This window comes from Bifidobacterium choladohabitans, assembly GCF_016102005.1.
In the GTDB taxonomy this organism is placed as follows: Bacteria; Actinomycetota; Actinomycetes; order Actinomycetales; family Bifidobacteriaceae; genus Bombiscardovia; species Bombiscardovia choladohabitans.
On the sequence record NZ_JACFPL010000002.1, the window covers coordinates 1 to 57,671 of the forward strand.

The window sequence follows — 57,671 nt, forward strand, 5'->3', positions numbered from 1 at the left end:
CAGATACCCCAACACCACACTCTGACCAACACACAACCAAACCCACACACAGAACCTAAAACAACGCGTTTAGTTCCTATAGGCCCAGTGTTGGGAATCTGGTAATTGCTCTTCAACGAAGAAGACCCGGGGGATTGCCAAGCATGAGCGGACACCCTTTTCGCCCACCAGTCACGATTTTGTTCAGGCAACTCTGCCTCTTAGCTATTATGTAGCTTTAGCTAAAGAGCACAGCAACAGGCTAAGGAAATGGGTGGCCCGGCAATCTTGGGGTTTGCGGGGCCACCCCGCTTACTCGTGCAAAGAGTTTAGTGGCGACGGCTGCTGCTTTCTCGTTGGTGGGAGGCTGCTGCCGTGGCGCCTGCTGCAGTGAGCAGTCCTGCGGCGAGCAGGACCAGGAGTCCGGCGCTGCCGGCCCTGGGCAGGATGCCCTCGTAGGTGTAGCCCAGGTGGGCGGTCGTCTGTGCGGCCTGGTCTATGGTCCAGTCGACGGCCACGTCGACGAATCCTGCGTCGTGGGGCGGGTTGGTGATGCTCCAGGTGACATCGGCGTTCCGGTACAGACTGGTCCCGGCGATGCCGCCGAACTTGACGCCAGTGAGCACCACAGGCGTCGGATCGAAGGCAACCGCCAGGGGGGTTGTGCTTTTGGCTGCCGTTCGGTTGCTGCCCAACTGCCCGTATTGGTTGTCTCCCCAGGCCCAGAGGTTGCCGTCCTGCCTGATGGCCAGTGAATGGAGCTGTCCGACGCTGCTTCGAACGGCTTTGAAGGTTTGGGCCTTGTTCGCGGGGTCCTTGATGGTCGCGGGCTTGTTCTGATTGACGGTGCTGCCGATGCCCAGCTGCCCGTTGCTGTTCCATCCCCATGCCCAGAGGCTGCCGTCACGGCCGACGACAAGGGAGTGGTTCACACCCGCGCTGATCTGGGCGGCTTTAAGGTTTTGGCTGGTATTGGTAGGGTTCTGCACGGTTTGGGGCTTGTACTTGTCGCTGGTGCTGCCATCCCCCAGCTGGCCGTACCCGTTGTATCCCCAGGCCCAGGTGTTTCCGTCCGTATCGATGGCCAGGGCGTGCCAACTCCCCGCGCTGATTTGGGTGGCTTGGAAGGACTGATTGGGCAGTCGGGCCGGATTGGATGCGTAATTGGTGCTGTCGCTGGTGCCGTTGCCGAGCTGGCCGTTCGTGTTGTATCCCCAGTTGTACACGTTGCCATCGGCGTCCAGGGCCATGACGAAGCTCCAGTTGAGGCTGACCTGGACCGCACGCAAGGCCTGCCCAGGATTGTCCGGGTCGGCGACTGGAGTCGGGGTATTCCTGGCCGTGCTGTATGCGGGCGTCTGGCCCTTGCCGGTGCTTTCGCTGCCCCAGGTGTAGACGCGGCTTTCGGAGTCGATGGCGGCCGAGTCTGCGACGCCGGCGCTGACCTGTACGGCTTTGAATGGCTGTCCGCTGGTGTCCTTGACGGGCTGGGGCTTGTACCGGTCCGTTGTGGTGCCGTCGCCCAATTGCCCGTGGTCGTTGCGTCCCCAGCTGTAGAGGATGCCATTTGATCCTATGGCCAGGACGTGCGAGTCGCCGGCTGCAACCTGGGTGTAGGTAAAGCCGGAGTCCGCGCCGTCGGGCAGGGGGATTCTGACTGGAGTTTTCTGCATGGCGGCATCTGCCGGTTTCTGAGCCAGTTGTCCGTATTTGTTGTTGCCCCATGCGTAGGCGTTTCCGTCGCTGGCGACGCCTATGGAGAAGGAGCCTCCGGCGCTGGCCTGGTTGAAGCGGATGCCCCGGTTGATGGTGGGCGGGGTGATGGTTATGTGCTGGCCGCCGAGCACGTTGCCTTTTTGTGGGTTCAGGGCCCAGTGGGTGTCCATTATGGTCCAGTGGGCTGCCAGGGTGATGTTGCCGGTGACCTGCTGGCTGAAGTCGTAGGCGATCCAGGAGTCGTTGCTGGTGTCCTTGATGAACCAGCCGTCGAACAGGCAGCCATCCGCTTTCGGATTGGGGAAGGGGCGTTTGGCCTGTTTGCCTTCGGTGACGGTCTGGTTTTGGGGCATGCCGGAGGGTGACGGGTAGGAGCTGTCCGTGCTGGTGAAGGTGACGGTGTAGGAGTCCAGGTACCTGTAGGCCAGGTGGGCGTCCGGCTGCTGGCCGTTCAAAGTCCATGAGACGGTTGTGTCCACTTTTCCTCGCGCATGCGCGGGTGTGGTGACGCTCCATGTACCATTCGCGTTCTTGCTTATGTTCGTGCCTGCCGTTCCACCGAAGCTGACTGCGGTGACTGTGGTGGTACCGGGCAGGTTCACCCGGCCGGGGATATGCCGATCGTTGGTGGTGTTGTCGCCCAGCTGGCCGTTGGCGTTTTTGCCCCAGGAGTACAGGTTTCCGTCTGAGGCCAAGCCGAAAGAGTTGTTGTCCCAACCGGCGCTTACCTGAACCCAGGTCAGTCCAGTTGGTGCGTTCTGTGGCGCAGCAACCCGGATAGGGGTGTTTCGCTGGGTAGTGGTGTTGTCGCCCAGCTGGCCATTGTTATTGGCACCCCAGGAGTAGAGGTTTCCGTCTGAGCCAATGGCCAGTGATGCAACAGATAGGAGGCTTACTTGTTTCCAAGAGAAATTAGGTAGCACTCCATTGGGTTTATGCGCTTGAGTTGGGCCGTACACGTCAACGGTGGACCCATTGCCAACGTTGCCGTTTCCGCCGTAACCCCATGTATATATGTTGCCGTCGGACCCGATAGCTTGCGAGTAGTAGTCCCCCATTTGGAACTGTCCCCAGGTGAAATTGGAGGGAACACCTTGCGGTGTGGCAATTCGGACGGGCGTGATCTTATTATCGGTGATTGATCCTGTACCCACTTCACCACGGGTATTTGCGCCCCAGCCGTAGATCCAGTTATCCGATCCCAAGGCCAGAGAATGCCATCCCCATCCGCTCATCTGCTTCCATGTGAATCCGGAGGGTACTCCGCTTGGCATCTTCACCTGGATGGGGGCATGCCGTTCAGTGGTAGTGCCGTCCCCCAGTTGGTTATGATCGTTGTCGCCCCAGCTGTAGAGCTTGCCGTCGGATCCTAGGCCAAGAGCATGCAGGCTACCTACCGCTTCCTGCTTCCATGTGAACCCGGATGGGGCATTTTGTGGCAAGTTAACAGGTTCGGGAGTGTAATGCGCGGTTGTAGTGTTGTTCCCCAACTGACCATAGGTGTTGTCGCCCCAGCTGTAGAGCTTGCCATCTGATCCCAGACCCACGGAGAACAAGTATCCGGCTGAGGCCTGGACCCAGGTAAAATCCTGGGATACGCCCTGGGGTTTCTTCACCGGGACCGGCTCATGACGTTCAGTGGTGGTCCCGTCGCCGAGTTGGCCATGATCATTGCTTCCCCAGGCGTAGAGGTTGCCGTCCGAGGCGACTGCAAGAATGTGCCCCCTTCCAGCGCTGACCTGGCTGAAGCGTATTCCTCGGGGTCCGGGCGGGGTCAGGGTGACTTTCGTGCCGCCGGCGACCGGCCCCTGCATGGGGCTCATGCTCCAGGCATCCGCCTTGGTCCAATGAGCGGTGAGCTTCAGATCGTTGGTGATGGGCTGGTTGAAATCGTAGGCGACGGGTGTTGAACCGATGAACCAGCCGTCGAACAGGTAGCCATCTTTGGTCGGATTCGCTGGACGTTTCGCGCGCTCGCCGTCAGCTATGGTTTGTGCCGTGTCGGTGCCTTGGGGGTTGCTGAAGGTGACGGTGTGCGATGTGAAGGCGCGTGATTGCAGTCCAGCGTTGTCTTTGTCGTCGGGAGTCCCGGTCTTGTCCGGCGTGGGGGAGATGGAGGGGGTCGGTTGTGTGGGATTCAGAGGGGAGGATGTGGCCAGAGGAGATGGAGAAGTAGGAGTTGTTGCCGTTCCGGTTGGCTGGGTGGTGATGTCAGGAGCATTGCTGGACTGTTGCTTAGCTTCACGATCCCCCTCCTCCCCGCTATTCCCATATGGGGTCGGCGCTACTGCGCGGGCCGCACTGGATTGGGTTGTGGCGCTGTCTGCCGTGGCATAGGTGCAGATCAGGAGACTTGTGGGCAGAATAATGGCCAGCAGGAGGCTGATCAACAAGGCCGGTCGAGCGGATACAGTTATATTAGAGTGCTGACGAGGCATAGTATGATCCCCTTCCCCAGGAATCGCAGCCATATTGTCAAGAATCCCCAACATCCGGCGAAACACGTGCCGAAGACAACTTTGGCCGCTAATGACACAGTAGCATAAGCGCTGATGGTCTAGAACAAATAAAATTGAGAAATTTCTGTTTACTTTCTGACGATTTAATGGCGCTCGTCGGCTTTTCATCCATGGTTGGCCTTTCGTTTCTGAGGGTCCATTACCGATTTGGTAAGCGAAACAGAAGGGATGCCAGGGAAATAGGTATTGTTATCAATGCATCAGCGAGGAGAGCGAACTCAAAACAGTGCTATGCATGCCAAAAGTTCATTAGGGAAAACCGATAGCTATGAAACCATGGAGTTCTATGCAGGTATGCGAGAGATTCGTAGCGGACGATGTGGGTTTGTCGATGTGTTGAGAATGCGGTGTTGACAGCAATACAGGACCTGGTGATGTATCATCCAGGCTTTCTATTCGGTTGCTAGTACACACATTCTGATTGCAGTCGATCTTATGCTAGATGGCCATAGTTGATTACTTGATCAAACTTGGTTTTAGCGGCAGCAATTTATCAAGGTGATGGCAAATATCGACACAAAGTGCAACGACTCGGTATGCTTGCGTGCAAAAGTTCTGTTAATCAATGCTGACTTTTTCTGCCGTCATACGCCAAGCAGCCCAACAGTATGCGGAAGCACAAGAGCGACCTTCCGAGTCCTGACTTGGGTATGAGGCGCCAAGAGCAGACTGTCGGTCTGCGGCAAGATGTCATAGAGACAGGCAAAGGGGCAGCGAGGTAGAACTGAACACGTCGACTCACTTGCCTTTTATCTCCATGATCGTCCCATGTGGTTGCTGATATTTGGCCGAGTGCAGCAAAAGGATGGAGGCATGTGCAGAAGAACGGCGAGGCTGGCGTTGGGCATCAGCGAGGTGGAGCACCGGCAAATGGATGGGATGGTCTTGCAGCGCAGGCCGAGCGGAGGGGGTCTTTAGCATTAGCCATGCCAACAAGCTCTCTTTCTGGTTCTGTAAAAGCCTAATTAGAGCCTGTCCATCCATAACAATCGGCGATGCAGTTCCCCTCGTTGTCAATGGCTGGTCCCTCGTGGCCCTGCTGTAGCTGGTTCCACAGGTTGGGGTAGTCCTGAAGATTGAATCCGCCGCTGTGCTGAGTAAATGGGATAGATCCGCCTCTTCCACCGGTCAACGTGTCGGTGGAGGCGGCGGAGCCTCGCAGGCTCCGGCGGCCCCATCAGCCCCTCAAGGAGGTAACGGAAGTACAGATTGGCACCAATGGGTAGATCAAACAACTCCGAGTAGCTGTCATGCCGGGGAATTCTGCCCCATTGGATGATTGATTGAGGATTTACCAGCGGGACCGGTTGCTTGGAAGGTCTCCCATCCCGCTGGCGTTACTTGTGAGCGACCATAAGGCTGTCTCTTTACGGTATTCTGCTGCACCCGCTCAAGAATGCGATCTGGTCCGGCTTGGGTCTGAACGTGTAGGCGTGGATAAGGATGTCAATGGCATTTTGAATCGGCCTTGAGCCACAGACAAACGTGAGAACTTATTCTTAAACTATATGCATCGCTTTAGAGCTACACCGCTTTCCTTATAGGGTGTAGGTAGTAGCTTGTAATTGGGGATTATCAGCAGTGAATGTGGGCCGCTACTGCTGGAGCGAGTGCTGATACGGCCGTTGCGGATGTGATGAATACCCGTAGAGCTTTGCGTCGCACTTTCTTCATTGCATCAATATGGCGATGTGCCGGATCAGTGCAGGAGGCTGTACCCGGAATTATGCGGCCTGCTTCGGCAAACTCCGAACGTGAGGATCGAGCAATGCAATCAATTTGACACCATTCGGCTGGTCGCATGAGAGTTTGTGCGGGTCCCCCTGTTTAATGTCGATCTTTGCAAAGGGGAAGAAATTCTGACCGTCGCCTGCTGGGTAATTCAAGTTTGAAGAAGAGCGCTGCATGGCTTGTCCGTTCACCTTGCATTGCGCGGCTTCTGTCTGCTTAAGATCGGCCCGGCGCGCAAGTACATACAGGGTTCCCGACTTGTTCGCGGAGATGGTTGTGACGCTGCTGTCACCAGAAACGTCGTACTTTGTCAAAGATGAAAGGTAATTGGAGACCTGTTCCACGGACGGCTCTGAACGATTCGATCCTTGGCAGCCCGAGAACAGGGCCACACTCATCAAAACTGCTACAAGGGCGATTATTTGTTTTTTCCAGATGGCGCCAGCCGTCCTTGCTTCGCTATGGAACCGGGTTGGCAATGCCGTGAGCCGCCCCAAGTGTCCGTGGGAATCCCGCTGATGCGCCACTGTCGAATTAAAGTCCGTCTGCTCAAAAGCCTTTGTCTTCTTCATCAGTTCTCCTTAGGCAGGTAGGGGAGGGTTCACGACGTTGTTAATTAGATTTAGTTTCATAACTCAGAAGAGCGGTTATTAGTTAAAGCCATGTTAGCTCGTTATTCAGGATATACGAATATTTACCAGTTTGTACCTTTCGTGGTCGAAATCTGGCTATATTTACCTGATTAGCCGCCACTCTTCTTATTAATCGGATTAGCACCATGCATGCGATTCCTACCTGCTTTAAGCTTGAGATCACAACAGGAATTGTGATTTACCTTGAGGAAGTCTCTGAAGACGTGTGCTTGTCACATTGTTTTCTTACCGGCTATTTACCAATACAGAAACAATTGCTAGAAATTCATATGAGTCTGGCTGCATTTCTGAGTTGTGCGGCTTGTTCAGTGAATGTTGTCTGTCTGCTGATCATTTCTCGTATCCAGCGATACATGCCATTGCGCTTAGGTTCGTCTGAATCGTCAATATCCAATTCGTTGTCCATTTTGAAAACCCAAGAAGACGAATCTTGCAAGGCGACTCTTTTGCCGGCTTGTTCCTTGCAGTGTTACCTTATGAGTCTTCCAGCAGTTTCAGCACATTTGGGAATCGCTCATCGACTGCACGAACACCTCCGGCTAGGGTTCTCCGCAAATCAGGATGATCAATGCCATCGTGAGAGCGGAGCATGGCCTCTTCAGTAATTTCTTTGTTCTTGCCGGATTCATATACAGCTTTCCAGGCTGAACCGTCGCGATGTAGATAGTCCACAAGTTCGAAGGCTGCCAATGGCCCGTATAAAGCGGCAACTCTTTGAACTACATTTCTCACTGCTTGGAGTCCGACTGAAGAATCGGTTTGATCATGCTCATCTATTATAGCTGGGGCAGTTATCCGATTTGGGCCATACTCTTTGAATGCTGCATAAACGCTCGGTGCCACGGGGCCGCATTCCCAGGCTTGTATAGGTTCGTCGAAAAGCCTATGCCTGTGTATCCGAAGGCACTCAACCTGTGCGAAATACACCAGCTTGTTGATTTTCATATTTGTCAAATACAGGTGTGTATGAGGATAGGAGATCAACATGTTGGCGATAGTCAATGCAAGCATGTGATTCTTGCCTCCTTTCATGCTGATTTGCGTCCTCAGGGCAGCTGGTACATATGCCCGCTGTAGTCATGGCTGACAGGGTTGGTGTTCCAGGGGTAGGGCAGTGTGGTCTGCGGATAGATGTCCGCCAGCAGATGGATGGCGTGGCCGAATTCATGGGCCAGTATGGACTCGTTTGGGTAGCGGGTCTGGCGCACGCCCTCAGCGATGCGTTCGATGTTGGCGGGGGAGATGGAAGTGATCGGGTCTTCGATAACGCCCACATAACCTGATTTTGTCTGGTCCAACCGCGGCGAAAACGAGATGAGGGTTTTCCTGGACGTGGACTGAAGGTCATTCAGCCATCCCTCAAGCATTTTGCGATTTCTGAGAGCGGCGCAGGGCGGCCAAGACTAGCAGAACCTCAAGGGCGACGATGATTAATAACAGAATCAGTGCATGCTGTGAGCCGTTGATGGTGCCCAGTCGTCTGTCTGCGACTGCGGCCTGGCCTGCTGCGACGATGGTGGCCCCCAGGCTGCTGCCGATGGCTGCTGCGAACTGCTGGACGGTGTTGAAGATGGCGTTGCCGTCGGCCTGCTGCTCCTGGCTCAGTCGGTGCAGGCCGTTGGTCATGATGTTGCCCAAGCTCAGCCCGATGCCCAGCATGAAGAAAATATAGAGTATTAGGATGGCCAGGACTGTCAGATGGCGGGCCGCGAGAGCGAATCCCAAGAGGCCGATCAGGGCCACACAACTGCCGCTGATGATGGGGATGCGTGGACCAAGCTGATCGTAGAGCCTGCCGGAGAGCGGGGCCAGAACGGCTCCGATTGCCGCACCCAGCAGCACCACTAGCCCGGCCTGTAGCGAGGTGCAGTCATCAACCAGTTGCAGGTGGTTGGGCAGGATAAATGAGAGGGCCAAGGCGCTGATCTCGAAGAGGATGTAGGCACCGACATGCAGGGAGAAGCGGCTGTCTTTGAACAGGCGCACGTCGATGATTGGTTGGGCCTGATGCCGGGCGTGGAGGGTGAACGCTGCCAAGGCGATAAGTCCAGGGCCAGCGCTCTGCCGAATCTCCAGGAGAGCCATCCTGCCGACGCGTTGCTGATGCCGAAGATCAGACCTGCAAAGCCCAGGACCATAAGGAATATGTCAATCGGCTCCAGTCCGGCCTGGTTGCCATCTGCCGCCACCGGAACCGAAGGTATGCAGGCCAGGCCCGTCACCAGTGAGATCAGCAGTACGGGAATCAGAATGATGAAGACGAAACGCCATCCGATGGTGGTCGCTACCAGACCGCCGAAGGTGGGGCCGACGGCTGGTCCGATGGCCGTAATCAGGGTGCCTACACCCATCATGGTGCCGATGCGCTTTGTCGGAACCTCCTGGAGGATGATGTTGAACATCAGGGGCAGGGCGATGCTGGTTCCCAGCCCCTGTATGGCCCTTCCCGGCAGCAGGAGGGGAAAGACCGGAGCCAGTGCGTCGGTTACCAGTCCGGTCAGGAAAAGCAGGTTGGCGCACAGAAAGAGGGTCCGGCTCCGGAATCGGCGCTTCAGGGCCGCCGAGAGCGTGGTGATGGAGGCGACGACCAGCAGGTAGAGGGTGGTCATCCATTGCACGCTGGAGGTCCCGATACCGAAGTGGCTCATGAGGGCCGGGAAGGTGATGTTCATGGCCGTTTCCACAATCACGCCGCAGAAGGACATGATGCCGGTGGCCACCACCGCGCCTATTACCCTGCGGGGGATTGCTGTGTTTTGCGCTTGTTGCGTTGCTTGGGTTGCGCTCATGAGCGAGACTCCTTTCCAGCCTGGGAGGGATCGTCGGAATTCAAGGTGGTGAAATAGGCCAGCACGCGGTCGAAGGCAGCCAGATCCCGCTGATTGAACCGGCGCTCCGTCGCCTTTTGCTGGTTGTCGATATATGCCCGCACGGCTTTCTGCAGGCCCCGTGCCTTGGTGGTGGGTGCAATGATGCGTTGACGGCCGTCCCTGGGGTCCCGTTTGGCGGCGACCAGTCCGCTGGCCTCCATACGCTGCAGGATTTTGGTTGTTGTGGACGGGCGGATGTCGAATTCCATCTCGATGTCCCGCTGGGTGTGGTCCTGGGACTCTCCCAGGAAGTCGATGATGGACATCTGGGTGCCGGTCAGCCCGTACTTGGTCGCATAGGCATCCATGGACCGTGACATAAGGTTGGCCGCCCTTTTGATCCGCTTGCCGTAGTCTCCGCTCAAAGGCTCTCCTCGGTTAGATCGTTAGCTACCTAATGAATAATCTCCCGGGTATGGACAAGCTGTGCAGCATTGGATAATTGACCGCTTTGCCGGATCGCTTGTGCCGCAGCCAGCCTGAGGTTGCGGCTGCCTCGTATTGCCGGATTTCGGCAACAAATATCATCTTCTTGCTATGCAGGGAAAATGCCCGATTCCCGGGCTTACCGTATAGGCAAACAGAAGTCTTTCCTTCCGGCTCATATGTAGGTGGTTGGAAGCTGGCAACTCCCGCATGGCATGGTCTGCGACAGAGCAGTGCACGTAATCATGTCTCGTGACAGGGTCCTTATTTTGTAGCAATGGCGCCTTAAATGCCAGGACCCCGGGATGAGCTGACGGGTGGACAGTCTGACTATTCAGAGAAGAATGAAGGTACAGGACATGAGCATATCCCACAGGGTACTTGCAGGATTGATGGCAGGGGCCGTTCTTCTGACTGGTGCATCGATGGCGACTCCAGCCATGGCATCGGAGGATGAGCAAACAATCAATGTGACGCCGAATCCCTGGTATGCCGATGGCCCCTTCCAGGGTTGGGGAACTTCCCTGGCATGGTTTGCCAATGCCACAGGCAACTATGGAGAACCCGGTTCAATCAGTCAATCCAGCGGAGACCCTCAGACCGATGCCAAGGCTTTGGCCTATGGGCGGCAACTTCGTGAGGATTTCTATACGAGCATCTTCGGTAAGGAGGGTCTTGGTCTCAACAAGGCTCGCTACAACATAGGCGGTGGCAATGCCTCGGACGTGGCATATGGTTATCCGTTCATGCGGCAAGGCGCCGCCATGCCCGGCTACTGGGCCCAGGACCCGGACGGCTCTTTGGGCCTTTACGGCGGTCTGGCGACGACGATGGCCAACAAGGCCGGCATTGATCGGGCTTTCGATCCTCACAGCGATGCCTCCTATGTGTGGGGATCCGCGACCTCTGATTCCCCACAGGCCCGCGACGTCAAGGCTCAGGAGTGGTGGCTGAAAAGGGGAGCTCAGAACCATGACATCGACCACGTCGAAGCCGCAGCCAACGCAGCTCCCTGGTTCATGACGGAAAGCGGGTATGTGAGCGGAGGTGATAGCGGGAATGCCAACAACCTTGCGGATGCGGACAAATTCGCACAGTATCTGGCTGCGGTAACCCGGCATCTGTCGCAGCTCCAGGCCGACAATGGGAACCGGGTTGGGGTCAATACAGTTGAGCCGCTCAACGAGTCGGAGACCGGATACTGGAGTTCGCCGCGAGGACGGGCTTCGGATGCTTGGCCAGCCGAGGACAGTGCTCTGATCGACCGATACTGGAATCGGTATTACCAGGGTAAGAACAAGGCTGTTACGCCATATACCACCGAGGTCAAAAAGCCCCAGGAGGGTATGCATGTCGATACTGGGACAGCCGGCAATGTCATACGCGCGCTCAGATCGGCTCTGGATGCAGAAGGCCTGCAGCAGACTTTGGTTTCAGCTACCGATGCGACGGATTCAGGCCAGTTTGTCGATTCCTACCATCGCTATCCGCAGGATGTCAGGGATGCCATCGGCCAGTACAACACCCACGGGTATGGCACCAACCGCCAGCGGGCTGCCCGGGACATTGCCCAGGGGGATGGCAAAGCCTTGTCCATGAGCGAGGTGGATGGCTCCTGGCAATCCGGAGGCTTCAATCCCTATGGTTTCGACAATGCCTTGGGCATGGCCGGTAAGATCAACGCCGATGTCTACGCCTTGCAGTCCAGGGATTACACCTTCTGGCAAATCGGTGAGGACCTTTACAATGTGGCCACTGGCGACAAGGATATGAATGGCAACAGTGCCAATCCCAAGGGGGAGGACACCAATTGGGGCACTGTCTTTCTCGATTATGATTGCTCGGTCGCCGGCGTTGACGGCAAGCTCTACTCTCGCAGGGAAGTGGACAACAATGGAGGCCAGACCTCGGGAATTCGCCCCTGCCGGATCGTGGTCAACGCGAAGTACAATGCTGTTCGCGCCTACACCAAATTCATTCATCCAGGGGATTTCATCACCGCCAATAACGCCACCAAGGACAATATGACCGCCAGCTCGGCAGATGGCAAGACCCAGACGGTGATACACCGTAACGGCAGCGATCAGCCGCAGACGCTGGTCATCGATCTGTCAAACTACGGGGACATCGATTCCGACGCGAGCGGGAAGCTCTTCCTGACTACCGAACCTGATCATCAGCAGGATATATACACGGCTGATATGAGCTATATGAACAAGTACTCCAATAAGGAGCAGCCGCATGGAGTCACCATTGATGCGGCAGCCAAGACGGCCACAGTCAAACTGCCGGCCCGTTCCATCGCCTCCATACAGCTCACCGGCGTATCCGGGGTCTCCCCGCAGGCCCAGGTCAAGGATGGCAGCACGATTCAGCTTCAAGGGCAGCAGTCAGGAAAGATGCTCACCGCGTCCTCCGATGGTCTTCTCATGCTTGAAGGCATGGCCAAGAATCCGGATCAGGGACGATCCCAGGCCTTCACTGTTCACAGCGTCGAGCCGTCTGCCGGCAGCCCTATGGTGCGTCGGTACCTGATCTCTTCTTCGGACGGGGACAAGTTCCTGTGTGCGGATGGCCGGATGCGGGCGGGTACCAGAGCATCGATCGGTACCGATGGACGGTTCATCTGGATGCTCAATACGGAAAATGGCAAGACCTTCAGTCTGGTCAACCAGGCAGACAAGGTTGCCCTGGACGTGACTGGTCAGCGGACTGATGCGGGTGCCACGATCGCTGTGGCAGAATCGACCGGTGCTGACAACCAAGGTTGGTACTTCAGATCTACGGAGCCGACCGGTGCCGAAAAGACTACGGTCCAGGTGCCGCTTGGCGGATTCGTGACCATGCCTCAAACTGTGATTCCCTATTATTCCTGGGGTCAGGGGGAGCCTGTACCAGTGGTCTGGAAGACCGAGGCCGTTGATGTGGGCAGAGAGGGAACCTATCAGGTTCAAGGCGTTGCCACTGATTTCTTCGGCAATACATTCCCTTGCCAGGCATCGGTTTTCGTGGGCGATCTTACCGTGACCGATCCTGCTTCCGCCACTATTTTCTTCGGTTCAGATGCCCGGGAGGCCCGCAAAGCGATGGAAGCCACCACCGTTTACGCCCATGTCAAGGCTTCGCCGGCCATCAAGGTCGACCCTCATGCCGTCAGCTGGGATTGGGCTGATCTTCAAGGAAAGCTGGACCGGGCGCACGAGGGTGACGTGGTGCCTGTGAAAGGTACCCTGTCCGTAAGCGGAGGACGTTCCCTGCCCCTATCTTTCAGCCTGTATCTGGAGGCAGCCAAACCACAGAACGTGGCTGATGTCAGTTACAATCTGACCGTTACCGACCAAGACGTTGAGTATGGCAAGGAGGATCAGTGGAGGAAACTCACTGATGGCAATATGCGGGAGGAAGCCTGGGCGACATGGAATTCGGCCGGCAACTACCGCCATAGCCCAACTGCCAATCTTGACTTCGGGCAAGTGCGTCAGCTGGATCGGGTGGCCATCACATACAAGGATCATCCGCCGGTGTCGGCCAAGGCTGAATACACCAACGATGGTGCCAACTGGAAGCCGCTGGGGAAGGTCGTCAACAACCCGCAGCCTGGTCAGACCGTGACCTTCCAGGCAGCAGGGATGGTAGGGGCCAGCAAGGTCCGCATCGTCAACACGGTAGACAACGCCTGGATGGATGCGGCGGAAATCGAAGCCTGGGCCCGTCCATGGGTAGGCCCGGTCAGAAATCTGGCTTGGGGCGCCGGCACCCACTTCTCAGTCAACGTCCAGGATGGTGATACGGCTGGAAAAGCCATTGACGGACATGTCGCCTCGGGGTGGTCCACCCAGTCGGCATCTTCGGATGTCGATCCGACAGCCACCTTCAACTTCGACAAAATCCGGACTATCAGCCAGGTCAAGACCGTCTTCCACTGGGATGGGCGAGCATCCTGGCCAAAGTCGCAGACCTTGGAATATTGCGATCAATCCGACAACTGGCACCGGCTGGAAACCAAGACGGGATGGTATCTTCCCCAGGCCGGTGGTACTGATGCCTCCACAGAAGCCGATGCGCCTACGGTGACCTTCACCCTGGCCAGCCCTGTCCAGGCAAAGGCGGTGCGGCTTGTCAACAGTCTCCAGGACACCAAAACGTATATCAACGTGGCCGAGATTGAGGTAAACGGCACGGAGAGTATTTCGGCCTTCGAGCCTGAGCCAGGCAATGATGCCAACCTGGCTGATCTGCGCTTGGACGGACAAACCATTACAGATTTCTCGTCCGATCGCAATGATTATGTAGTCGATTTGCCGGTTGGCTCCGAAAGCAACCCGGTCTTGCAGGCCTTTAGCAGGGACAACGCAGCCAAGGTGGTTCGGACTGATGAAAGAACCGGGATTGGAGGCAAGAGCCTGATTACCGTCACCTCTGCTGACGGTTCGCGCTCCAGGGTCTACTCGGTCCGCTACCGATCCTACGATTTGCAGGGTTTGCAGGTCGTCCCGCCAACGAAGACCAGCTATGCCATCGGCGAGCGGTTTGACCCAAGCGGATTGGCGGTCAGTGCTGTGTATGTCTCAAAGGACACGAATCACACAGAAGTCACGCCTTTGACCTTGGATGATCCCGAGCTGTCTTTGACGGGCTTTGACTCTACCGTGGCCGGCAAAAAGACCATTGTCGTGGCCTACCGCGGGGTGAACGCCAGCTTCAATATTTGTGTGAAGACCTTCGGGACGAATGCGTCCGGTATTGGCGCTGGGGGTTTGAACGGGAGCCATTCTCCGCTTGATGGACCTTCACATGCGGTTCTGGCGCATTCAGGAGCTTCGATAATCTCGGTAGCCCTGCTGATCGGAGCTCTGGCACTGACGTCGTTCGCGGCATTGCTCGGCAGGCGATACCTGTCAAGCAGACGATAAGGTCACTACGGGTTTCTTGGCATCTCACCTTACGCGCGGTTCTGGTTCACCAATGTTGCAATAGGCTAACCTGAACCGCGTTCAGGTGGTTAGTAGACAAACCTTTTTAAGTGAAAGCAATATTTCGATATTAGATAGCAGTTTTCATGTACGGAGCCTTGTAATTGTTTATAGACTGAAAGTACGTTAATGATTGCACTATCAACGTAATGAAAAGAGGCACAAGGATGTGTGCATGTGAAAAACAGTCGTGACCGTTTACAGCAAAACATCTACATTCAACAGAGTTGTCTGAATGGCTGACAGTTTCTGACATCTCGATGCTCAACGGCCGGTTGCAGGGGCGTCCGTTCCCTCGATTCCGGGTTGTTGACCCAGTTCTTCTTCGTCGTTGTTGACAGTAGGGGGTTGGGTTCACGCAATCAGACATCTCAAAGGAGAATAATGACATTTTCCAAATCGGCGGCAGGGCCAGCTGATGTCGCGAACAATCAGCAGTCGAGCACCGTCAACAAGCACAGACGGGATTGGCGCGGTTGGAAGTTCATGGGGCCTTTCGCTGTGGCTTTCCTGCTGGTGTTCATCATCCCGATCATCTACGCAATTTATATTTCTTTCTTTGAAAAACGAATGGTTGGCGGCACGGTTTTCGCCGGGCTCAGCAATTACAAACGTTTGTTCGCAGATGGTCATTTCTGGAGTTCGGTCGGCCGTGTCAGTGCTTTTACGCTGATCCAGGCGCCGCTCTGCCTCTTTCTGGCAGCCTTGCTGGCTCTGGCGATTGACTCCATGAGATTGCACGGAACCAAGTTCTTCCGAATTTCCACCTTCCTGCCTTATGCCGTTCCTGCCGTCGTGTCCACGCTAATCTGGGGGTTCATGTACGGGGCCAAGTATGGACTGGTCGGCTCTTTCAATTCATGGACCGGCTTGCATCTGGACCTGCTGGCTTCCAATATTCTTCTGGTGTCTATCGGCAACATCGTGACCTGGGAATACACCGGCTACAACATGCTGATCTTTTATTCCTCCCTGTCTACGATTCCGCATTCGCTCTATGAGGCGGCGGCAATCGACGGGGCCAGCGAATGGCAGATCGTTAGGCGGATCAAGATGCCGGAGTTGCGTGGAAGTCTGGCCATCACCGTGATTTTCAGCATCATCGGCTCCTTCCAGCTGTTCAATGAACCCTCGATCATGCAGAACATGGTGCCTGGGAACACCATTACTAGCTACTACACGCCGAATATGTACGCCTACAGTCTGAGCTTCGCGGGCAACCAGTCGAATTATGCCGCGGCCTTGGCCATTGTCATGGCGGTGATCACCATGGCGATCGCTTATGCGGTCCAGTTGAACAGTCTGAAGGAGCAGATGAAATGACCTCTGACATTTTGGATGAGACGCCTTCAGCGATTCGGGCGCGTGAACGCAGACGTGCCAAGCGAGTGGCCAGGGATGAAAGGGCGGAACGCAAACGCGCCGCAAAAAACGGATTCTCCAATCCCGCGAACCCCCGTCGCTCGATGACGCTGACGCTGGTTACCGGCATCTTCGCTCTGTACTGCTTGTTTCCATTCGCCTATCTGATCATCAACGCCACCAAGACGCAGTCTGACTTCACATCGACCTTCGGCCTCTGGTTTGGTCACACCTTCGCGCTTTGGGACAATATAACCACGGTCTTCACCTATGAGGACGGCATCTTCGGACGTTGGCTTTTGAACACGCTGCTCTACGTGGTAGTGGGAGCGGGTGGCGCAACCGTACTGGCCATCATGGGCGGGTACGCTTTGGCCAAGTTCACGTTCCCTGGCCGCAAGGCAGTCTTCGCTGTTGTGCTGGGTTCCATCAGTGTGCCTGGCATTGCCCTGGCTGTTCCGCAGTTTCTTCTGTTCGCCAAGATGGGTTTGACCAATACGCCCTGGGCCATGATTCTGCCCAGCCTTATCAGTCCCTTCGGCCTGTACCTCATGTGGATATTCTCCGAGCAGGCTGTCCCTACAGAGCTCCTGGAGGCGGCCAGGGTTGACGGTGCGGGGGAGTTCAGAACCTTCCTGACCATCAGTCTGCCTCTGCTGGCTCCCGGAATCGTCACCACAGCCTTGTTCGCCATAGTGGCCACCTGGAATAACTACTTCCTGCCCCTGATCATGTTGAAGGATGCCAATTGGTACCCCCTGACCATCGGACTGAACCAATGGAAGAACCAGGCCAACACTGCCGGCGGTCACGCCATACAGAATCTCGTCATCACCGGATCGCTGATCACTGTCATTCCTCTGATGATCGCTTTTCTGATTCTCCAGCGGTACTGGCAGTCCGGATTGGCTGCAGGTGCGGTCAAGGAATGAATGAATTTTGCGATTGCGGCCACTTAAACCAATCGCAGGGTGAGTGGCCGGGAAGGGAGTCTTTCGTCTGTCATGCGGCAAGGATTCATGCCAATAAAAGCTGATGAAAAGCACTAAGAGAAAAGAGTGATGTAATGAAACATGCAAAAGGGCTGAAGCGTCTAGTGGCTTGTGCCGGCGTGCTGGCCATGTTTCTCGGCGTCACCGCCTGCGGCGGTAGCAAGCAGAGCAGTGGCGACGAGAATGTGGAGCTGAACGTCTGGGCATGGGAGCCCACCTTGAAGGCCGCAACCAAGGAGTTCGAGAAGAAGTACCCGAACATCAAGATCAAGCTGCAGAACGCCGGGACAGCCAAGGAGCAGTACACGGCGCTTGACAACGCCTTCCAGGCAGGCAAGGGGGCACCCGATGTGGCGCAAATCGAACTCTATGCCCTGAGCCAGTATGCCATCAATGATCGGCTGACTGATCTGAGTGACAGGACCAAGGGCTACTCGAAGTTCTACAATCCCGGCACTTGGAATTCGGTTCTGGTCAACAAAAAGCCCTACGGACTGCCCTTTGGTTCTGGAGCCATGGCCTTCTTCTACAACAAGGATGTGTTTGACAAGGCTGGCGTTGATGCGACCCAGATCAAGACCTGGGATCAGTATTACGAGGCTGCTAAGAAGATTCGGGCGGTGGGTTCCTATATCGCTGCCGATTCCGGTGACGCGGGCTTCTTCGACGCCATGATATGGCAGGCCAACGGGCATCCTTACAAGCTGTCCGCAGATGGCAAGGATCTGTCCATCAACCTCGATTCCGACAAGGGGACTCAGAGTTTCATCAAGTGGTGGCAGAAGATGATCGACGAGGATTTGGTCGACACCAAGACCGTCATCTGGACCGAGGACTGGAACAAGAGCCTGAACAATGGCAAGCTCGCATCTGCGCTGATCGGCTGCTGGATCCCAACCACGCTGGTCAACGTGGCACCTGACCAAGCTGGCAAGTGGAGGGTCACTACCATGCCCACCCAGGATGGATCCGCGGTCAACTCCAACCATGGCGGTTCGTCGCTGGCGATTATGGCTTCAAGCAAGAAGACCGATGCAGCCTATAAGTACATTGATTTCATCTCGCGAAATCAGGCCAGCATTGACGCTCGCGTGGCAGGCGGTTCATTCCCTGACGACGTGAAGACCACCGAATCGAAGAAGTTCAAGGAGGCCACCACCGTCAAGAACACCAAGGGCGATGACATCGAATACTTCGGCGGTCAGAAGTATAACGAGGTTCTGGCCAAGGCGGCAAGCGATGTGATCCCTGGCCACGCCACGCTGCCCTTCGAGGTCTATGCGCGGACCGTATTCGCTGACGACGTCGGTTCCGCCTACACCGACAAGAAGATCACTCTGAAGCAGGGTGTGGATGCCTGGCAGAAGCACCTGAAGGAATACGGTAAGCAGCAGGGCTTCAACGTACATTGATCTTCATAAAGTAAATGAAAACGCCGCCGTTGCCTTGTATTGTTTGAGTATGAGGCAACGGCTTTGCTGTAAGGGCAGGGACGATGCCCTGTGACTGATGAATGTATTGTCTCGTGGCTTCATGCGTAAGGTTGAAGCTGCCGGTTGCTTGCGTACTCCTGCGTTTGTTTAGGGGTCGTCAAGAGCGGCTGTCCTGATTTGTAGGAACGTGTTTTTGCGGGAAGGAGGGGAGATTGTGGCGAAGCCTGCTGAACACGGCATTGATGTCAAGGCCTCTGACTTTTTGATTCACACCCCTTCGGCTATTGCGCGAACAACATTTTTCTATCCGCTACGGGTGGGCAAATTCTCCTATGAACCCGGTTACAGGTTGGAGCGACGATCCTTTGACAGCTATCTGATCATTCATATCGATAGCGGCAGGCTGACACTGGACCTGCCTGAAGGGTCCTTCGTAGCCGAGGAGGGCCGATTTGCGCTGGTCAACTGCTACGCACACCATGCCTACGGCACTGATGTCCCGACGACCGCCCAATGGCTCCACTTCGACGGCATCATGGCCCGGCCCTACTACGACTACATCATCAGGAAGCTGAGCAACGTCTTCATGCTCTCCTCCGAGACCTACGCCTTGGAGCGGATGCGGACCATCACTTCTTTAATGACGGCGGAGAACGGCTATTCGGAAGCGAGGATGTCCAAATACATCACCGATCTGCTCACCGAGTTTGCCGATGAGCAGCCGCGTTCCTTCAAACGAAAGCAGGAGGAGGTGGTTGAGGACACGATCGCCTACGTGTCCTCCCACTTGTATGAGCCGCTCACCGTCTCCGAGCTGGCCAAACGGGTCTTTCTGAGCGAGTACCACTTCATTCGGTTGTTCAAACAGGAAACAGGCATCACGCCGCATGCCTACCTGGTGGATTCCCGTATCCACGCGGTGCAGTATTTGCTGGTAAACACCGGGATGTCCATACGCCAGATTTGTCAGCAGTGCGGTTTCACATCCGAATCCTCATTGTGCGCCTCCTTCAAGAAGAACACGGGCATGACGCCCATGAAATATCGCAGGCTCAAGCAAGGCGAGTAACTGACACGTATTGATTGGGCTGTCGGCTCCAGCGTCTTACCCATATAAACGCATTTCTAAAATGCGCGGTTTACCCAATCTCACAGCCTGGCCTTCCACGGATCTGTCTCTCGACATTGGCGGGATCGAAGGTGAACGATAATGCGTTATCGTAATTCGGCACGGAGTGCTTCTGTTAATTGCGTTGCGCAAGTTATGCTGCAACGCAATTAACAGAAGCCAATCTGCTGGACGGGCCGCCGGGCCAAGTCAGATCATGTCTAAGCAAAACCACGCTCGTACTTGCCGGTCAAACTTTCTTTCTGGCTACCATCGAGAAGGTCAGGGGGATCTGAGGCTGATTGAGGGGCATGATCCATCCCTGGAGGTCTGGACTGTACTCAAGCATTGGCAGTGACTGCCAGTCGTCCACATTATGCTCGCCGATGGCCTCTATAGTCAGTCCGGCATCCAGAAGAGCGCCGCTTATTTCCTGGAAATCATGAGCCCAATTGTGATTGGTGGTGTGGGTAATTTGGGGTTTTGTCCCATCTTCGAGCGAGTCGGTTGCTGACGTGTAGCTTTGATCCGTCTCGTAGGTCGTTTCTGTTCCGCCAAAATAATCTTGAACTATCGACATGCCCTCATTGTTCAAGGCGAAAAGCAGTGGATGGTTGTCGCGGATCATGAATATTCCACCGTCTGCTAGAAGAGAGGCGATTGAACGAGCCCAGTCCTTCAAATCGGGAAGCCAGGTGATGGTTCCGCAGCTGGTGACGATTACATCGAATGAGCCTTTCTGCTCGGGCATGGCATCGGCAGCGCAACGAGCATCGCTTTGAACATAGGTTACGGATGCGCCGGCCCGTTCAGACAGTTTCCTGGCATAATCCAGCGAGGTGGGAGAGAAATCCAGTCCATATACATCTCGTGCTCCCAAGCGCCACCATGACAGGGTATCAGAGCCTATATGGCATTGCAGATGCAAAAGGTGCAACCCTTTGATGCTGTGTCCTGGCAGATGGGGCTTCAAGACCTCCAGATCTCGCAGGGTTACTGACGACAGGGCCGATGGGTCATCCGCAAATGCGTCAAGGTCTCCATAGCCACCGTTGGCATGCACAACTGCCCTGTCATTCCAGTTGAGGAGATTATCCTCTACATCCTCTTTCTGGTGCATTTGATGAGGCACGGTATTCCTTTCTGATTAGGCTTATCAACAGTGATCGAGCCGGACAGTATCCAGAGCAGGTTTTCAAGTGCATATTTGCGCAGACTCGTCAGTCATGTGCGAATATGCAACTCTTTATTATCCTGAATATTTACTTCGTTGGCAAATACAGGGTGCCCCGGATGCGATTCGAACGCACGACACCTTCTTTAGGAGAGAAGTGCTCTATCCCCTGAGCTACCGGGGCAACGGAAACTACTGTACCACGAGGTGGGACTTGGGCAGGTCGCTGGTGTGGGGCCAAGGGAAGGCCTTGGGACCGTGCTCTTCCTGGAGAAGTTGGCCCCCTATCCCTGCTCGCCATGCGGTCATGGTTTACAATTGCTCAACGGCCGAGCTGACTGTGCATTCCTCACAACGGGACCGGGTCGGCGATGATTTGCTGGAGGAGACCATGGCGAGATTCAGACAGTCCTTCCTGGTGAAGCATGTCTTTGGGTGGACGGCCAGGCTGCTGGCGTTGGTCAGCTTGCTGGCTCTGGCGGCGCGTGCCTGCCCGGCATGGCTGTCAACGATCCCATACCTGCCGGACCTGGCCGCGCTGACGCCCTGGTTCATCCTCTTGGGTCTGCTGGCCCTGGTCCTGGCTCTCATGGCTTCACGATGGTTCACGGCTTTGGTGCTTATCGCCGCCTTGGCCCTGAATGTCTACTGGCAGTACCCCTTCTACCAGGAGGGTTCCGAGCTCAATGGGAAAGCCGATCAGCTCATGGCCCTTGGGCATCCCGACCGGTACGACGATGTGGCCCGGGTCATGACGCTGAACGTCTACAAGGGTCGGGCCGATGCCGATCAGGTGGTCAAGACCGTCAGCGACAACAGGGTCGAGGTGCTTGCTCTGCAGGAGGTCAGCGAGGATTTTGTGGACCGTCTGCACAAGGCCGGTATCGACCGCTATCTGCCCCACGAGCAGCTTTCCACATCCTCGAAGGAATATGCCAACGGCCTTTGGACGGCCGCGCCAATGCAGTCGCCCTCAAAGGACGACGTGGGTTCCCGCTCCTCCATGATGCCGGCGGCCAGCATCGACTTCGGCAGGGGCAAGACCAGCGTCAGATTCGTCTCGGTCCATACCACCTCGCCGCAACCGGGCAGTTGGAACGCCTGGCGACGCAGCGTGTCTGACCTGGGGAAACTGCGAAAGCACGAGCACACGCGATACGTGCTGATGGGCGACTTCAACGCCACCTATGACCATGCGGTATTCCGAGACATGCTGGGGGAGCGGTTCAGCGACGGGGCGCGTCAGGCCGGACATGGCATGAGCATGACCTGGCCGGCCGACAAGGCCCCCTTGCCCAGGTTGGCAGCCATCGATCATGTTGTGGTGGACCGTGACATCAGGGCCAATCGGCTGCAGGCCGTACCCATAGCGGGCTCGGATCATGCAGCTCTGCTGGCCACAGTGATGGTGGAGTAGGGGACTTCAGGCATCCAGGTTGGACTGGGTGCCAGCCTGGGCCCCGGCGCTGGCCTGCTCCTGCTGGGCCGCATCGAGTTTGGCCCGCACCTGGCCCAGCAGCTCCTGGGCGCGCTTGGCGAGGGCCTCGCCAATCTCCCACTGACGCATGGAGGCATCCAGGTCCAGGCCGCCGGCCTCTAGCGCCTGAACCGCCTGGATCAGCTGATCCCGGGCCTGCTCATAGGGCAGTTTGGCGATGGTCTCGCGTTCCTTCTGGCTCAGGGCCGAAGCCAATACCGGCTCTTCCTTACCCTGGTCCTTGGTCTGCTCCTCGTCGGTGTCGCTCATGCCTGCTCCTCTTCCTGTATGATTGCTATCTGGTGTGTTATCGAATTTCTGACGATGTGGATGATCATCGCGGATGATTATATGTGGTTGAACATGCCGGACCGGTCACTGCACGCTGACGACCCTGGTCTCGATCCGACCTTCTTTGACGGTCAGGGTCAGATCCTGATCGGTCTGGACCTGCTGGGGACTGACGACCACCTTCCCGTCCAGGGTCTGCACGACTGCGTATCCGCGGTCCAGCGTGGACTGGGGAGAGAGGGCAGTCAGCGAGGACTGGAGCTTCTCCACGGTCAGAGAGGCGTCGTCCACGATCCGCCGAAGGGCGATGTCCAGGCGAACCAGGGACTCATCGACCAGCCGCTGGGGCTTGTCCAGCATGGTCTGCGGCTTGGTCAGGCTGGGGCGGTTGGCGTATCCCTCGATCAGCCGTGTCTCGCCTTCGACCATATTCTCGATGCGCGCGTTTATGCGCATCCGGGCCTCTTGGATGATGCCCTCCTGCTCGACCAGGTCGGGCACCACCCGCTTGGCTGCGTCGGTGGGGGTTGAGGCGCGCAGATCCGCCGCCAGGTCTATCAGGGTCCAGTCGTCCTCGTGGCCGATGGCCGAGACGATGGGGGTGACGCAGGCTGCCGTGGCCCGGACCACGGACTCGTCCGAGAAGCCCAGCAGGTCCTCGAAGCTGCCGCCGCCCCTGGCCACGATGATCACATCCACAGCAGGATCAGCATCCAGCTTCTGGATGGCTTCGACCACCTCGGGCGGGCACTGAGGACCCTGGACGTGGGCGTGCACCACGGAGAATTCGATTGTGGGCCAGCGCAGACGGGCGTTGGTGATCACATCCCCCTCGGCCCTGGCCTTGGGCGCGCAGATCAGGCCGATGCGTTGGGGAAACTCAGGCAGGGGAACCTTGTTTTCTGCATCGAAGAGGCCCTCCCCCTTGAGCTTGCGCCTGAGCTGGTCGATCTGCTCTTTCAGGTCGCCGGTGCCCACACGCTTGATCCGGTCGGCCATGAAGCTCAGACGGGTCTGTTTGATCCACAGGTCGGGCCGCCCGTGCACCACCACCCGGTCGCCCTGGCGGAAGTCCCTGGCCTGGGTGGCGAAGGCGCGGAAGCCCATGACGTTGATGGAGATGTCCTCGAAGTTGTCGCGCAGGGTCAGGTATGCCGAACCGGTCCGGCGGGTGTTGATCTCCACGATCTGACCCTCCACCCAGGCTCCGGGCCAGCGGGCCACTGCGTCGTGGTACTTCTGACTGAGCACACTGACCGGCCAGGGATCTTCCTCGGTGGTATCTCGTGCCAGGCGGGGCAGCTGATCCAAGGGCCTGGGGGCCAGTCCGGATGGGGCTGAGCCAGTCGACGCACCCATCGACCCGCGCATGTTCGAACCCATGTATGCTCGCACCTGATGCCTCCTGACCATCGGTTCCGCCAGCCTGACCAACTCATCCGGCATAGCCCGTACAGGATGGTATGCGGGTTGGTCAGCGAAGGAAACGTCCTCTCAGGGTCTCTCAATACGGGGACAATTCCATGTCTCTGCCGGTCTGCTGCAGGCCCTCTGCCGATTGTTCTTTGAGCCGATTTCGCCGAGGGCACAGTGGCATTTCTCCCGTTTGCAAGGAGGCTGGATTGAGGTCAAAGTGTGAAGGAGAGGGGTTGGAACAACGCCTTGCTGCGCCTGCCCTCGTCTGCGGCTTGCCTGCAGCAGAGGCGGTTTTGCTGGTGGCTGTGTCATAGGAGGCTGTGTCATAGGAGACAGTCTTGTTTCCCTGGATCGCGGAAGTTATTCACGCTCTGGCGGTAGCATAAATAAAGTAAGCCGGATATGATGTGGTGTCTGCTTTTCGAGCCCATCATGCGGCGGTCTCACGGATTGAGGTTGTTTCATGTCTGATGGCGTCGACATAGCGGGTCGATATAAGGGCACAGGACCGCGGGATCTCCTGCGTGTGGGTTTGGACATTGGTTCCACCACAGTCAAGGCCGTGGTTCTTGGCACAGGAGACAGGCTGGATCAGGCGCTTTTCAGCGACTATCGCCGCCACCACGCCAATGTGCGACAGTGCGTGGCGGAACTGGTCACCGACATCAGGCTCTCCCTGTCACGGGTTGGCCTGGCTGGCAATCCCATCAGCCTGGTGATCACCGGCTCGGGCGGGTTGGAGCTTGCCAGCCAGCTTCAGGCTGAGTTTGCCCAGGAGGTCATCGCCGAGACCGAGGCCATCAACGCCACCTATCCCGAGGGGGATGTGATCATCGAGCTGGGCGGCGAGGATGCCAAGATCACCTATCTGAAGCCCACCCCGGAGCAGCGGATGAACGGATCCTGCGCAGGCGGGACCGGAGCCTTCATCGACCAGATGGCCACCCTGCTCAATACTGATGCTTCCGGCCTGAACGATATGGCTTCCAAGTACAAGACCATTTATCCCATTGCATCGCGTTGCGGGGTCTTCGCCAAATCCGACCTGCAGCCTCTGATCAACGATGGAGCCGCCAAGGAGGATCTGGCCGCATCAATCTTCAACGCCGTTGCCACACAGACCATTTCAGGTCTTGCCTGCGGACGTCCCATCCGTGGCAACGTGATCTTTTTGGGCGGACCTCTCTTCTTTATGAGTGAGCTGAGGGAAGCCTTCAAGCGGATCCTCCAGGACAGGGTCAGCCGCTATATCATTCCCGAGAACGCGCACCTCTATGTGGCCTATGGCGCCGCCATCATGGCTGGTCGCCACGACCAGGACGACCAGGACAAGGCCGCGAAGGTCAAGACCGACTACTCGCCAGAGACCGATGTAAACGACCCCTTCGGCCCGGCTTGGGGGCTCGATCAGGCGGAGGTCGACAGGGCACGGTCCGAGAAGGCTTCGAACCTGGACAAGATGGCTCTGCAGGATGCCATGCAGGACGGCCGCACCACCACCTTGGTGGACGGTGGGAACAAGGTTCCGGCGGCTGAGGCCGCCACGGATGCCAGCCGAAATCAGGACATGAACTTTGATCTGACTTCCTTGGATGGTGTCCTCTCCGCCCTGAAGGGCCTGGAGAACATGCCTTCCACGGCCAGAACGATACGGCCGCTCTTCCTGGACGAAGACGAGCGCAAGGAGTTCAATGACCGGCATGGTGCCCAGGTCATCCCCACCGGGGATCTGTCCGGAGCCGAGGGGCCGCATTTCCTGGGCATCGATGCGGGCAGCACCACCATCAAGGCCGTCCTGATCAACGATGACAAGACCATCGTCTGGTCCACCTACGGAGTGCATAAGGACAGCCCGCTGATCGCCGCCGCCAACATCGTCAAGGAGGTCAGGAAGTCCCTGCCGGAGGGCGCCTACATCGCCCGTGCCTGCGCAACCGGATATGGTGAGGGTCTGGTCAAGGCTGGTCTGCATGTTGACGAGGGTGTGGTCGAGACCATGGCCCACTACCGGGCCGCCGAGGAGATCAGCCCCGGCGTCACCTCGGTCATCGACATCGGCGGGCAGGATATGAAGTACATCGCCGTCAACGACGGGGTCATCGATTCGATTTGCGTCAATGAGGCCTGCTCGGCAGGCTGCGGGTCCTTCCTGCAGACCTTCGCCCAGTCCATGGGCATCAGCATCCAGGACTTCACCAAGCAGGCGCTGGCCTCCGAGGCCCCGACCGATCTGGGCTCCCGCTGCACGGTCTTCATGAACTCCTCGGTCAAGCAGGCTCAGAAGGAGGGCGCCTCCCCGGAGGACATCGCCGCCGGGCTCTGCTACTCGGTGGTCAGGAACGCCCTCTACAAGGTCATCAAGCTGCGTGACGCCAACGCCCTGGGGCCGGTGGTCGTGGTCCAGGGAGGCACCTTCCTCAACGATGCCGTTCTGCGGGCCTTCGAACTCCTGACCGGCCGCAAGGTGACCAGGCCCAACATCGCCGGGCTCATGGGAGCCTACGGCGCCGCGCTGACGGCCCGCATGCACTGCCCGCAGAATGAAGAGGTCGAGGATATCGTCGCGGCAAGCTCTCACGTGGTCGACGGGGCGAAGTCCGTGGGCAGCACGCCGACCACGCCCAACAGGGCTCCGACTTCCACCCAGTCAAAGGTGTCACCGGTCGCCGTCAACAAGATTGCCTCCAAGAACGACCAGGGCTTCAAGACGACCCTGCCCGACCTGAAGGTGCGGGACGGCCATGTGGTCAGCTCCATCCTGGCGGGGGATGATCTGGACAACCTCTCCATGACCACGACCCACGATGTCTGCAAGCTCTGCCAGAACCACTGCAAGCTGACCATCACCGAATTCGAGGACGGCGGTCGCTATGTCACCGGGAACCGCTGCGAGCGTGGCGGAGACAAGAACAGGAAGCGCTCCGACCGCCCCAACCTCTACGACTTCAAGTACAAGCGGGCCTTCGCCTACCGTCGCCTGACCCCGGACAAGGCCACCAGGGGTGATATCGGCATCCCCCGTGTGCTCAACATGTACGAGGACTACCCCTTCTGGTTCACCCTGCTGACCTCACTGGGCTTCCGTGTCATGATATCCGGGCGTTCCAACCATGAGCTCTTCGAGAGCGGGATGGAGTCCATCGCCTCCGAGAACATCTGCTACCCGGCCAAGCTGGTCCACGGGCATATCCACTCCCTGGTCGACAAAGGCATCAAGACCATTTTCTACCCCTGCGTCACCTATGAGCAGGAACTGGTTCCCGATACGGACAACCACTACAACTGCCCCATCGTGGCCAACTACCCGGTGGTGATCGAGGCCAACATGGCCGAGCTCAAGGAGAACGGCGTCCGCTTCATGCGGCCCTACTTCAACCTGTCCAACAAGGAGAAGATGGTCGAGCGGATCGTCAAGGTCTTCGACTGGGCCAAGGTCAGCGAGGAGGAGGCCCGGACCGCTGTCCAGGAGGCCTACCGTGAGGATGCCCGGTTCAAGGAGGACGTCCGCCAGGAGGGTCTTCGCGCCCTGGCCTACATGCAGGAGTACGGGGTCAAGGGCGTGGTCCTGTCGGGACGCCCCTACCATGTGGATCCCGAGGTCAACCACGGCATTCCCGAGACCATCTGCTCCCTGGGCATGGCCGTGCTTTCAGAGGATTCGATCTGCGAGCTGGACGTGCATAAACTGCCCAAGCTGAGCGACTATATCATTCCGGCGGCGGGGGAGCGGGCCCTGGCCTCCAACAACCCCACGGCCGCCAAGTTCCGCAAGACCGTGCCGGGCTTTGGTGACGACCATCAGAAGATGCCTCTGAGGGTGACCGACCAGTGGGCCTACCACTCCAGGCTCTATTCCGCCGCCAGGTTCGTCTCCGAGTATCCCGACCTGCAGCTGGTCCAACTGGTCAGCTTCGGATGCGGCGTGGACGCCATCACCACCGACCAGGTCCAGGAGATTCTGGCCGACAAGGGCGATGTCTACACACAGCTGAAGATTGACGAGGTCTCCAACCTGGGCGCTGCCAAGATTCGTCTGCGCTCGCTGAAGGCTGCCATGGACGAACGCCATCAGCGGGATCTGGCCCAGGAGGACAGCGAAGACCGGAAGGAAGCGCCCGTTATGGAACAGGCGCCTGCGAAGGTCGCGGTCAAGGAAGTTGGTTCATCGCCTGACCTGGTTCGGGTGGAGGATTCGTCTGATTCTCAGAATTCTCAAGACCTTGCAAGCCATATTGAAGCAGTGGAAGCGGATGCGCCTGATCAGCTGAAATCCGATGGGTTCCGGTCCACCAACGCGCAGAAGATCAACCTCTCCCAGCGCAAGACCGACATCGTGGCTCTGGCCCGGTTCGTGGCCCTGCACGACAAAAGCGATCAGGGTCTGATAGGTCTTCACCCCATGGGCATCAGGCCCATCCGGGAGACCATGGCATCGCGGCAGAAGGAAGCCGAAAGCAAGTCGGCAGAGCGCCCGGCCGGACAGGTCAAGGATGTCCAAGCCAACGGAGCCGCCGCCAAGCCGACCCTGTCCAAGTACGCCACCGAACATCGCTTCACCAAGGAGATGGGACACAAATTCACGGTGGTGGCACCGCAGATGTCCCCCGTGCACTTCTCCCTCCTGGAGGCGGTCTTCTCGAGCGCCGACTACCACTTCGAGCTCCTGAAGCATGCCACGCCCGAAGACATCAACACCGGGGTCAAGTACGTCAACAACGATGCCTGCTTCCCGGCCATCATCGTGGTGGGGCAGCTGGTCAACGCCTTCCTGTCCGGCAGATTCGACCCGCATAAGTGCGCGGTCATCGTCACCCAGACCGGCGGCATGTGCAGGGCCACCAACTACTATGGCCTTCTGCGCAAGGCCATGGCTGATGCCGGCTATGGCTACGTCCCCATCATCACCCTGAGCGTTCAAGGATTCCGGGCCAATCCCGGCCTTCAGGTAACTCCGGCTCTGCTGCACCGCGCCGTCAAGGCCTTCTATCTGGGCGACGCCATGATCGAGTGCCTGCTCAGGGTCCGCCCCTACGAGCAGGAGCCCGGCTCAGCCAACAAGCTCTACAAGCTCTGGGACACGATCTGCAAGGAGACCATCGAGCACCACGGGTACTCCAAGACCGCCAAGAAGGTCTATGGCCATGGCTATCTGCCCTATGGCACGCTGATGAAGCGGATGATCCGGGCCTTCGACCAGCTGCCCCTGCGCAATATCCCCCGCAAGCCACGGGTGGGCGTAGTCGGGGAGATCTTGGTCAAGTACCATCCCGATGCCAACAACCACGTGGTCGACCTGATTGAGAGTCAGGGATGCGAAGCCGTGCTCCCCGGTGTCTGCGACTTCATGGTCAACGGCATCTCCAACGCTGAATGGAACGAGGAGATGCTGGGCACCGGCGGCCAGGTGGGTGTCAAGAAGATCGTCCTCAAGGCTGCGGATGTCTACCGTGCCCCTATGATCGCCGGCTTCAAGGCCTCCCATGGGAAGTTCGACATTCCCGCCCACATCAGCGATCTGAGGGAGAAGGCCGCATCGGTCACCTCCCTGGGTGTTCAGGCCGGAGAGGGTTGGCTCCTGACCGGTGAGATCATCGAACTGATCCAGTCCGGCGCGCCCAACATCGTCTGCGCACAGCCCTTCGCCTGCCTGCCCAACCACGTGACCGGGCGTGGCATGTTCGGCAAGATCCGCAGGACCTACCCCGAGGCCAACATCGTCTCGATCGACTACGATCCCGGCGCCTCTGAGGCCAACCAGCTCAACAGGATCAAGCTGATGATCGCCGCTGCCAAGAAGCCGGGCGACCAGGAAAAGCTCGGCCAGGACCACAAGGCAGCCGTGGAATCCCAGCCGGCGGAATCGACCGGCCTGGATGCGGGGCAGGCAGCACCCGTCCAGGACGAGGAGAAGGTTCTGGAGAGCCTGTAGCCGCCAGGCCGAGGCCGGTGTTCGGAGCCAACGCGCCGGCCTCGGAATTGCTGAACCACGAGGATCAAGGAAAGAGGGGGTTCCCATGACCAGCCGTGAGGAGATCAAGGCTCTGCTGGACACCGACCAGATCTACATTGCCGATACACCCGAAATGAAGCAGGTCCAGGACGCCCAGCAGGATCTGGTCTTCGAGCTCAACGCCTGCCGTCCCAGCCAGGTGGAGAAGAAGCAGGACCTCTGCAAGAAGATGTTCGGCTCATTCGGCCAAGGCAGCTGGATTGAGGGGCCGATACGGGCCAACTGGGCCTGCAACACCTACTGGGGGAGCAAATGCTACGCCAACTTCAACCTGGTTCTGGTTGACGACGGACGCGTTGACATAGGCGGCCACACCATGTTCGGTCCCAATGTCACCATCGTCACCACCGGGCACACCATTCGCCCCGATATACGAGCCTATGGAACACCCCAGTTCACGGTTCCGGTCAGCATCGGCAGGAATGTGTGGATTGGAGCAGGCGCCATCGTCATGCCGGGAGTGACCATCGGAGACAACACGGTCATCGGGGCGGGGTCCCTGGTCACCAAGGACATCCCCTCCGACGTGGTCGCCTACGGCCACCCCTGCAAGGTCGTCCGTTCAATCAATGACCACGATTATGAATACTTCTGGAGGGATCGCCGGTATCAGGCGCCTTATGATGCCAGGCCCTTCAGGATGGACTAGTCGGGCTGGCCGGTGCCCGGTATCACTTTGTCGGGTTGACTCCTGCGGTCGTGGGTTTGATCAGCAGTACCCATCCCAGAGCGGGGAGGGGAAGATCAGCGCCTTGAACCGGCTCCATTCCCGGATGTAGTCGATTTTCGGCTCACGCAGCAGCCGTATCTGTATGCCGTCCATGACTTCCAGACTCATTCTCACCTTGCCTGGCATGTCTGCCGCCCACTCTATGCCATCAGGAAGCAGCCAGGGGAATTTGGAATAGTGCGCCCAGACCTCTGTCGGCCTGCGGATGAAGTAATCGTGCAAGGGATGGTTGGTGGAGATGGCCTCGGTTTCCAGGACCGTATATAGCTGGGTGAGTTCGGGCCGCCCCGCGTTGTGGGCGACCAGATAGTCGAAATAGGCCGGAAGATGCGGATGATCGGGGTCGGACCCGGGCAGGCCTGTCTGCATGAATTCCTCCGGGGTGCCATTGACGTCATAAATGTCCGTGACCAGGAGGGATAGCAACCCTTCCTTGCTGCCCACATAATGGAGGACGCCCGGCTGTGACATCCCCACCATGTCAGCGACATCTTTGAGGGATATGCCGTTGTATCCATGCTGGCTGATGAGATGGGCGGCGGCTTGTGTGATTTCCGCCCGTCTCACCTCTGGTGATTTTCTGGTTCGGCTCGCCATTGTCTGGTCTTGCGGCTCCTTTTCGTTGTCCTTGAAGGTCTGGGTGCTGCCGGTCGTTTGATACTCATGGTACATGGTGGCCGGATTCATAACGGTGACGCCCGTAGGCTCGACAGGGTCTCGACTCGGTAGGGTATCGGACAAGTAAGTCCTTGTCGTTCGCGAATCCGTACTGGGTCATTGATTTGACAAATATATCGAATGCCTGTTGAATATGTGATTATCTAATGGTTGGTAGATATGGTTGTCTGCCACACATTGGACGTGTCAGAGAAGACTAGTTGAAAGAGGTCGACACCATGAGCGACTCAACAACCCCTGCATCGGACGATTCTGAACTTCTGCAGGCGCATAAGGCTGCCCTTGCTGCAGCACAGAGTGATCCACTATTATCGCCTGAGACTGGTAGACCGGTTCCCAAGAAGACCCTGTTTCGGTTTGGTGCGAGCTTCCTGGCTTTCGGTATTCTGTGGATGTCGGGCTTGGGAATTGTCAGCGTCGTATTGCTTCCCGAACATCTCAAGCTGGTCCCCGGCATCGCTCCCGAGGCGTTGATGGGCATAGTCAATGCTTGCACGGCCGTGGCTTCACTGGTCTCCAATCTGCTCTTCGGCAACTTCTCAGATCGCAGCCGCTCCCGGTACGGGCGTCGAACTCCATGGATTCTAGGTGGTGCAGTCCTTGGTGGTGTAACCCTGTTCCTGACGGGCATGACCACCAACCCCGTTCTGCTGACTATTGTGTATTGCCTCTGCATGTTCGGACTGAACTGCATGATCGCCCCTATGGTGGCCATCCTGTCCGACCGCGTGCCATCCGGTGTACGCGGGACCCTGTCCGCCTTCTACGGGGCAGGCTCCACCATCGGTTCACCCATCGGTTCTCTGATCGGTGCTGCCCTGGTGACCCATATGTTCACTGGCTTCGTTCTCGCCGGCGTACTCATGTTCCTGGGTGGTGTTGTGGCCGTTCTGATCATGCCCAGGGAAGGCTCGGCTGCTTACCTGCCCAAGGATGAGGGCACCCTCATGGACGTGCTCAAGTCTTTCCGGCCTCCGCGCTTCCATGGAGCCCACGACTTCTATAGGGCCTTCGTCGGAAGACTCTGCATGCTGCTGAGCTATCAGATGATCTCCGCCTATCAGCTCTACATCATCGAAAAGTATGTGGGCCAAACCGTAACACAGGCAGCTGCAACCATTTCGGTCATGTCCGTCATCACCATGGTCGTTTCCCTGCTGGGCTCGTTGGTCTCGGGGCCCGTTTCCGACCTGATCGGGCGGCGCAAGGTGCCGGTGGTCATCGCCTCCGTCCTCTTTGCCATCGGCATCGCCATGCCCTGGATCAGCCCCACGGTCATGGGCATGTACCTGTACGCCGGCATCGCCGGGTTCGGTTACGGGGTCTATTCGTCCGTCGACCAGGCGCTCAACGTCGATGTCCTGCCCAGCAAGGAGGAGGCCGGCAAGGATCTTGGCATCCTGAACCTGGCCACCACACTGGGGCAAATGGCCGGTCCTCTGGTCATGTCTTTCATCACCCTGAACTGGGGTTATGCGGCGGCTTTCCCCACGGCCATCGTTTTTGCCCTGTTGGGATGCGTCTTTATCCTGATGATCAGAAACGTCAAGTGATCCTGGCCTCTACGGTCATACAGGGAAAATATGCAAAGGAGCAGAAGATCCATGAATAGGAATGCAGAACCAATCTGGGTTGCAACCACTCGGCAGCAGGCCATGCAGGAGCAGCACTTGGCTGCCTCCGCCATGGAGACGTCAGCTGATCTGGAATGTACCGGTGCCAAAAAGCAGACTCTGCGAGGGTTTGGCGGCTGCTTCAATGAGTTGGGGTGGCTGCCCTTGCAAGAGCTGGGGGAGGAGAAACGTGAGGGGATCATCCGTGAGCTCTTCAGCCCGGATGAGCTGAATCTGACCTTCAACAGGACTCCGGTGGGCGCCAATGACTTCGCTGCAAGTTGGTACAGCTACGACGAAACCGACGGTGACTATGATCTGAAGCATTTCAGCGTCGACCACGACGAGCAGACCCTGATTCCGTATATCCGCCAGGCCCAGAAGTATCAACCGGACATGGGACTGTTCGCCAGCCCATGGAGTCCGCCAACCTGGATGAAACGACCCAAAGTCTACAATTTCGGGCGAATCGACATGAGCGAGCGCAACCTATCTGCTTATGCCCGTTATCTTCTGCGGTATGTGCGCGAATATGACCGCCGCGGCATCCACATCGACCAGCTGCATGTGCAGAACGAGGTCTTTGCGGATCAGAAGTTCCCCTCCTGCCTCTGGTCCAGCGAGGACATGCGCATCTTCATCCGCGACTATCTGGGTCCCCTCTTCGCCAAGGAGGCGCCGGACACGGCCATCTTCTTAGGAACCCTGAACGGTCCCGAGGATATGAAATTCGGTCCTGAAGGCATGATCCTGGAGAACTACAACCGCTATGTGGACAACATCCTCTTCGACGAGGACTGCCGCAGGTACATCGCCGGCATCGGCTACCAGTGGGCCGGCCAGCATGTCATCGAGCGCACTCACCAGTCCTGGCCTGAGATTGAGTTGGAGCAGACCGAGTCCGAATGCGGCATGGGCGGCAACACCTGGGAATACGCCGAATACGTTTTCTCGCTGGTGAACCGGTATCTGCGGGCTGGAGCCACTTGCTACACATATTGGAACATGGTCCTGGGCCAGGGCATATCCACCTGGGGCTGGCGGCAGAACTCCCTCTTCACCGTCGACACCACCACTGGCCAGGTCAGGCGGAACCCCGAGTACTACGTCATGCGCCACTACTCGCACTATGTGCGCCCGGGCGCTCGCCTGCTGGATACCCGCGGCCATTTCAGCTCCATGGCCACAGCCTTCGAAAACCCGGATGGGTCGATTGTTGTGGTGGTCCAGAACGCCCTGGATCGTGCCATGCCCTTCTCCTTCTCCGGGCCGGGAGAAGATAACGAAGGGAGCCAAGGCTTCAAGGCGACTCTGGAGCCGCGATCCTTCAACACCTTCGTCCTATGAAATGAGTCTTGTAGATTAAGATTGGAGTTCATCATGTCAGACAAGGCAGTCCGAACCAAGGACCACTCAGCTTCGTCAGGCAGCACGCGTCTGCCGGACAGGCTCATCTTCGGATGCGCCTACTACGACGAATATATGCCCTATGAGCGGGTGGACAAGGACATGTCCATGATGAAGTCCGCCGGCATCACCACCATTCGTATCGCCGAATCCACCTGGAGCACCCTGGAGCCCCAGCCTGGCGTATTCGACTTCAGCCATGTGGATCGGGTGCTGGAAGCGGCTGGACGCTTCGACATCCAGGTCATCGTGGGCACGCCCACCTATGCGGTCCCCTCCTGGCTGGTCGCCATGCATCCGGATGTTCTGGCGGACACCCCCAAGGGCCACAACCGGTATGGCGCCCGCCAGATCATGGACATTGTCAACCCCTCCTACCGGTACTATGGCGAGCGCGTCATCCGCAGGCTGATAAGCCATGTCGCCGACAACCCCCAGGTGATCGGCTACCAGGTCGACAACGAGACCAAGTACTACGACTGTGTGTCGCCCGACATGCAGCGGCTCTTCGTCAAGGATCTCCGACGGCGTTTCGACGATGATCTGGACCGTCTCAATGCGGCCTTCGGCCTGGACTACTGGTCCAACAGGATCGACTCCTGGGAGGACTTTCCCGATCTGACCGGGACCATCAATGCATCCCTGGGGTCGGCCTTCGACCGCTTCCGCCGAAGCCAGGTCAGCCGCTACCTGGCCTGGCAGGCTGGCATCGTGCGCGAATATGCCCGCGAGGACCAGTTCGTCACCCACAACTTCGATTTTGACTGGGGCCCGGGCTGGTCATACGGCGTCCAGCCGGCTGTCGATCACTTCGAGGCGGCCGAGTGCCTGGATGTGGCCGGTGTGGACATCTACCATCCCACCGAGGATGACCTGACCGGCAAGGAGATCGCCTTCGGCGGGGACATGACCCGCAGCCTGAAGGGTGGGGCCAACTACCTGGTCCTGGAAACCGAGGCCCAGGGGCAGAACGGATGGCTGCCCTACCCGGGCCAGCTGCGGCTGCAGGCATACAGCCATCTGGCCTCGGGGGCTGACGGGGTCATGTACTGGCATTGGCATTCCATCCATAACTCCTTCGAGACCTACTGGAAGGGTCTGCTTTCGCAGGACATGGAGCCCAACCCTACCTATGAGGAGGCCGGCCAGTTCGGCAGGCAGGTAGCGCAGAAGGGTATGGGGGAGCGCCTGATCAACCTCCGAAAGTGCAACAGGGTCGCCATCATGGTGGGCAACGACTCCCTGACCGCCCTGGACTGGTTCTCCCTGGAGACCGGCTTCCCCCGTGAGCAGGGGCAGATCTCCTACAACGATGTGGTCAGACGGGTCTACGATGCCCTCTTCGAGCTCAACATCGAGTGCGATTTCCTCAGCGACAAGGCTGACCGGTCCCATCTGGGCCGATATGCCATGGTCGTGGTCCCTGCCCTCTACAGCACCGATGAGGATACGTTGACGGCCCTGGCCGACTACGTCCATCAGGGAGGTCACCTGGTGGCCACGCTGCGCTCCTTTGTGGCGGACGAGAACCTCAAGGTCTGGCATGACAAGGCTCCGCACCTGTTGACCGACGTGTTCGGCATCGACTACAACCAGTTCACCCGTCCCGGCAAGGGGCTCACCCTGGATCTACATGGGTCCGACCAGGCCGGACCGACCTGCCAGGGGCTGATTGAGTTGCTGAATCCGCGAACCGGAACCCAGGTCCTAGCCTCCTATGACCATCCGGTCTGGGGGCGGTATGCAGCTGTGACCCGTCATGATTACGGCCACGGAAGTGCGGAGTGGATCGGCACCCTGCCCTCGGCCCAGGGCATGCGGATGCTGCTTTCGGATGCGGCGGATGCGGCTGGCCTGGGCGGCCCCGCCCGGGACCTGGCTGGCCTGGTCACCGTGCGGGAGGGCATCAATTCCCTGGGGGAGCAGGTTGCCTACCTGCTCAATTATTCATCCAAGGAGGTCAGGCTGGCCGCGCCCTATGGGGGGCATCTGCTGGTGGCCGACGGGCAGGCTGATCCTCAGGCTCATGTCGACCAGGGCCAGCCCATGACAATCGGACCCTGGGATCTGGCGATCATCGTTCGATAGACCGGTCCCGGTCTGATTGGCTTCGGACTGACCGGATATGAAGAAAGGAAGGTGCCCAGATGGCATCAAGAAAATTGACAGGGGACCTACCCTACCGCAATCCCGACCTGAGCGTGGATGAGCGAGTGGCCGACCTGCTGGGCCGGATGACCCGTGAGGAGAAGGTGGGCCAGATGATGCAGCTTGATGCCCGCTCGGGAGTGGACAAGGAGGTGGTGGACCAGCACGCCGGATCCCTGCTGCATGTCTCTCCGCAGAGCATGATCAAGGCTGACAAGGCCGTTCATCGCACCCGTCTGGGCATTCCCCTGCTGATTGGCGACGACTGCATCCATGGCCATTCCTTCTTCCGCGGGGCCACCATCTTTCCCGAGCAGCTGGGCATGGCAGCCTCCTTCGACCCTGAACTGGTTCAGCGGATGGGGCGGGCCACAGCCCAGGAGGTCGCCACAACAGGCGTCCACTGGACCTTTTCGCCGGTGCTCTGCATCGCCAGGGACACCCGCTGGGGCCGGGTGGATGAGACCTTCGGCGAGGACCCCTTCCTGATCGGCGAGATGGCCTCGGCCATGGTGCGCGGCTACCAGGGAGGATCAGCCATGACCGGGACCCTGCCCAAGGATGCCGTGCTGGCCACGGCCAAGCACTTCGCCGGCTACTCCGAGACCCAGGGCGGGCGCGATGCCTCCGAGGCCGACCTCTCGCACCGCAAGCTGCTCTCCTGGTTCCTGCCGCCTTTCGAGCGCCTGGCCAAGGAGGGCGTGGCCACCTTCATGTTGGGCTACGAGTCCATCGACGGGGTACCGGTCACCATCAACAACTGGCTGCTCAACGACGTGCTTCGTGGGGAGTGGGGCTACCAGGGCACCCTGATCACCGACTGGGACAATGTGGGCCGGATGGTCTGGGAGCAGAAGGTGCAGCCCGACTACACCAGGGCCGCTGCAGCCGCCGTCAAGGCCGGCAATGACCTGATCATGACCACGCCCGGCTTCTACCAGGGGGCCTTGGATGCACTGGATGCCGGGCTTCTGCACGAGGAGGACCTTGACCGGGCGGTCAAGCACATCCTGGCCCTGAAATTCCGCATGGGGCTCTTCGAGGATCCGCGTCTGCCCGACCCCCAAGCCCAGAAGACGATCATCAACTCTAAGGAGCACCAGGAGCTCAACCTCCAGGTGGCCCAGGAGTCGGCAGTCCTTTTGAAGAACGACGGCATCCTGCCCCTGTTCGGCGGGGTTGATGCCGATGGCCGCCCTGGCGATGATTCAGCGCATAGCATCGCCCTGGTGGGGCCGCTGATTGACGATGCCCAGAACCAGCTGGGGGACTGGGCTGGCGGTTCGGGTCAGTGCGACTGGATCAAGGACCAGCCTCGGGAGATGATCTCGACAGTGGCCGACGGTCTGCGCCAGGAGTTGCCTGCAAACTGGCGGCTCGACTGCGAGCAGGGCGTCGATGTGCTCCGTCTGGTCGACGACCCTGCGGGTCCGCTCTTCCCCGATGGCCAGCCCAGGCCCAAGGTGGCGGCCCCGGCCAGGATCGATCAGGGCCGCTTCGACAGGGCCCTAGACCTGGCCAGGCAAAGCGACCTGGTGGTGGCCGTGGTCGGCGACGTGGTCCAGCTGGTGGGCGAGGGCCGTTCGACTGCCACCCTGGAACTCTACGGTCCTCAGCGCGATCTGCTGGATGCCCTGGCGCAGACGGGCAAGCCCATGGTCATCGTGCTTATGTCCTCCAAGCCGCTGATCCTGCCTCCGTCCGCACGGGCTGCCAGGGCCCTGATCTGGCAGCCCGATCCTGGTATGCAGGGCGGTCGTGCCCTGGCCAGGATTCTCACCGGCAAGGTTGAGCCCACAGGCAGGCTGCCCATCACCTTCCCCAGGCATGCCGGGCAGCTGCCGGTCTACTACAACCAGATCCGGGGCCAGCATGGTGACCGCTATGCCGATCTGACCCAGGATCCGGCCTTCGCCTTCGGCCAGGGTATGGGCTACACCACCTTTGCCTACGGAAAGCCTGGGGTCGATAGGCCGGATACCGTCGGACCCGAGGATACGGTCAGGGTGACCGTGGATCTGACCAACACCGGCCGGCGCTCAGGCACCGAGGTCGTCCAGGCCTATATCAGCGACCTGGTGACCTCAGTCAGCTGGGCTGATCGGGAGCTCAAGGCCTTCCAAAGGGTTCAGCTGGATCCAGGGCAGACCCGGAAGGTGGTCTTCGATCTACCGGTGTCCGAGTGGGCCCTGGTCGATGCCGACTGCGAACGCAGGGTCGAGCCCGGTCGGTTCCAGGTGCTGGTGGGGTCCTCCTCACGCAGGGCTGACCTGCAGGCCGTGACGGTGACCGTATGCTGACCACCATCCGACAGCGGAACTCCTCGCGTGTTGGTTGCCCAGAGCCCTCGCCCGCTCTTACCATGACAGCATGAGGAAAAGCGTAGGCGCTGGGTATGCGCACCTGTTGACGGTTCCCAATCCGCGGCATGTGGCCAGCCTGGTCGACTACTTTTCGCGGGGGTCAAAGCCGCGGTCCCAGTGGCGGTTCGGCATCGAGATCGAGCATCTGCCGGTGCGCAACGATGGGTCCGATGCCCCGGTTCCCTATGAGGGGGAGCGGGGCATCGAAGCCCTGCTGTCGGCCTTGGAGCCCTGCTACGACGGCGATAAGGAATACCGGGAGGATGGCCACCTGGTCGGGCTGAGCAGGCCGGGCTGCGTGGTTTCCCTGGAGCCCGGGAGCCAGGTGGAGTGCTCCCTGGGTGTGGTACGTGACAGCCGAGAATTCGAGGATCTCTACCGTCTCTTCCGTGCCGAGGTCGACCCCATTGCCGAGCGGCTGGGCTTCCGGCTGGTCGAGTACGGGTACCGTCCGGCTGGGTCCTACGCGGATGTAGGGGTCAATCCCAAGGAACGTTATGCGGTCATGAACACCTACCTGGGTCGCATCGGACAGTGCGGTCCCATGATGATGCGCAGCACGGCGTCCACCCAGATCAGCATCGACTACCAGGATGAGGACGATGCCATCGCCAAGATCCGTCTGGGCACGGCTGTCGGCCCCGTTTTGGCCTACTTTTTCCGCAACACCCCAATCTTTGAGGGCAAGCCCAATCGCATGCCCCTGCGGCGCCAGCGGATCTGGGACTGGCTCGACACCCAGCGCACGGGCCTGATTCCGGGGCTGTTCGAGGACGGCTTCTGCTGGGAGGACTATGCCGTGGACATGCTCTCCACCCCGCTCATGGTGGCCGATGTCTCCCACACACCGGAGGTGGAGGGGCCGCATGGGCAGCAGGTCTTCATCGCCTGGCACGAAAACGCCGGGGAGATCTATCCTGACCGTCGGCTCAACGATGCCGAGATAGCGCACATCCTGACCACCCACTTCAATGATGTCCGTCTGAAGAACTACATCGAGCTCAGGCACTGGGACTCCCTGCCCATGGAACGTGCCAGCCGACTTATGGACGTTATCGGTGGCATCTTCTACGACCCGGATCAATTCGCCGGACTTGTCGGTCTTTTGGACGGGGTGAGCGAGGAGGATGTGCTCCAGGCCAAGGCCGACCTGCAGGTTCGCGGGGGCCAGGCCAGCCCCTATGGCCGTTCCCTGGACTTCTGGCGGCAGGCGCTAGGTGCCGAGGACACTCTGGATGATCTTCCGGGCGATCCACGTCATCCCGATCTCTTCCAGTCCTGACGACTGTTTCGTTATGCGAACGGGCGGGTCCGGTTTCCTGAGGATGGTATAATCTGGTCACCAATGGGCCTTGATCCGTCATCAGCGGGGAGCCCTCGGAAGAACGGGATCGCCTGCGGCGGTCCTCAGTAGAACCGACGGGTGGGCCCGCACAGCCCAGTTCAAGCGGTCCGGCGCGGGTCATTGGCCGGGCAAGCGAGGTGGTACCGCGGTGGGCCCCATGGGTCCCTCGTCCTCGACATGGCGACATGAACGACCAGCGAGGAGCGTGAACGGTGAATCAGACCACTGATACCTCAGATGCGACAAATCGGGACGGCGAAGTCTATCCCAAGGCGGTGGTGGACCCGGCTCTGGCCAAGGTGAGGCCCAATCCCTCCTTCCCCCATATGGAGGAGTCCGTCCTGGACTACTGGGATCACGACGACACCTTCAACAAATCGGTGGACCGCCGACCGTCCGGCGACCATGCCGACAATGAGTTCGTCTTCTTCGACGGCCCGCCCTTCGCCAACGGCCTGCCCCACTATGGGCACCTGCTGACCGGCTATGTCAAGGATGTCATTCCCCGCTACCAGACCATGAAGGGCCACAAGGTCAAGAGGGTCTTCGGCTGGGACACCCACGGTCTGCCCGCCGAACTGGAGGCCCAGCGCGAGCTGGGCATCGACAGCGTGGATCAGATCGAGCAGATGGGCATCGAGAAGTTCAATGACGCCTGCCGCGCCTCGGTGCTCAAGTACACCAGTGAGTGGAAGGACTACGTCCACCGTCAGGCCCGCTGGGTGGACTTCGACCACGGATACAAGACCCTGGACGTCTCCTACATGGAGTCGGTCATGTGGGCCTTCAAGACCCTCTACGAGAAGGGTCTGGCCTACGAGGGCTACCGGGTGCTGCCCTACTGCTGGAAGGACCAGACCCCGCTGTCCAACCATGAGCTGCGCATGGATGCCGATGTCTATCAGGACCGGCAGGACACCACCGTCTCCGTGGCCGTCAAGCTCAGGGACGAGGACGCCTATGCGGTCTTCTGGACCACCACCCCCTGGACCGTCCCCACCAACCTGGCCATCGTGGTCGGCGCCGACATCGAGTACTCGGAGGTCAGCCCGGTGTCCGGGCCCTTCGCCGGCAAGCGCTTCTACATCGCCACGGCCCGTCTGGGCGACTACGCCAAGCAGCTGGGGGAGGGCTACCAGGTGGTCCGCACCCTCAAGGGCTCCCAGATGGAGGGCTGGCGGTACTGGCCGGTCTTCCCCTACTTCGCCGGGGAGCAGGCCGAATCCGAGGGCGGCACCCCCGGTCCCAACGCCTATACCATCTATACGGCCGACTACGTGGACACCGTGGAAGGCACCGGCCTGGTCCACCAGGCTCCCTATGGCGAGGACGATATGAACACCCTGAACGCCAAGGGCATCCGCAGCGTGGACGTCCTCGATGCCGGCGCCGTCTTCACCGAGCAGTGCCCCGACTACCAGGGCCTGCAGGCCTTCGAGGCCAACATGCCCATCGTGCGCAATCTGCGCGCAGGCGATGGCCCCCTGGCACAGATCCCAGCCGAGCACCGGGCTCTCCTTTTCCAGGAGAAGAGCTACGTCCACTCCTACCCCCACTGCTGGCGTTGCGGCACACCGCTGATCTACAAGCCGGTCTCCAGCTGGTTCGTCTCCGTGACGAAGATCAAGGACCGTCTGATGGAACTCAACCAGCAGATCAACTGGATCCCCGGAAACGTCAAGGACGGCCAGTTCGGCAAGTGGCTGGCCAACGCCCGTGACTGGTCCATCTCCCGCAACAGGTTCTGGGGCTCGCCTATCCCGGTCTGGGTCTCGGACGATCCCAAGTACCCCCGGGTGGATGTCTACGGGTCCCTGGATGAGCTCAAGAAGGACTTCGGCCGCTACCCGACCGATGACAAGGGGCAGATCAACATGCATCGGCCCTGGATCGACCAACTGACCAGGCCCAACCCGGACGACCCGACCGGCAAGTCCACCATGCACAGGATCACCGATGTGCTGGACTGCTGGTTCGAGTCGGGATCCATGCCCTTCGCCCAGTTCCACTATCCCTTCGAGAACAAGCAGTACTTCGAGGACAGGGATCCCTGTGATTTTGTGGTGGAGTACATCGGTCAGACCCGCGGCTGGTTCTACACCATGCACATCATGTCCACGGCCCTCTTCGACCGGCCGGCCTTCAAGAACGTGATCTGCCATGGCATCGTCCTGGGTTCCGACGGCCAGAAGATGAGCAAGCACCTGCGCAACTACCCGGATGTGAACGAGGTCTTCGACAAGTACGGATCCGATGCCATGCGCTGGTTCCTGATGAGCTCTTCCATCCTGCGCGGCGGCAACCTGGTCGTCACCGCCGATGGCATCCGCGACACGGTCCGTCAGGTCATGCTGCCGGTCTGGAGCTCCTACTACTTCTACACGCTCTACGCCAACGCGGCCAACAAGGGCGCCGGCTACCAGGCCCAGGCGCTGGCACCGGAGCGTGTGGCCGACCTGCCGGAGATGGACCGCTTCCTGCTGGCACGGACCCGGCGGCTGATCCAGTCGGTGCAGAAGGCCCTGGACGACTTCGCCATCTCGGAGGCCTGCGATGCGGTGACCGACTTCATCGATGTGCTGACCAACTGGTACATCCGCAACAACCGAGACCGTTTCTGGAGTGAGGATCACCAGGCCTTCGACACCCTCTACACGGTCCTGGAGGCCTTCGCCCGTGTTCTGGCCCCCTTGGCGCCCATGGAGGCCGAGCAGATCTGGCGTGGTCTGACGGGCGGCGAATCGGTCCATCTGACCGATTGGCCCTTCCTGGCCGATGAGACCACCGGGCGGGAGACTGAACTGGGACAGGTCCTGCGCGACGATCCTGCCCTGGTAGCCGCCATGGAGAAGGTCCGCGAGGTGGTTTCGGCCACCCTGGCCCTGCGCAAGGCCGAGCAGATTCGTGTCCGCCAGCCCTTGTCCCGGCTGACCGTGGTGGTCCGTGACCCCGACGCGGCCCGTCCCTATGTGGACGTGCTCAAGTCCGAGCTCAACATCAAGGATGTGGAGTTCTGCACCCTGGACCAGGCCGGTCAGCACGGTCTGCGGATCATCCACGATCTCAAGGTCAATGCCCGGGCTGCCGGACCCCGACTGGGCAAGCAGGTCCAGTTCGTCATCCGGGCCTCCAAGCAGGGCGACTGGTCAGAGCAGGATGGCCATGTGGTCGTCACTACACCCGACGGACCGGTGGCCCTGGAGCCGGGCGAATACGAGCTGGACAACCGGATCGAGCAGGAGGACGGCTCCCAGGCCGACCGCTCGGCCTCCGCAGCCCTGCCCACCGGCGGCTTCGTCATCCTCGACACCCAGCTGGACGACGACCTCCTGGCCGAGGGCTACGCCAGGGATCTGATCCGCCAGGTTCAGGATGCCCGGAAGACCGCCGGGCTGGACATTGCCGACCGGATTCGGCTGACCCTGACCCTGCCTGCCGAGGATGCCCCCAAGGCCCAGCAGTTCAACGACCTGATCGCCCACGAGACATTGGCCACCAGCCTGACCGTCAACGCCGGCGATCTGGACCAACCCCGGGTCGACCTGGTCAAGGCCTGACCATAGTCGCATAAAAGGGCTCCCATCCTGTATTGGGCGGGAGCCCTTTTCATTCGATTTGTCTGCTGGGAAGGCCGATTGCGTCAAAATCGGCCCTGCTGCTGGCAACGAAGCTTGCAGATCAGCCCTTGACCTTGTCGCTGACCTGATCCAGGGTCTGCATATCCTGGTCGCTCAGTTCCAGATGGGCAGCATCCAGGAGGGCAGGCAGCTGCTCGGGGGTGCGTGCAGAGGCGATCGGGGCTGCAATCCCAGGCCTGTGGTTGAGCCAGGCCAGGGCGACGGTGGCCAGTTCGACCCCGTGGGCCTTGGCGATGCCGTCCATGGCGGCGACCACGTCCAGTCCCTCCTGTGTAAAGAAGTCCTTGACCATGCCCTCGCGCTTCTTCCCCTTGAGGTCGTCCATGGTCCGGTACTTGCCTGTCAGGAAGCCCGAAGCCAGCGAGAAGTAGGGGAAGACCGCCAGATCCTCGTCCTTGGCGACCTGCATGAGGCCACCCTCATAGTCCTTGCGGTAGACCAGGTTGTACTGGGGCTCCAGGGCCACCGGCAGGGTCAGGCCCTCCTTGCGTGCGATGCTGAACCACTCGCGGATCCGGTCCGGGGTGTAGTTGGACAGACCGATGGCCCGGACCTTGCCCTCCTTGACCAGCTTGTCGAAGGCTGCCGCAGTTTCCTCCAGGGGGGTGGAGCTGTCGTCGAAGTGGGCATAGTAGAGGTCGATCACATCCAGGCCCAGCCTGAGCAGGGAGGCATCGGCGGCGGCTTCGATGTTCTTGGCCGAAAGACCTGAGTACTGGGGGTGCTGGCTGACTTTGGTAGCCACCAGGACCTTGTTGCGGTTGCCGTTCTTGGCCAGCCAGCGGCCCAGGACGATCTCGGACTCGCCGCCGGAGTGGCCGGGGGCCCAGGCCGAATAGACGTCAGCTGTGTCGATCAGGTTGCCTCCGGCTGCCGTGTAGGCGTCCAGGACCTGGTCAGACGTGGATTCATCGCTGGTCCATCCGAAGGTGTTGCCACCCAGGACCAGGGGGAAGATTTCGGCGTCGATGCCGCGTAGTTTTGCCATGTTCATCCTTTCGGGTTGAAGGCTTGTTAAGCCGAGTCTATTACGGCTTGTGCGCCCCGACCGATTATTCAGACGGGTCCTTCATGTATGGTGATGAGAGGAAAAGCCGGAATGGTGCGGTTTCCAGGTCCGGCATCCAAGGGTTTAAGCTCGAAGGAGAACACTCATGCATCTAGGCATCGCCATCGTGATCGCCGTGCTGGTTCTGGCGCTGATCATCTTCCTCCTGGGGATTTTCGTAGTGCCCCAGCAGCAGGCGGACGTCATCGAGCGCTTCGGCAAGTACCACCGGGTGGCGCTGGCGGGCATCCACGCCAAGATCCCCCTGGTTGACCGTATAGCCGCCAAGACCAACCTGAGGGTCAACCAGTTGAACGTCAAGCTGGAGACCAAGACCAAGGACAACGTCTTCGTCACCGTGGAGGTCTCCGCACAGTTCCGGGTGGAGGCGGCCAACGTGTCCACGGCCTACTACGAGCTGGTCGACCCGGCGGGCCAGCTGCGCTCCTACATGGAGGACGCCCTCAGGTCGGCCATTCCCGCCCTGAGCCTGGACGATGCCTTCGCCCGCAAGGACGACATCGCCTCCGACGTGCAGAAGACCGTGGGCCAGGAGATGCAGCGCTTTGGTTTCTCGGTCATCAAGACCCTGGTCACCGCCATCGACCCCTCCACCCAGGTCAAGCAGGCCATGGACTCCATCAACGCTGCCCAGCGCGAGAAGGAGGCCACCAAGGAGCGTGCCGAGGCCCGTCGGATCGAAATCGAGACCCAGGCCAGGGCCGATGCGGAGAAGACCAGGATGCAGGGCGAGGGCCAGGCCAACTACCGGCGGGAGATCGCCAACGGCATTGTGGACCAGATCAACAGCCTGCGGGCCGTGGGCATGGATATCGATGCCGTCAACAATGTGGTGCTCTTCAATCAGTATCTGGATGTGATGCGCTCGCTGGCGGAGTCCGGCAATGCCAAGACCCTGGTCCTGCCTGCGTCAACCCCCGGCGGGTATAACGAGCTCTTCAACCAGATGACCGCAGCGCTGATGACCGCCCAGAGCACCCAGGGCAGTGCGGATCCCCGGCACGGCCGCAGGAATGCGGGTACAGAGGGCGGGACCGGGACACCGGTTCTGTAAGGTCTTGTTCAGCTTTCCAGGAAGTCGGCTATAGCCTCGGCAGCCCGATAGCCCTTGTCGTACATGGCGTTGAGTCCCTTGAGAGACTTGCTCAGCGTGGTCAGCCCGCACAGACTGTCCGGGGCCAGGATGAGTACCTGGCCCTCCTTCTCGGCTTGTTTGGCCAGGGCCACCTCGTCGTTGTAGGTGCGATAGCGCTTCATCAGCCGCTCGCCAGCCGCCGGATAGGTCCTGGCCAGGATTCGGGCCGGCAGGACATCCTTCTTCTGCTCGCGCAGAATATCCCTCTGCCGTGTCAGGACCAGGACGATGCGTTCATAGCCCTCGTCCATGGCCTTGCGGACCGGGACCGGGTCCGCGATGCCGCCGTCCAGATAGGGCACGCCATCGATCATATAGGGCTTATTGGCCACCGGCACAGTGGAAGAGGCCTTGAGGACGTCATAGTTGTCCTGGGCCAGGTCCGACTTGTCGAAGTAGACGGTGGATCCGTCGGTGGCTTTGCAGGCCACTACGGTGAACAGGGCCGGGTTGGCCTTCAGAGCCTGGTAATCCAGCGGGCATTCCCCATCGTGGGCCGACAGTTTGCCATAGACATAGTCCAGGTCGACGAAGGTGTGCTTGGTCAGGAAGTTGCTTACACTCGCGTACTCCTTGCGGGAGGAATACACAGTGTAGAAGCGGTAGCAGCGTCTGAGCTGGCCCGACAGGAATGAAGCCAGATTGGCACTGCCGGCCGAGACCCCGTAGCAGTGATCGAAGGTGATGCCCTGCTCCATGCAGCGGTCGAAGACGCCGGCGCCGAAGATGGACCTGTAGCCGCCGCCTACGTCGATGACGGCTGTTCTTTTGCGTGCCATGGGCACCTCGATTCCTGACAGATATTCGCGCTTGATGACAGCTTATGCGTGAACATTGGACAAGCCGTTCAGGGGCGGCAGGAGGTCAGCAGCCGCTTGGACAGATCCAGCATGGCTGGTGAGGTGTCAGAGTTGGCGATTTGCACTCTTCCGGGGCCGGGGCCCGGGTTGAGGGCATCGGCTTGGGACAGCAGATCCTTCAGGTGGCGGGCCGTCCCAGGGTTGCCGTCGATCAGCGCCAGGTCCGGCGGGCAGATGCGGGCGATGGACTGGCGGAAGAAGACGAAGTGGGTGCAGCCCAGAACCAAAGCATCCAAATTCTGCAGATCATAGGGGTCCAAGTAACGATGCAGGGTGGCATCGACCAGAGTTTGATCCTTTAGCTTGTCAGACTCCACAATGGTCACCAGGTCTGGGCAGGGCTGGGTCAGAATGGTGTGCCTGCCGGAGAACCGTGCCATCAGGCGCGAGAACTTGGCCTCCTTCAAGGTCAGCGGGGTGGCCGTGACCAGAACCCGCTGGGGTCGGCCTCCGCCACGCGTGCAGGCCAGTTTCAGGGCCGGCTCCATGCCGATGACCGGGATCGGGTAGCGTTGGCGCATCTGATCCACGCAGACGCTGGTGGCGGTGTTGCAGGCGATGACCAAGGCCTTGACACCCTGGTCCATGAACCGGTCGCCGATGATCTGGCAGCGCTGGGCGATCTGGGCCGGTTCCTTGGTGCCGTAGGGGGCGTATGCGGAATCGCCGAAATAGAGCAGATTTTCCTGAGGAAGGAGGTTACGGATGGCTGCGGTGACGCTCAGACCGCCGAGCCCGGAGTCGAAGATCCCGATTGGTGCATCTGATGCCATGTGATCCGCTCCTTTCGCAGCCGAAAAACCAGCCTAGCCTGTCGCCGAAGGGCCGTACGCTACAAGCATGAGTATTCCCCGGACTGTATACAAAATGCAAGCCACCGGCAACGATTTCGTGGTCTACGCCGATCCCCGGGGGGATCTGGAGCCCACGGCCGACCAGGTGCGATGGCTGTGTGACCGGCATTTCGGGGTCGGAGCTGACGGGGTCATCCGGCTGACCCATCCGGCCGATGTCAGCGACCTGAGCCAGGAGCAGGTGGATACCTGCGACCGTTTCGGCTGCCAGTGGTTCATGGACTACCGTAACGCGGACGGTTCCTTGGCCCAGATGTGTGGCAACGGGACGCGGGCCGTCACGCTCTTCGCCCAGAAGCAGGGGCTGACCCCGACCATGGAGGGCTCCTCCTTCCTGCTGGGGACCCGGGCCGGGGTCAAGCGAATCGTGTCGCGCAGTCCGATGAAGAACGATGGCGAGCATGTGTTCAAGGTCAAGGTCGGGGCCTGGCGGATGGGACCGGTAGGGGACCAGCTGGTCGACGGCGGGGCACTGGGTGGCTCTGCTCCAGGCACCATGGTGGATATGGGCAATCCTCACGCAGTCGTTCTGAACTCGGTCGCTGCTGAATCGGAGGCCGGTGGGCTGCCCGGGACGGTGACCGACCTGCTGGCCAGGGCTGATCTGCCTGCCCTGGGTGATCTGGACCTGTCGATCCCGCCGCGGGTCAGGCCTGGGTTGGATGAAGGGCAGAATGTGGAGTTTCTGCGTCTGGATGCCCTGGATGATGAGCATGGCGGCGGGCGGGCCACGATGAGGGTCTATGAGCGTGGCGTCGGGGAGACCCTGTCCTGCGGGACCGGTCTGTGCGCCAGCGGCGTGCTGCTACGTGCCCTGACCGGGGTCGATCACTGGACCATCCAGGTGGGTGGGGGCCGTCTGAGAGTGGACGTGGATTCGCAGGATGTCTGGCTGACAGGACCGGCCAGAATGGTCGCCCGTCTGACCCTGGAGCATGTTCCCGGCTGCTGATCAGCCGAAGAGGGCGGATCCCTCCACAGCCAGGACGATGGTTGCCAATGCGACCAGCCAGATTAGGTCGACCATCAGATCGAAGTGCCGCTGGTAGTAGATCTGCAGCCATCCCGACCTCTTGCGCGGAAGACCCTGCTGGGTCACCGTGGCGTGGCTGAAGGCCATGAATTGCAGGCTGGTGGCGAAGGTCATGACCAGGCACCAAGGGCAGAGGGCGTGGATGACGAAGAGCGACTGGGTGAACAGCCAGAGCGCATAGGCCAGGGCGGCGACCGAGGCCAGCCAGGTCCCAGCCGCCAACAGCGCGGGCATCCTGATCCGGCACAGGCCCACCACGGCCAGCGTCAGGAAGACGGACTCGGCAATCAGTCCCAGGAAGGCATTGGGGACCGGCAGCGTGCCCAGGCGAATCAGCTCGGCCTGGGGGGACTGGGCCACGGCAGAGCAGGAGACCACCGAGTTGATGTCACAGCTGAGCTGGCCCTGGGGGTGACGTGCCAGCTGAAGGGTTTCCGCTGACAGGACCAGGCTGGCGTAGAGCGCTGCGAGCGAGGCCAAGGCGGCAATCAGATAGCTGGAAGGGGTTGACGAGGTCGGTTCGCTCATGGGGTCCATCACCTCAATGGTCGGGAAGGTTCTCTGAGACGGGAACGCGTTCTCGAGTTTAGGATGGAGGCATGACGCATGAGGATACTGCCACGGTCTCCGGCTGGGACCTGCACTGCCACACCGTCTTCTCCGACGGCACTGTGACGCCCCGGGGGATGGTCGAGCAGGCGCAGCAGCTGGGACTGGAAGGTCTGGCCATCACCGACCATGACACCAATGCCGGGTGGGATGAGGCCCGTCAGGCGGCCAAGGCCCTGCGAATGCCCCTGCTGCCAGGCACCGAAATCACCGCGCAGGATGGCCGTGTCTCGGTCCACATGCTGGCCTACCTCTATAATCCGGAGGATCCGGTAATCGCCGGTCTCTTCGCCAAGACCAGGGAGGCCAGGCTGACCAGGACCAGGATCATGGTGGAGCGGATCTCCCGGGACTATCCGATCACCTGGCAGGATGTGCTGGACCAGGTCAAGGAGGGGTCGAAGACCACGGTGGGGCGTCCGCATATCGCCGATGCCCTGGTCAAGGCCGGTGTCTATGCCGACCGGAGTCAGGCCTTCGCCGGGGTCTGCTCCTCCGGAAGCACTTACTACCTGCCTACGCCCTCGCCGACCACCCATCAGGTGCTGGAAGCGGTCAACCATGCGGGTGGTGTTCTGGTCATCGCCCACCCCGGTGCCGTCAGCCGCAATCCTGTTCTGCTCTCCGACCGGCAGATTGCCGCACTGGCTAGGGAGGGGCTGGGCGGCCTGGAGGTCTGGCACCGGGACAATCCTCCTGAGCAACGTCGACGGCTGCTGGCCCTGGCCCAACGCTGGGGGCTGCTGGTCACCGGAGGATCGGATTGGCACGGCCAAGGCAAGCCCAATCGCATGGGGGAGAACAGCACCAGTGGCGACGTGGTGGCCCGAATCGTGGCCAGGGCCCGGGGGAGCCGTCCTGTGGCCTGGAAGGGTTAACCGATATGGATGGGGGGCGGTCGGACCACAAGGATCCGGCCGCCCCCGTCAGGCGATCACAGCCTCAGTCGGCGGAGCCTCCCAGAACGCCGAAGCCCACCGGATGGGTGGTGTCGGAACCGACCACTGCGTAGCCCAGGGACTCCTTGGGGACAATGATGTGCCGACCCTTGTCGTCCACCAGGTCGATGGGTCCGCCCTCGTTCAGGGCCTGGGTGATGTGGGCAGCCACCTCGTCCGCCTTGGCATTGGTGCTGAAGTTGACCGTGCGGGCCACGTTCTTGATGCCGAATTCGATATCCATTGCTACCTCCAAGGTTGTTCTCCGTCGCCCAGACCTGCCGGTCCGCGGATCTTCCGGTCTCATTATTCGCTGACCCAGGTGATTACGCTCTAAGCGTCTCCCTGATGTTCCTCTAGGGCAGAGCCGGTTTCCGACGGGGATGCCGATGCCTGCCCGTCTGCTGTGAGCGTGGGGGTCTGCTCGGGCTGGGGTTTTCTGGGAAGGATGATGGTCTCTGCCTGATCGCTTGCCAGGGCTTGAGCTGGTGGGGCATCATGCGGCTGGGGAGCGGCTTCTCCCGGCACAGGGGTGTTCGAGGGCTGGTCGTCTCCGGACGGGTCTGCGGACGAGCCGCTTACCGCAGCCTTTGGCTTTGTTTCGCCATCCGCATCCTCGTCACTGGTGGCTGGGTTGCCGATGCCGCGGAAGTGATCGCTCAGGCCTGATGCCTCCTCCTGGGCAAGGTGAGGAACAGTCGGTGGCTTGGATTGATCGTCGGTGCCAGTGTCTGTGCTCCGGGACTGCCTGATGGGCTTATTCCTGGCATCGGAGTGGTCCATGGCGGTCTGGGCCAGAGCCAGGTCAGCCATTTCCACCCTGCTGATGGCGATGGTGGCCGAGTTCTCATCCGAGGCATTCGTCGAGGCGGGGTCCGGCTCTGGAGCCGGTTTCTCCTGTACTTTGGCTGCAGAGGGGGCTTCAGCCTTGTCGTCGCCCAGCAGGGTGCCGACAGTGATAGTGGAGGGCGCGCCGGCGGTTGAAGAACCGGGCGTCTTCTGCTGCCGACGGGCGCGCTGGCCCTGCTCGTGGTCGCCCAGCTGCTGGGCCAGACGCTCCACTTGTGCCTTGAATTGGATGATCCGCTCGTTGTCCGCATGATCCAGGGCGGTGATGAAGTCGCCCACCTGCTCCATCTGCAGCCAGAGATTGGCCCGGAGCATGATTAGGTCGTCCAGCCGGGCCCCCATCATCCTGCCGTAGGCTGCAATGACTGCGTTGCGGCGGGACCCGTCCAGTTTGGCGAAGATCCAGGCCAGGTCGCGGGCAGGATCGTTGATCTGCATGTCCTGCCAGCCGTAGACCCCGCTGAGCCCGGAGCCTGTATAGAGCAGATCACCGTCGGAGAAGCCCCCGTGCACGGTGCATGTTTCAAAGGACCAGAGCCCGTCGGTCGCCACGATGGAGGCCCAGGAATCGGTGATTTCCTTGGGCACGTGGCCGTCCATGCGCAATCGCTTGATCCATCCCCGCAGTTGGGCCGCAATTTGGGCGGTTGAGAAGGCCGGATAACCGTGGGTTTTCAGAAAATCGGGGCGCACCCGGTGGATGGCGCCGATGGCGGTGCCCGCGGCGGTGCATTCGTTCAGGGTCAGCAGATGGAGGGGACGGATTCGGCCTGGGCAGTGGGTCATGACGGCAACAGCGGTGGTGCCGGTCGGGCTGTCCGCCCTCTCGCCGGGCTGGTAGGCCAGGATGCGCTCGACCCGGAAGCCCATGGCCGCCATCTCCTTGGCATCGGTCAGGGCCTGAGCCGCCTTGACCCGAGCGCCCAGCCGACGTTTGCCGGCCTCCGAGCTGGTGGCCCAGACGTCGTAGACGTTGCCGGTCGCGTCCTGGACCACGGCGCAGTCCACGCCCTGTGCGCGGTCCAGGCTGCTGAGCTGGTCGCAGTCCCGCGCGCCGGTCATGGGCACCTCGGGCATGGCGGCCGACGCCAGGGCGGCCAGGGTCAGCTTCGTTCGTTCAGTCACATTCTCAAGGATAATACAAGGACCGTTGTGAATACGGTTGTCCACTTGACCACATGGGCACGCCGCCGCTGGTTCAGGTACCGGCCTTTGACACAATGGGGGTGTGCATGAGGATGAGGAACGATTGCTGGAGGGACTGGATCCTGCCCAGCGGCAGGCGGCTACCGTGCTTGAGGGGCCTGTGCGAATCGTCGCAGGGGCCGGGGCTGGAAAGACCAGGACCATCACCAGGCGGATGGCCTATGCCTGCGCAAGTGGCAGCTGGGAACCCTCCAGAACCTTGGCAGTGACCTTTTCGGTCCGTGCCGCGGCTGAGATGCGCGATCGACTGACCAAGCTTGGCGTGTCGGCCTCCCTGCAGGCGGCGACCTTTCACTCGGCGGCCCTGCACCAGCTCAGGCGGGTCTGGCCCCAGGTCAGCGAGACCTACCCTCCCGATCTGATCGAGGATGTGGGTCCCCTGGTGTCCTCCGCCTACCAGCGGGTCTGCGGGCAGGAGGCCGACCCGGGCCAGGTCAGGGACCTGACTGCGGAGATCAACTGGGCCAAGGTGGGGCTGATTGCCCCCCAGGACTACGTTCGGGTCTGCGCGGCCAGCCACCGTCTGCCGCCGGCCGGTCTGGAGGCTGATCGGATGGCCGACCTGTACACGGTCTTCGAGAGCTCCAAGGCCGCCCATAATCAGATGGACTTCAACGACATTCTTCTGCTGGTCTGTCACATATTGGAAGAAGGCGGCCAGGCTGCTGCTGACATCAGGGGCCGAATCGGTTGGCTGACCGTGGACGAGTACCAGGATGTCTCGCCCCTGCAGCACCGGTTGCTCAAGCTCTGGCTCAACGGCAGGCAGAACCTGTGCGTGGTGGGGGACCCGGCCCAGACCATCTATTCCTTTGCCGGGGCCACCTCCTACTACCTGCTGAATTTCCCCCAGGAATTCCCGGGCATCAAGGCCGACCTGGATTTGTCCACGGATTACCGGTCCACGGGAAGGGTGGTCCACTACGCCAACGGCATTTTGGCGCGCTCGCCGGTGCGGGATGACTATCTGAAGCTGACCTCGGCCCGCCAGGAGGGCAGCAGGGTCGCGATGACACGTTACGAGGACGATGCTGATGAGGCTGGGGCCGTGGCCTCCCGTATATCCTCCATGATCCGGAAGGGTGCACGACCCGGTCAATTTGCAATCCTGACGCGGATCAACGCCCAGCAGACCCTGATCTGCCGAGCCCTACACGAGCGCGGAATCGGCTACCGGGTCCGCACCGAGTCGGGCTGGCAGAACCAGTCGGTCGATCTGAGCAAGCAGGAAGTGCTGGAGCAGCTGGAGGGCGGCACGGGCCTGGGGAGGGTCACGGTCTCTACCATTCACGCCGCCAAGGGGTTGGAGTTCGCCCATGTCTTCATCGTGGGCTGTGCCGAGGGGCTGATTCCCTTTGGCTCACCGCCGGAAGGGGATGCCCTGGAGGAGGAGCGCCGCCTCATGTACGTAGGGGTGACCCGTGCCGAGGACACTCTCCACCTTTCCTATGCGGAGCACAAGGATGGCAGCGCCTTCGTCCGACGCACCCCCAGCCGGTTCATTCACCACTGAGCGCTAACGTCTGTGCCCTTGGAACACGGGGGGGGGGTGGATGCGATTCAGGCTTGGTGGCTGTCCGAATCACCCTTGTCCGAGTCGTTCTGATTCGGGTGACCGTCATTGGGGTCTTTGGAATCCTTGTTGGCGCTCTTCTGGCTGTCGGAAGGTTCTTGGTCTGGATGCTCCTGCTCATTTGAAGCGTCGGAGTCTGCAGGGGTGGTCGTTTCGGCGGGTGGCTGCTTCTCCTCGGCGTTCAGTAGTTTGTCCAGCTCGGCATCCCAGTCCACTGAGGTGGCGGGAGTGTCGGCCTCCTGCTCGGATTGCCCCTCTGCAGAGGTCGATGTTCCACCTTCGTCGGCTTCCTCTTTGACGGGCAGGGAGGGCAGCAGATCCGGATGGGACCAGTGGTCGTCACGGCCTTGGACGCCCTCTTCAGCGGTGATGCGCCCCCAAAGGTCGGCGGCCTCGCGCAACCGCTTGGGATGGAGATGCAGGCCCAGCAGGGACTCGAAGGTCTGCTCGGCCGGCCCTCCCACGGCACGCTCGCGTCGGGTCATCTCCCGCAGCTGCTCAAGGTGGGGTAGGTGGGCCATTCCGGCGTTCCAGACCACACAATCCACCCAGCCATCCACCAGGGCCAGCAGGTCGCCCAGGCTGCGCAGGGCCTCCTTCTGCTCAGGGGTGTCCTCGATGCCGACGTTGCTGAGGTTGATGGCGCCGGCGATGGATTCAGGATTGATTTGCTCAGCGTCGCGCAGCTGGTCCTCTACGGCGTCCAGGTCGATGGAGACTCCCCGGGCGTACTTGCCGATCAGGGCCTCGAAGCGCGGCATCAGCCAGGGGACGGCGGCGTAGAGCCGGGCGTGGGCGGCCTCCTTGAGGGCCATGTAGCTGGTGACCTCGTCCAGATCCAGCTCGAGGGATTTGGCGTAGGCCTTGATGTTCTGCGGTATGAGGGCTCCGGCCGGGTTCTTCAGCAGTGGTATGCCCTGGTCGAATCCTCCGCGGACCTCCTTGGCCAGTTCCCCGGCGGCTTGTCCAAGCTGCATGGCGAATGAGGTGTTCCCCAGCAGCCTCATCAGGGTGGTCGGATCCTTGAGGTTGTCGGGCAGGGGGATGGGCACAGGTCCGGCGAACATTCCCGAAATCTCGCCCTGATCGAAGCCTTGGAAGCGCTGGCTTATGACGGAGGTCAGGGCCTCGCTGACCGCCTGGGCCACCGGCGAGGCGAACTGGACCCAGGCGTCTATGCTGCCCTCGATCCATCCGGCACGGGTCAGGGCTTCGGTTTGGCCCGGGGCGGGGTCGAAGGCGCAGACGGTGTCCAGCCAGAGGTTGGCCTCGCTCATGACCCGGGCCACCCGGTCGCTGTCCTCGGCTGTGACCGTGGTATCGGACTGGTCGACCCTGGTGCGCCCCAGAGCGATGTTCTTGGCCAGTGCAAGGTTGATGGGCCCCTGGTCGGCCTGGGCTTGCATGTCGGCAGGGGTGTTCAGCCCCCCGGCCGTGAAGGCCTGGATCAGGGCCTGGACCTCGGCGGGTTTGGGCAGCTGATCGGCTCCCTGGGCCGCCATCTGGGAGCGGATGGACTCAGGCAGCTGTGAGAACTGACTCCAGGCCAGCTCGCCCTGCACCGGGCCGAAGCACTCGATGAGCCATTGGTGGATTGCATTCTCGTCCATTGCTTTGATTCCAGTCCTCGCCAAGGCAGGTCGTCCGCCATCAAGGTTGACGTCTGCCGGGATTATCGTCTTCATCAACCATAATATTGGAGCTATGACACTTCCGCACGGGAAATCGGATCACTGCGCCACAGGCGCACCCGAAAGGCAAATCGGGAAGCTTGGCGGACCCACCCGCAAAATGCTGGTCGGCGGTCTTCTGGTCATTCTGGCCATCTTGTTTCTTTTCCTCCCTTCGCCTTATACCATCGAGACGCCCGGACCCACCCAGGACGTGCTGGGAAGTTCAAAAGGCTCACCGGTCATCAGGGTCAGGGGCGGTCAGGTCCACCATGACAAGGGCCGCCTGCTGATGACCACGGTCAACGCCCGTGGAATCCCCGGCTACCCGGCATCCAACCTGGATGCGCTGGTGGGCTGGGCCGACCCCCACGCCACGGTGCTTCCCCAGGAGGCCGTGGTCCCTCCCGGACAGAGCGTCGAGGAATACAAGCGCCAGGAGCAGGGAGATATGCACGGCTCCCAGAAGGCCGCATCGGCCCAGGCCCTGGCCTTCCTCAAGGCTCGGGGATATGACGTATCAGGCCTGCAGTTCAGCATGAGGGTGGCCGACATAGGCGGTCCTTCGGCCGGACTCATGTACACCCTGGGGGCCATCGACAAGATCACCCCGGAGCAGGAGACCGGCGGTCTGACCATCGCCGGCACCGGCACCATGGACCAGAAGGGACGGGTCGGGGCCATCGGCGGTATCCAGCTGAAGATGCTGGGTGCCAGGCGGGACGGCGCCACCTGGTTCCTGGCCCCGGAGGCCAACTGCCCCCAGGTTGCAGGCCATGTGCCACAGGGGCTGCGCGATGTGCGGGTATCCACCTTGGATGAGGCCTACAAGGCCCTGGTGGCCATCGGCCATGGCCAGGGGGATGGGCTGCCACGCTGCACGGCCACCAAAGGCAGGTAAGACAAGGCCGGTGCAATTGGTGAATTCCGGCAGTCTTGTTATGCTGAAGCCGTGGCTGAGACTACAACCTATACAGCGGAAGAGTTCGGTTTTCATCCCGGAGATATCGTTCAGGAATGGATGTGGGACGATGATGTCGACGACGGGATCCGGACCAGGATCGAGGATCTGACCGGCGAAGAGCTGGTGGACGAGGACTATGACGCAGCCGTGGATGGGGTCATCATCTGGTGGCGGGACGGCGATGCCGAGGACGATCTGGCGGATACCATCATGGATGCCTCGGCCATGGTCAACAAGGGCGCGCCTTTCTGGGTGCTGACCCCCAAACCCGGCAGGCCCGGAGCTTCGGCGCCGGGGGTCGTCTCCAACGCGGCCAAGACCGCGGGCATGAACGCCCTGATGCCCACCACCGTCAGCAAGGATTGGAACGCCACCCAGCTGCGGGCTTTCGGCAAGGGCAAGTGAGACTTCTGGTTGCATAAGCGCCACTCAACGAGGTGGTGGGGGATCAGGGTCAACCGATGCCCCACCACCTCATTGTCATTCAAGGGGAATTCCCGAAGGAATCCGTCTGGTCAGAGGCCTTTACTGCTCGCCCTTCTCAGCAATGGCAGGAGCCACCGTAGTGGCCTTGTTCTGGTATTCGGCCAGCAGGGTGCGCGAGCGGATGTCGCAGAGGTTGGCCACCAAGGCCACGATCAGGATGACCAGGCCCACCAGGAAGATCCAATGCAGGCCGTCGAAGACGATGGTGCGGGCCGGGCCCAACAGGCGTGAGGGGATGCTCCCTGCCGTAGCCGGGTTGATCATGCTGTTCATCATGTCCTCGGTCAGTCCCTTATGCTGGGGCACCTCGCGGGCGATGACCGTGTTCATGACGATGCCGAAGATGGAGACCATCAGGGTCTGCCCCAGGGAA

General features: G+C 60.0%; 38 protein-coding genes, 1 tRNA gene and 2 pseudogenes (1 of these 41 running past the window's edge). 21 read left to right on the plus strand and 20 right to left on the minus strand.

What is annotated here, in order from left to right; all coding sequences use genetic code 11:
- Nucleotides 1-308: 308 nt before the first annotated feature.
- From H3S97_RS03570 to H3S97_RS03600, 7 genes are all read right to left on the minus strand, one after another.
- Nucleotides 309-4,133, minus strand: coding sequence for an RCC1 domain-containing protein (locus tag H3S97_RS03570; protein WP_198219670.1), 3,825 nt, complete (start codon nt 4,131-4,133; stop codon nt 309-311).
- 1,805 nt (nt 4,134-5,938) lie between these two features.
- Entirely contained in the window at nt 5,939-6,517 is a 579-nt protein-coding gene (locus H3S97_RS03575; RefSeq protein WP_198219671.1) for a hypothetical protein, read from the minus strand.
- 555 nt (nt 6,518-7,072) lie between these two features.
- The gene (locus tag H3S97_RS03580) at nt 7,073-7,609 is read right to left on the minus strand and encodes a Panacea domain-containing protein (protein ID WP_198219672.1); all 537 of its coding nucleotides are present in this window, start codon (nt 7,607-7,609) and stop codon (nt 7,073-7,075) included.
- Nucleotides 7,610-7,644: 35 nt separating this feature from the next.
- Nucleotides 7,645-7,872 carry a hypothetical protein gene (locus H3S97_RS03585; protein ID WP_198219673.1) on the minus strand — a complete coding sequence of 76 codons (228 nt, stop codon included), beginning with the start codon at nt 7,870-7,872 and terminating at the stop codon, nt 7,645-7,647.
- Between the two features lie 85 nt (nt 7,873-7,957).
- Nucleotides 7,958-8,554, minus strand: a complete 597-nt coding sequence (locus H3S97_RS03590) for an MFS transporter (RefSeq protein ID WP_232356301.1) — start codon at nt 8,552-8,554, stop codon at nt 7,958-7,960.
- Complete coding sequence (locus tag H3S97_RS03595) at nt 8,443-9,387, minus strand: MFS transporter (RefSeq protein ID WP_198219674.1); 945 nt, start codon at nt 9,385-9,387, stop codon at nt 8,443-8,445. Before H3S97_RS03595 ends, H3S97_RS03590 begins: the two co-directional genes overlap by 112 nt.
- Complete coding sequence (locus H3S97_RS03600) at nt 9,384-9,833, minus strand: MarR family winged helix-turn-helix transcriptional regulator (protein WP_198219675.1); 450 nt, start codon at nt 9,831-9,833, stop codon at nt 9,384-9,386. Before H3S97_RS03600 ends, H3S97_RS03595 begins: the two co-directional genes overlap by 4 nt.
- A 501-nt stretch (nt 9,834-10,334) precedes the next feature.
- Between H3S97_RS03600 and H3S97_RS03605 the strand changes: the two genes are divergently transcribed.
- The 5 genes from H3S97_RS03605 to H3S97_RS03625 all read left to right on the plus strand — a co-directional run bounded on the left by H3S97_RS03605 (nt 10,335) and on the right by H3S97_RS03625 (nt 19,723).
- Nucleotides 10,335-14,807: a discoidin domain-containing protein gene (locus tag H3S97_RS03605; protein WP_232356263.1), complete on the plus strand. Its 4,473-nt coding sequence runs from the start codon at nt 10,335-10,337 to the stop codon at nt 14,805-14,807.
- A 444-nt stretch (nt 14,808-15,251) separates the two neighbouring features.
- Nucleotides 15,252-16,190: a carbohydrate ABC transporter permease gene (locus H3S97_RS03610; protein ID WP_029677855.1), complete on the plus strand. Its 939-nt coding sequence runs from the start codon at nt 15,252-15,254 to the stop codon at nt 16,188-16,190.
- Nucleotides 16,187-17,161 (plus strand): carbohydrate ABC transporter permease, encoded by a 975-nt coding sequence (locus H3S97_RS03615; RefSeq protein ID WP_198184058.1) that lies wholly within the window; start codon nt 16,187-16,189, stop codon nt 17,159-17,161. The genes H3S97_RS03610 and H3S97_RS03615 overlap by 4 nt, the downstream gene beginning before the upstream one ends.
- 134 nt (nt 17,162-17,295) lie before the next feature.
- A complete protein-coding gene (locus H3S97_RS03620) occupies nt 17,296-18,633 on the plus strand; it encodes an ABC transporter substrate-binding protein (RefSeq protein ID WP_110412545.1) in 1,338 nt (445 codons plus the stop codon).
- 235 nt (nt 18,634-18,868) lie between these two features.
- Nucleotides 18,869-19,723: a helix-turn-helix domain-containing protein gene (locus H3S97_RS03625; RefSeq protein ID WP_198219677.1), complete on the plus strand. Its 855-nt coding sequence runs from the start codon at nt 18,869-18,871 to the stop codon at nt 19,721-19,723.
- A 289-nt stretch (nt 19,724-20,012) separates the two neighbouring features.
- Here the strand turns inward: H3S97_RS03625 and H3S97_RS03630 are convergent, their stop codons facing one another.
- Together H3S97_RS03630 and H3S97_RS03635 are read right to left on the minus strand one after the other, a co-directional pair.
- Entirely contained in the window at nt 20,013-20,882 is an 870-nt protein-coding gene (locus H3S97_RS03630; protein ID WP_232356264.1) for a class I SAM-dependent methyltransferase, read from the minus strand.
- A gap of 165 nt (nt 20,883-21,047) precedes the next feature.
- Nucleotides 21,048-21,120, minus strand: a tRNA-Arg gene (locus H3S97_RS03635).
- A 123-nt stretch (nt 21,121-21,243) separates the two neighbouring features.
- Here H3S97_RS03635 and H3S97_RS03640 point away from each other — a divergent pair.
- Nucleotides 21,244-22,353 carry an endonuclease/exonuclease/phosphatase family protein gene (locus H3S97_RS03640; RefSeq protein WP_198219679.1) on the plus strand — a complete coding sequence of 370 codons (1,110 nt, stop codon included), beginning with the start codon at nt 21,244-21,246 and terminating at the stop codon, nt 22,351-22,353.
- A 6-nt stretch (nt 22,354-22,359) separates the two neighbouring features.
- On the opposite strand, the gene H3S97_RS03645 is transcribed toward H3S97_RS03640, so the two are convergent.
- Nucleotides 22,360-22,683 carry an exodeoxyribonuclease VII small subunit gene (locus H3S97_RS03645; protein ID WP_198219680.1) on the minus strand — a complete coding sequence of 108 codons (324 nt, stop codon included), beginning with the start codon at nt 22,681-22,683 and terminating at the stop codon, nt 22,360-22,362.
- A gap of 105 nt (nt 22,684-22,788) precedes the next feature.
- The gene (xseA, locus tag H3S97_RS03650; protein WP_198219681.1) at nt 22,789-24,063 is read right to left on the minus strand and encodes an exodeoxyribonuclease VII large subunit; all 1,275 of its coding nucleotides are present in this window, start codon (nt 24,061-24,063) and stop codon (nt 22,789-22,791) included.
- 577 nt (nt 24,064-24,640) lie between these two features.
- Here xseA and H3S97_RS08575 point away from each other — a divergent pair.
- The 3 genes and pseudogenes from H3S97_RS08575 to H3S97_RS03660 form a co-directional block, all read left to right on the plus strand.
- Nucleotides 24,641-28,186: pseudogene (locus tag H3S97_RS08575) on the plus strand (acyl-CoA dehydratase activase-related protein); the annotation flags it as partial.
- A 513-nt stretch (nt 28,187-28,699) separates the two neighbouring features.
- Nucleotides 28,700-29,917: pseudogene (locus tag H3S97_RS08580) on the plus strand (acyl-CoA dehydratase activase-related protein); the annotation flags it as partial.
- A gap of 217 nt (nt 29,918-30,134) precedes the next feature.
- On the plus strand, nt 30,135-30,779 hold the full coding sequence (locus H3S97_RS03660; protein ID WP_198219683.1) for a sugar O-acetyltransferase: 645 nt from the start codon (nt 30,135-30,137) through the stop codon (nt 30,777-30,779).
- Between the two features lie 60 nt (nt 30,780-30,839).
- Here the strand turns inward: H3S97_RS03660 and H3S97_RS03665 are convergent, their stop codons facing one another.
- Nucleotides 30,840-31,457 carry a TetR/AcrR family transcriptional regulator gene (locus tag H3S97_RS03665; RefSeq protein ID WP_198219972.1) on the minus strand — a complete coding sequence of 206 codons (618 nt, stop codon included), beginning with the start codon at nt 31,455-31,457 and terminating at the stop codon, nt 30,840-30,842.
- 299 nt (nt 31,458-31,756) lie between these two features.
- On the opposite strand from H3S97_RS03665, the gene H3S97_RS03670 reads away from it, so the two are divergent.
- From H3S97_RS03670 to ileS, 6 genes are all read left to right on the plus strand, one after another.
- Nucleotides 31,757-33,091: an MFS transporter gene (locus H3S97_RS03670; RefSeq protein WP_198219684.1), complete on the plus strand. Its 1,335-nt coding sequence runs from the start codon at nt 31,757-31,759 to the stop codon at nt 33,089-33,091.
- Nucleotides 33,092-33,142: 51 nt separating this feature from the next.
- A complete protein-coding gene (locus H3S97_RS03675; protein WP_232356266.1) occupies nt 33,143-34,498 on the plus strand; it encodes a glycoside hydrolase family 30 protein in 1,356 nt (451 codons plus the stop codon).
- A 33-nt stretch (nt 34,499-34,531) separates the two neighbouring features.
- Nucleotides 34,532-36,646 (plus strand): beta-galactosidase, encoded by a 2,115-nt coding sequence (locus H3S97_RS03680; protein WP_269749243.1) that lies wholly within the window; start codon nt 34,532-34,534, stop codon nt 36,644-36,646.
- A 59-nt stretch (nt 36,647-36,705) separates the two neighbouring features.
- Nucleotides 36,706-39,006 carry a glycoside hydrolase family 3 N-terminal domain-containing protein gene (locus H3S97_RS03685; protein WP_198219686.1) on the plus strand — a complete coding sequence of 767 codons (2,301 nt, stop codon included), beginning with the start codon at nt 36,706-36,708 and terminating at the stop codon, nt 39,004-39,006.
- Nucleotides 39,007-39,076: 70 nt separating this feature from the next.
- On the plus strand, nt 39,077-40,351 hold the full coding sequence (locus H3S97_RS03690; protein ID WP_198219687.1) for a glutamate-cysteine ligase family protein: 1,275 nt from the start codon (nt 39,077-39,079) through the stop codon (nt 40,349-40,351).
- 275 nt (nt 40,352-40,626) lie between these two features.
- Nucleotides 40,627-43,971 carry a mupirocin-resistant isoleucine--tRNA ligase gene (gene ileS / locus H3S97_RS03695; protein ID WP_198219688.1) on the plus strand — a complete coding sequence of 1,115 codons (3,345 nt, stop codon included), beginning with the start codon at nt 40,627-40,629 and terminating at the stop codon, nt 43,969-43,971.
- 121 nt (nt 43,972-44,092) lie between these two features.
- Here the strand turns inward: ileS and H3S97_RS03700 are convergent, their stop codons facing one another.
- A complete protein-coding gene (locus tag H3S97_RS03700; RefSeq protein WP_198186895.1) occupies nt 44,093-45,040 on the minus strand; it encodes an aldo/keto reductase in 948 nt (315 codons plus the stop codon).
- 166 nt (nt 45,041-45,206) lie between these two features.
- Here H3S97_RS03700 and H3S97_RS03705 point away from each other — a divergent pair, with 166 nt between their 5' ends.
- Nucleotides 45,207-46,175, plus strand: coding sequence for an SPFH domain-containing protein (locus H3S97_RS03705; RefSeq protein ID WP_198176730.1), 969 nt, complete (start codon nt 45,207-45,209; stop codon nt 46,173-46,175).
- Between the two features lie 8 nt (nt 46,176-46,183).
- Here the strand turns inward: H3S97_RS03705 and H3S97_RS03710 are convergent, their stop codons facing one another.
- Both H3S97_RS03710 and murI read right to left on the minus strand, forming a co-directional pair.
- Complete coding sequence (locus H3S97_RS03710) at nt 46,184-47,035, minus strand: patatin-like phospholipase family protein (RefSeq protein WP_198219689.1); 852 nt, start codon at nt 47,033-47,035, stop codon at nt 46,184-46,186.
- Nucleotides 47,036-47,103: 68 nt separating this feature from the next.
- Nucleotides 47,104-47,889: a glutamate racemase gene (gene murI / locus H3S97_RS03715; protein ID WP_198219690.1), complete on the minus strand. Its 786-nt coding sequence runs from the start codon at nt 47,887-47,889 to the stop codon at nt 47,104-47,106.
- Between the two features lie 67 nt (nt 47,890-47,956).
- On the opposite strand from murI, the gene dapF reads away from it, so the two are divergent.
- Nucleotides 47,957-48,922: a diaminopimelate epimerase gene (gene dapF / locus H3S97_RS03720; protein ID WP_198219691.1), complete on the plus strand. Its 966-nt coding sequence runs from the start codon at nt 47,957-47,959 to the stop codon at nt 48,920-48,922.
- Here the strand turns inward: dapF and H3S97_RS03725 are convergent, their stop codons facing one another.
- Complete coding sequence (locus H3S97_RS03725) at nt 48,923-49,531, minus strand: vitamin K epoxide reductase family protein (RefSeq protein ID WP_198178951.1); 609 nt, start codon at nt 49,529-49,531, stop codon at nt 48,923-48,925. It abuts the gene before it with no gap.
- A gap of 71 nt (nt 49,532-49,602) precedes the next feature.
- Between H3S97_RS03725 and H3S97_RS03730 the strand changes: the two genes are divergently transcribed.
- Nucleotides 49,603-50,490: a PHP domain-containing protein gene (locus H3S97_RS03730; protein WP_198219692.1), complete on the plus strand. Its 888-nt coding sequence runs from the start codon at nt 49,603-49,605 to the stop codon at nt 50,488-50,490.
- A 64-nt stretch (nt 50,491-50,554) separates the two neighbouring features.
- Here H3S97_RS03730 and H3S97_RS03735 read toward each other — a convergent pair whose 3' ends face one another.
- On the minus strand, nt 50,555-50,794 hold the full coding sequence (locus tag H3S97_RS03735; RefSeq protein ID WP_198178955.1) for a DUF3107 domain-containing protein: 240 nt from the start codon (nt 50,792-50,794) through the stop codon (nt 50,555-50,557).
- An 89-nt stretch (nt 50,795-50,883) separates the two neighbouring features.
- On the minus strand, nt 50,884-52,524 hold the full coding sequence (locus H3S97_RS03740; protein WP_198219693.1) for a phosphotransferase family protein: 1,641 nt from the start codon (nt 52,522-52,524) through the stop codon (nt 50,884-50,886).
- 103 nt (nt 52,525-52,627) lie between these two features.
- Between H3S97_RS03740 and H3S97_RS03745 the strand changes: the two genes are divergently transcribed.
- Nucleotides 52,628-54,118 carry an ATP-dependent helicase gene (locus H3S97_RS03745; protein ID WP_332468263.1) on the plus strand — a complete coding sequence of 497 codons (1,491 nt, stop codon included), beginning with the start codon at nt 52,628-52,630 and terminating at the stop codon, nt 54,116-54,118.
- A 47-nt stretch (nt 54,119-54,165) separates the two neighbouring features.
- Here the strand turns inward: H3S97_RS03745 and H3S97_RS03750 are convergent, their stop codons facing one another.
- A complete protein-coding gene (locus H3S97_RS03750) occupies nt 54,166-55,788 on the minus strand; it encodes a zinc-dependent metalloprotease (protein WP_198219694.1) in 1,623 nt (540 codons plus the stop codon).
- A gap of 94 nt (nt 55,789-55,882) precedes the next feature.
- On the opposite strand from H3S97_RS03750, the gene H3S97_RS03755 reads away from it, so the two are divergent.
- Together H3S97_RS03755 and H3S97_RS03760 are read left to right on the plus strand one after the other, a co-directional pair.
- The gene (locus tag H3S97_RS03755) at nt 55,883-56,749 is read left to right on the plus strand and encodes a YlbL family protein (protein ID WP_198219695.1); all 867 of its coding nucleotides are present in this window, start codon (nt 55,883-55,885) and stop codon (nt 56,747-56,749) included.
- Nucleotides 56,750-56,800: 51 nt separating this feature from the next.
- Complete coding sequence (locus H3S97_RS03760; RefSeq protein ID WP_024627263.1) at nt 56,801-57,217, plus strand: DUF3052 domain-containing protein; 417 nt, start codon at nt 56,801-56,803, stop codon at nt 57,215-57,217.
- A 120-nt stretch (nt 57,218-57,337) separates the two neighbouring features.
- On the opposite strand, the gene H3S97_RS03765 is transcribed toward H3S97_RS03760, so the two are convergent.
- A protein-coding gene (locus tag H3S97_RS03765; protein WP_198219696.1) for an MDR family MFS transporter crosses the window boundary here: on the minus strand, nt 57,338-57,671 show its 3' portion. The gene runs 1,211 nt beyond the window's last position; only the last 334 of its 1,545 coding nucleotides appear in the window; its start codon lies beyond the right edge, outside the window; it ends in the stop codon at nt 57,338-57,340.

Excerpts from the sequence above, each read along its gene's own strand:
- H3S97_RS03710 (WP_198219689.1), bottom strand. The coding sequence starts at position 47,035 with ATGGCACGCAAAAGAACAGCCGTCATCGACGTAGGCGGCGGCTACAGG.
- H3S97_RS03665 (WP_198219972.1), bottom strand. The coding sequence starts at position 31,457 with ATGGCGAGCCGAACCAGAAAATCACCAGAGGTGAGACGGGCGGAAATC.
- H3S97_RS03660 (WP_198219683.1), top strand. The coding sequence starts at position 30,135 with ATGACCAGCCGTGAGGAGATCAAGGCTCTGCTGGACACCGACCAGATC.
- H3S97_RS03630 (WP_232356264.1), bottom strand. The coding sequence starts at position 20,882 with ATGCACCAGAAAGAGGATGTAGAGGATAATCTCCTCAACTGGAATGAC.
- H3S97_RS03580 (WP_198219672.1), bottom strand. The coding sequence starts at position 7,609 with ATGCTTGCATTGACTATCGCCAACATGTTGATCTCCTATCCTCATACA.
- H3S97_RS03690 (WP_198219687.1), top strand. The coding sequence starts at position 39,077 with ATGAGGAAAAGCGTAGGCGCTGGGTATGCGCACCTGTTGACGGTTCCC.
- H3S97_RS03700 (WP_198186895.1), bottom strand. The coding sequence starts at position 45,040 with ATGGCAAAACTACGCGGCATCGACGCCGAAATCTTCCCCCTGGTCCTG.
- H3S97_RS03685 (WP_198219686.1), top strand. The coding sequence starts at position 36,706 with ATGGCATCAAGAAAATTGACAGGGGACCTACCCTACCGCAATCCCGAC.
- dapF (WP_198219691.1), top strand. The coding sequence starts at position 47,957 with ATGAGTATTCCCCGGACTGTATACAAAATGCAAGCCACCGGCAACGAT.
- H3S97_RS03730 (WP_198219692.1), top strand. The coding sequence starts at position 49,603 with ATGACGCATGAGGATACTGCCACGGTCTCCGGCTGGGACCTGCACTGC.
- H3S97_RS03750 (WP_198219694.1), bottom strand. The coding sequence starts at position 55,788 with ATGGACGAGAATGCAATCCACCAATGGCTCATCGAGTGCTTCGGCCCG.
- H3S97_RS03670 (WP_198219684.1), top strand. The coding sequence starts at position 31,757 with ATGAGCGACTCAACAACCCCTGCATCGGACGATTCTGAACTTCTGCAG.
- H3S97_RS03640 (WP_198219679.1), top strand. The coding sequence starts at position 21,244 with ATGGTTTACAATTGCTCAACGGCCGAGCTGACTGTGCATTCCTCACAA.
- H3S97_RS03735 (WP_198178955.1), bottom strand. The coding sequence starts at position 50,794 with ATGGATATCGAATTCGGCATCAAGAACGTGGCCCGCACGGTCAACTTC.
- H3S97_RS03615 (WP_198184058.1), top strand. The coding sequence starts at position 16,187 with ATGACCTCTGACATTTTGGATGAGACGCCTTCAGCGATTCGGGCGCGT.
- H3S97_RS03605 (WP_232356263.1), top strand. The coding sequence starts at position 10,335 with ATGGCATCGGAGGATGAGCAAACAATCAATGTGACGCCGAATCCCTGG.
- H3S97_RS03610 (WP_029677855.1), top strand. The coding sequence starts at position 15,252 with ATGACATTTTCCAAATCGGCGGCAGGGCCAGCTGATGTCGCGAACAAT.
- H3S97_RS03620 (WP_110412545.1), top strand. The coding sequence starts at position 17,296 with ATGAAACATGCAAAAGGGCTGAAGCGTCTAGTGGCTTGTGCCGGCGTG.
- H3S97_RS03675 (WP_232356266.1), top strand. The coding sequence starts at position 33,143 with ATGAATAGGAATGCAGAACCAATCTGGGTTGCAACCACTCGGCAGCAG.
- H3S97_RS03705 (WP_198176730.1), top strand. The coding sequence starts at position 45,207 with ATGCATCTAGGCATCGCCATCGTGATCGCCGTGCTGGTTCTGGCGCTG.
- xseA (WP_198219681.1), bottom strand. The coding sequence starts at position 24,063 with ATGGGTGCGTCGACTGGCTCAGCCCCATCCGGACTGGCCCCCAGGCCC.
- murI (WP_198219690.1), bottom strand. The coding sequence starts at position 47,889 with ATGGCATCAGATGCACCAATCGGGATCTTCGACTCCGGGCTCGGCGGT.
- H3S97_RS03725 (WP_198178951.1), bottom strand. The coding sequence starts at position 49,531 with ATGAGCGAACCGACCTCGTCAACCCCTTCCAGCTATCTGATTGCCGCC.
- H3S97_RS03575 (WP_198219671.1), bottom strand. The coding sequence starts at position 6,517 with ATGAAGAAGACAAAGGCTTTTGAGCAGACGGACTTTAATTCGACAGTG.
- H3S97_RS03680 (WP_269749243.1), top strand. The coding sequence starts at position 34,532 with ATGTCAGACAAGGCAGTCCGAACCAAGGACCACTCAGCTTCGTCAGGC.
- H3S97_RS03645 (WP_198219680.1), bottom strand. The coding sequence starts at position 22,683 with ATGAGCGACACCGACGAGGAGCAGACCAAGGACCAGGGTAAGGAAGAG.
- H3S97_RS03595 (WP_198219674.1), bottom strand. The coding sequence starts at position 9,387 with ATGAGCGCAACCCAAGCAACGCAACAAGCGCAAAACACAGCAATCCCC.
- H3S97_RS03755 (WP_198219695.1), top strand. The coding sequence starts at position 55,883 with ATGACACTTCCGCACGGGAAATCGGATCACTGCGCCACAGGCGCACCC.
- H3S97_RS03570 (WP_198219670.1), bottom strand. The coding sequence starts at position 4,133 with ATGCCTCGTCAGCACTCTAATATAACTGTATCCGCTCGACCGGCCTTG.